The organism is Vibrio sp. Vb1018, assembly GCF_033338775.1.
GTDB classification, from domain to species: Bacteria; Pseudomonadota; Gammaproteobacteria; order Enterobacterales; family Vibrionaceae; genus Vibrio; species Vibrio alginolyticus.
Window position 1 is genome coordinate 115344 of record NZ_JAWOTI010000002.1, and the last position, 57671, is coordinate 173014.

The window sequence follows — 57671 nt, forward strand, 5'->3', positions numbered from 1 at the left end:
GCTGCCACATCGGTTGCAATCAAAGCACGCACCTTACCTTGTTTAAATTCATCCAAAGCTCTTTGGCGGGCGCCTTGTGATTTATCGCCGTTGATAGAAACCGCTTTGATGCCATCTAACTTGAGCTCTTTCGCTAACTCATCACTGCCTTGCTTCGTTTTTGTAAATACAAGCACTTGCTGCCAATTCCGCGAGCCAATTAAGTACGCTAGCAATTCACGTTTCCGTTTTTTATCCACTGGATAAACCATTTGTGCTACCGTTTCAGCAGTCGTATTTGCTGGTGAAACTTCGACTTCAACTGGCGATTCCATGAGTTTATGCGCAATAGTTTTGATTCGCTTCTCAAATGTCGCAGAGAACAATAGGATCTGTTTCTCAGCAGGCAAACGTCGGAAGATGCGCTGCAAGTCAGGCCAAAATCCCATATCTAACATACGGTCGGCTTCGTCTAACACGAGCATACCGGTTTTAGAGATGTTTACGTTACCATTAAACAGGTGATCCAAAAGGCGGCCTGGCGTGGCAATCAAAATATCAGCGCCCTCTTCTAACTTTCTCTTTTGTACGCCAATGCTTGTACCACCATAAACACACACGATGCGAAGTTCTGTTTCTGCCGAGTACTGATTCAAATTATCAAATACCTGCTGTGCAAGCTCGCGTGTTGGAACCAAAATCAATGCTTGAGGTGTGCCGTTAAGTTTCTTTTGCTGAACGGTTTGTATGATAGGTAAACCAAACGCAGCCGTTTTTCCCGTACCAGTTTGTGCAGCAGCAAGTAAGTTTTTTCCTGCAAGGACGTGTGGAATTGACTTTTCTTGCACTGGTGTTGGCGTCACGATATTTAGATTGCCTAGCGTCTCGATTAGCTTTTGTTCGATGCCTAAATCAGCAAAATTAACAGACATGTGTAACCTCATTATTTTTGGAGCGCAGAGTTTACCAGAGCCCCTAAAGCCATACTACTTTTCTATCTCATTGAGTTGAGTCGTTAAGCTGTTGCTGAAAATCATACGACTGGCGCAAAACATCTCGATAAAGTGACGAGAACTTCTCTTCTAATTCGGTGTAATCACTTTCAATCACTTTAAATGTTGTGGTTAAGTCTGCCATTCTAGGACTTCTTTGCGACATCCGATGTAGTGCAAATTCTATATTGTCTAGATCTTGATAGGATTGAAGCCATCGGCCATGCCACATTCTGCTGTGGAGCACCAAAAAACGTGGCGGCAAATGTTCATGAACCTCTCGGTTTACTCTCTCGTATGCCGTTTTTACAAAGTGTTCGAGAGACACGGAGTGAAAGTCGTTCCAGTGTTTTGCGAGGCAATGATCCCAAAACATATCTAAAGCGATAGGTGCAAAACGTCTCGCAACACCAGTGAAATGAGGCTTACATTCGTTGACGATTGGATGATGGTCAGTAATACGGTCAACAAATCTATGTAATCTGATGCCATTTGAGATATCGCGATCATACAGCTTGCTTGGATCTCCTTTTACGAAGTCTCCAAGCAAGTTTCCCAATAAATGGCTGTTACTGTGTTCTGCGATATGCAGGTGGGCTAGAAAGTTCATTCGACGCCAGTTTTGGCCTCTAGGGCTTGGTGTGACATGAACCTAGTATAACGTCAATTACGACGAGATGAGAGTGTTCCGCTATTCGGCTTCGTTGTCTGAGCCAACGTATTCCGACAAGATAATGCCAATTTCAAGCGCATCTAGCAGCTCTAGGCTCTCATCGTTTTGGTATTGGTCGCTCATTGTGACCTCCTTTATTTTAAGCTCTCTTGCTTTTACTTGCTGACGGCCTGGCTCTTGCCATATCCACATCAGCAACTCCTTTTTATAGTCTTTATATGACACATTCATGACAGCGAGAAGTAAAGATTTAAAAACCTATGAGCATAATCAAAAGTAAACGATTGCAATTAGGTTTCATATCCACTTAACACTTTAGAGAAATGACTCTTTTATCAACATTCATGTCAATTTAAAGATATAACATACTGTTATAGGCGTCCTTAGATCTCATTTCTTAAACTAAATTTAGTATTCGTTACATATTTTGCTGATTAACTTCGCATATTTTGTTTCGATATAGCAATAGATTTGGTCAATATCTTTTATCTCTAATGGAGCTTTAAATGAGAGAAGTTGAGTTTAGAACGATAGACAGGCTGTTTATCAAGATGTCTATCAACGACAAAATGTGGGTTATATTCCTACTATTTTTAGTAGCCCTCACTTCAGTGGCTGGAAGCCGCTACTTCAATGAAATACAACAATTTGAGCAGCAAGCCATCTCGGCGAGCGAAGCGAAGCTTTCTGGTATCGTTGATGCTCAATCAAACCGCGCTACAGAAATTGACGGCGTATCGAAATCGAACCGCGTAAGCGAGAGTTCTTTTGTCGATGGGTCTGTTACCGCTTATGCCAAGTTGCATTCTGGAGAAGTGATTAAGCTGACTCAAAATGTGTCCACACAATACGAATCGGTAAAATCATCAGCTCTATCGTCACTATTACTCAGCTTCTTATGGGTTATTCCTTTTGCCCTATTCTCTTACTGGGTGGCAACGTTTATCGGAGGAGCTCTGTGGGTTTTATATACAACAACCGAAAAAATTGGTGACGGTGACTTAACCTCTCGTCTTGGTTTTCACCCTGGTCGAGATGAATTCGGTACCATCGGCTGTGCGCTAGACAAGTCTATGGATACCTTAAGTGAACTGGTTAATAGTGTTAAAAATAATGCAACGATGTTGAGCGAGACATCTTCTGCATTCGAAAAAGATATGCAGTTGAGTGAAACCCAGATATCTCATCAATATCAAACGCTTGATTCAGTCGCGACGGCAATGGAAGAAATGACAGCCTCTGCAAAGGAGGTATCAAGTATTTCTCAACAAGCAACGACGCAGTCAGACCAAGATGCCCAGAAGATCGAACTAAGCAGAAGCCGTGTACAAAACGTGATTGGCGAGATAGAGACGTTATCTAGCTATATTGAACAAGCCTCTACGTCAGTAACCAATTTAAACGAGAATACGACGCAGATTAATGACGTGATCACAACGATTAACGCCATTTCAGAACAAACTAATCTGTTGGCGCTAAACGCAGCAATCGAAGCAGCCCGTGCTGGTGAACAAGGTCGTGGATTTGCAGTGGTTGCCGATGAAGTACGTACATTAGCAAGCAGAACTCAACAGGCAACAGTAGAGATCCAAGCCATGATTGAGAAGCTTCAAATTGAGAGCCAGAACATTGCTTCAATCACCAACCGAACCGTTCAGCAAGCTCAAACCAGCAGCCAGCTTATTGATGAAATCGGCCATGATGTTACCTCTATTGCCGAGTCAGCACGCTCATTAATGGACATGAGCATTCAGATTTCCACATCTGCTGAAGAACAAAGCGCAGTTGCTAACGATATTGCATCGGAACTTTCAGAAATTCGTAGTCAATCAAGCACAATCAGAGAAGTGGCGGAGCAATCTACCGCTGGCGTCGCTAATCTCACGCAGGCCTCCGTTTCTCTTGGTGAGATATTACAACGCTACCGCACCGCATAACGTTGTGGAACTTATGATCAACAAGGGCTCCTTAAGGAGCCCTTTTCTTTAAACCGTGTTCAACTATTACCTTCGATATTTTCTACGACATCCAAGTGGATATTTGAAGTGAATCTCAAGTTCTCGCTGTACCGGATGAAATAATGTTCTTAAACAAAGCGTTCCGCTATGCTTGATCTTGCCAATTCCAATTTGCTGCTGGAAAACAATATGAATAATTACAAAGACACAAAAGACATAGAGAACCTGAATTGCCCACTCTGCCAAGGAGATGAATATCTCATTTCATCGGATGGCGAGAAATTCACATGCGCTGCTTGCGGATTTCATACAAAAAACTTCTCATCTATCCAATGTCTACATCAAACGCCTTACCTACAGTCTAAACTTAAGCACATCCACAGCTTGAGTCCGGTTTGCCATTAGTAGGTCAAACAGAGCAGCCACACAGCAGCTCTTTTAATTCATCTAAATGATGAATGCGAATTACACGCTCGTCATCAACACGATTGATAGCTTCACCATTAAATAACTGTATCGTTTTGATACCGGCGTTTAGTCCCGCCTCAACTCCTTTAGGCGTGTCATCAATATAAAGACAGTCACTTGGTAAAAAGCCCATGCTCATAGCACTGTACATGATTAAATCGGGCTCAGGCTTCCAACTATTCGCATCGAATGCCGAGAACACTTTCCCTCGGAAAGCATCGAGTAAACCGGTTAACTCCAAAGCGTATTCAATTTTATCTTTAGGTCCATTAGACGCCACACAATATTCGATATTATGCGAATCCAAAAACTGAATTAATCGTTTTGCGCCATCCATCGGCTGTAAGTGACGCACAAAAAGAGACTGGACTTCTTCTCGGTATTGCGGCTCTAAAACATCAATTGGGACTTTGATATCTTTCAATTCTTTAGTATCTAAAAGGATGTCAGCGAGCTTTCCTCCTTTAAAGTGAGAAACGCACTCTTCCATCGTTAACTCAGCCCCATGCTGGTTAAATACATTGACGAGCGCTTGGCAACACAGTCTTTCGCTGTCGACCAACGTACCATCACAGTCAAATATCACGCACTTAATATTGGTAATTGCCATAGCCATCTCCAGACGTCTTAAAGGCTCAAGCCCAAGCTGATTTTAAGAATGTTTGGATTAATCTTATTTGAGTTTGGGATTGTTGAAACGACGAGCTTGGCATTTCATGGAAATAGAAGGGAGCAATTACAGTTTTTCTAAGCAAGATCACCCAACGTCATCTTGCTTTACTTTTTATGCACATTGATGTGTAAGTTAGTTTTCGATAACCACTGAGTCTAACAGTTTTTGCTCGGTGCTTAGTCTTTTAGCCAGATCAGCCACAAACGAGCTTTTGTATTTTGATTCAGAAACAGCAACATCAGAGATGAGTGTATTTCCTTCGAGATGGCTAACAATAGCAGCACCAATTGGGACTCCAGATTTAAAACCAACATATAATTCAAAATCTGGCGTGAGGATAATCTGTGTCAGATATTCAATGATCATATCTTTATCATACTGCTGTTCCCAGCGCTGAGATTGCAAGATAGAGAACATAATGGTCAGTCGATGAAAATCGACCAGAAAAATATCGTCGGGGTTAAATTCAGAGTCACTTTCCAGTAGTGTGTCTTTGTCGACTACTTGATACGTTGCTTTTTCTAGCGTTTTGAAATAGACATCGCGCCCTTTCAAACTCTCTGGTGTCGGAAATTCAACTTCGACCAGATCATACAGCCATGTATTTTTACGCTCGATACTGGCTAACTGTTGTTCATTCATCTTGATACCTTCGTTTAGAGCAGTACATTAGCATGAAGCCCGCAACAAACCTAGCGCACATAGACCTTTCCGTGGCTAAATTTTGTTTTAGGTGCAAACCTCTGATAGATTTCATCAATATCTTTCCTAGTTAAGGACAAAAATAATGAAAAAGATGCTGTTAAGTGCATTGCTTGCTACTACTCTAGTTGGTTGTTCAGATAACGATGTTGCTGACGTGGGGCTCGGTTGGTTTACTTTGAAAGACATCAAAGTCGGTGAGTTGAAAGACGAGGTGGTAACAGGTGTCACATGTCACATCGCCTCTATCGAAGCGGATTTCAGCTTAGCAGATCCAAGTGATAGCTCAATATCATGTCGTCAGACTGGCGAAATCACACCGGAAATGATTGCAAAAATAGATAAGAGTAAGTCCGGTGAAATTGTATTTAAGAAGTCAAAAAGCATTTTCTTCAAAACAATGAAGGTTCGCCGTATTTATGATGCCGATAACCAAACCTTACTCTACTTGTCTTATACAACAAAAGAGACCGATGGTAGTTTTAAGCATAGCCTTTCGACAGTCCCACTTTGGGGTACCAAGGCTTACGTTGAGCCAACTGAAGTGAAAAAGTAACGCGGGTAAATTTAGTTAGCGCGGAGCAGGCTCTTTCCGGGCGCTGCTGAGCAACAAGTTTAAAAAACAACCCATTGCAATACGACAAGCCTCATAAATTGCAGCTGCTTTGGTTGCTATTTACTCAGCTCGCTGATTTTTTCAGCGAGCAGACTTCTTTGTAATAAATCGCCACGATTTTCATTTTTTTGTGATACAATCCCGCCTCTTTTTTTTCTCACTCAAGAACAAGCATGAAGTTTCCTGGTCAGCGTAAATCTAAACACTACTTCCCAACTCACGCTCGAGATCCATTAGTAAACCAAATCCGACAGGCACCTAAGCTATATCGCCCAACTATTGTTGGTGTCGGTCAAACCATTGTAGATATCGAAGCACGTGTAGATGACGCGTTTTTAGAGAAATACAACCTGAGTAAAGGACATTCGCTCGTTCTTGAAGAAAGCAAAGCAGATGCACTTTACGAAGAACTGGTTGAGCAAGGCCTGATCACACACCAATACCCAGGTGACACGATTGGCAATACTCTTCACAACTACTCAGTTTTAGCCGATAGCAAATCCGTTTTGCTCGGTGTGATGTCTAAGAACATTCAAGTCGGTTCTTTTGCTTATCGCTACCTTTGCCGTACGTCTTCACGCATGAACCTTAACCATTTACAAACGGTAGATGGCCCTATTGGTCGCTGCTACACCCTAATTTCTCAAGACGGTGAGCGTACATTTGCTATCAACGAAGGTCATATGAATCAACTACTTCCGGAAAGCATTCCTGAAGAGATCTTTGAGAAAGCATCAGCCCTGGTTGTTTCTTCTTACCTAATGCGTGGTAAAGAAGAAGATCCAATGCCTAAAGCGGTACAAAGAGCGATCGACTTTGCTAAGAAGCACGATGTCCCTGTTGTACTTACGTTAGGGACAAAGTACGTTATCGAAGGTAACGCACAGTGGTGGCAAGAATACATTCGCGAAAACATTTCTGTTGTCGCTATGAATGAAGAAGAAGGTGCGGCGCTAACAGGTGAAACAGAGCCGCTAGCAGCTGCTGATAAAGCACTTGAGTGGGTTGATCTCGTACTTTGTACAGCAGGACCAAATGGTCTGTACATGGCTGGTTACACCGACGAGAAAGTAAAACGAGAAACCACACACGACATCCTTGAAAGCTCCCTCGAAGCCTTTAACCAGTACGAGTTTAGTCGTGCGATGCGTAAAGAAGACTGTCAAAACCCAATGAAGGTCTACTCTCACATCGGCCCTTACCTTGGTGGACCACTAGAGATTAAGAACACTAACGGTGCAGGTGATGCAGCCCTTTCAGCCTTACTGCATGACATGGCAGCAAACTCTTTCCACCAAAAAGAAGTGCCTAACTCAGAAAAGCACGAAGTACGATGCTTAACCTACTCCTCGCTTTCTCAGATCTGTAAATACGCAAACCGAGTAAGCTATGAAGTGTTGACGCAGCACTCTCCTCGCCTATCGCAAGCGCTTCCTGAACGAGAAGATAGCTTAGAAGAGACTTATTGGGATCGTTAAAACGACAGCTTTAAAGCTAAAAATATATCAAGGTCACCATTTGGTGGCCTTTTTGTTTTTGTCTAGCACTGTAACGAGTAGATTTTGTTAGTATGTCGCACAATACGAAGCAGTAAACTCTTTACAAGCCTAACCGAAACAGTACCATCACCAAGCAGACCTTTGCCTCACAATAATACTCGTTATAACTCAGGTAGTTTTTCAACGCTACCTGAGTACCACTTTGGGGATTCTCCATGCAGTCAGATATCGAAATTTGCCGAAACACACCACTTTCTTCTATTGATGTTATCGCGGAAAAAGTAGGACTATCACCCGAAGAGTATGACACTCACGGGAAGCACAAAGCCAAAGTCCACCCAAAATGTTTGGAACGACTCAAAGCAAATGATGACGGTAAACTTGTACTCGTCACTGCGATCACGCCGACTCCTCTTGGCGAAGGAAAAACCGTTACGACGATAGGCCTGGCGCAAGGTTTAGCAAAGCTTAATCAATCTGTTATTGCATGTATAAGGCAACCTTCGATGGGACCCGTCTTCGGTATTAAAGGTGGCGCAGCGGGCGGCGGTTATTCTCAAGTAGCTCCAATGGAAGAGTTAAACTTACACCTTACTGGTGACATTCACGCAGTGACAGCGGCGCACAACCTTGCTTCAGCCGCTCTTGACGCTCGCTTGTTCCATGAGCAACGCGAGGGTTATGATGCCTTTGAATCACGCACCGGGTTAAGAGCACTTAAAATCGACACGGCAAGTATTACTTGGAAACGAGTGATGGACCATAATGATCGTGCACTACGTAAAGTCAAAATTGGCCTCAATGATGCAGGAAAAACCATCAATGGTTTCGAGCGTGACGAAGGGTTCGATATTTCAGCTGCTTCCGAGTTAATGGCTATCATTGCACTAGCCAAAGATTTAAAAGATTTACGTCAACGTATCGGGAAAATTGTCGTAGCGTACGATTTGAACGGAACCCCCGTCACTACGGAAGATCTACAAGTTGCAGGAGCAATGGCAGTAACACTAAAAGAGGCGATTGCACCAACACTGATGCAAACTCTAGAAGGTGTTCCTACGTTGATCCATGCAGGTCCATTTGCAAACATCGCCCATGGAAATTCATCCATTATCGCGGACGATATTGCGCTAAAACTGTCAGGTTACACGGTAACTGAAGCCGGTTTTGGTTCGGATATGGGATTTGAGAAAGCGTGTAACATTAAAGCTGCTGCCGCCAACAAAGCCCCGGACTGTGTAGTGATCGTAGCAACATTACGCGGCCTCAAAGCGAATTCCGGACACTACGATTTACGGCCAGGTATGGCTATTCCAGATTCCATTTTTAATCCGGACCAAGCAGCATTGGAGGCTGGGTTTGAAAATTTAAAATGGCACATAAATAACGTTCATAAATACGGTTTACCTGCTGTCGTTGCCATTAACCAGTTTCCACAAGATTGTGTGAAAGAGCTTAAAGCTCTTGAAGAGCTGATTCACCAATTTAATCCCGAAGTTAAAGTAGCCATCAGCACCGCTTTTTCGCAAGGCGGACAAGGCGCAACGGAACTAGCTCAACATGTTATTGATGCGTGTACCACGCCTGTAGAGTTTTGTCCGTTATACAACAAAGAGCAATCATTACTCGAAAAGCTCATGGCAGTATGTGAAGCGGGCTATGGAGCAACCAATATAGAAATGACTCCTATCGCGACTGAACAGCTCAAACATTTTGAGCAATTAGGCTTTAACAACTTAGCGGTTTGCATCGCGAAGACACCACTATCTATAACCACGGACTCCGCAGTCAAAGGCGCACCAACTGGTTTTACCGTCCCAATCCGCGAGCTGCGCTTGTGTGCGGGCGCAGGATTCATTTATGCATTATCTGGAACCGTGATGACGATGCCAGGCTTACCTGATAAACCCGCATTTATGAACTTAGATCTTGATGATGGAGGAAATATCGTCGGTCTCTCTTAGTGCAGTGATAACGTATCGCTATCAGTGAAGTGAGCATATTCATTGAGTGAGTGGTCTACTTACCTATCCACTCACTCTCAACAACTGTGAAAAGAGTTGTCTCAGGCCTTCTACTCTTGAATCGTTGATACAAAGCTCTCCTGCCTTACATCAACACGCCTGTTTTAGACCTTTAGAGTTAAGACGCTAACCCTAAGCCTTGTTTAGCCATAGTTATTAAGCTAGAAAACCCTATTTATCTTCTTGTTTTGTAGCCACTTTACATTGTAAATCCATACTTGTTGACCTCTCCTTTCTACAATTTTGCGCCAATTTGATGCACGGGCTATTTAGCGCTTCACTAATATGGTGCAGTTGTCTTACAGTGAAATTTTAACCTCCTTGATTTTTAAGGAGATATTCTATGGCTCGATTCTTGTAGTAGACTTTTCACTAATAAGCACATTAGCACATGCTTTTCAAAACCTCTGCGTTGCATACCACCTCCTTCAGGTTAGCACCGTTTTGATGCATGTCAGAAAAGGGAAAGGGAATACTATGGAAGACGCACTCGCCGTAATTTTAGCAGGAGGGATGGGGTCTAGACTCAGCCCACTCACCGATGACAGAACCAAGCCAGCCGTACCTTTTGGCGGAAAATATAGAATTATAGATTTCACACTAACCAATTGTTTACATTCGGGTTTACGCAAGATCCTTGTTTTAACCCAATATAAATCTCATTCACTTCAAAAACACTTACGAGACGGCTGGTCGATATTCAATCCAGAGCTAGGCGAGTACATTACTGCTGTTCCACCACAAATGCGCAAAGGTGGTGCATGGTATGAAGGAACCGCCGATGCGATTTATCACAACATGTGGTTGCTATCGCGAAATGATGCAAAGTATGTGGTTGTGTTATCCGGCGATCATATCTATCGAATGGACTACGCCGCAATGCTTGAAGAGCATAAAGAGAAAGGTGCTAAGCTCACCGTTGCCTGTATGGATGTTCCCGTAGAGGATGCTTCAGCATTCGGTGTAATGGGCACCACAGAAAACGGGCTCGTTACTTCGTTTATAGAGAAACCTGAAACCCCACCTACTCTTCCTGGAAGCGCGACCAGAAGCCTTGTTTCTATGGGAATATATATCTTTGATATGGATGTTTTGAAAGAAGCGCTTGAAGAAGACTCAAAACTCGATTCATCAAGCCATGACTTCGGAAAAGACATCATACCTAAGCTAATTGATACCGAATCCGTTTACGCTTATCAATTCTGTGGCAGTAAAGGGCGCGTCGATAAAGATTGCTATTGGCGCGACGTGGGTACCATTGATTCCTTCTATGAAGCGAATATGGATCTACTAGAACCTGTGCCGCCAATGAACCTTTATCAGTCTAATTGGGCGATTCGTACTTACGAGCCGCAGTTTCCACCAGCTCGTACTGTATCGTCGGCCACGGGTAATGAAGGCATTTTTATTAACTCCATCATTGCTACCGGTGTCATCAATTCCGGAGGCTCGGTACAGCACTCCATTATTTCCTCTAATGTACGCATTCAAGATAGTGCAACGGTAGTCGATTCCATCATTTTTGATGACGTAGAAGTCGGTGAAGGAAGTCAGTTGGTCAACTGCATAGTTGATAAACATGTTCGTATTCCGCCACATACTCAAATTGGCATCAACAAACTTGAAGATGCGAAGCGATTTAAAATCTCAGACAAAGGTATTGTCGTCATACCTGAAAGTTACCAATTCGATTAAACGACAAACTATCACAACAAAAAAGCGCACGATAATCATCGTGCGCTTTTGTTTAAGTGCCTGTAAACATTAGGCTATAACAAATAATCCATAATAATTAGATGTTACATACCGTTGACCAGCTACCATCTGTACCCGGTTCAGCCGCTGTCCACCAGTTCGCTTGGTAAACCACACCGTTGTGGATGATCTTATCACCTTGGTTAGCGTGGCTTGGATTACCTGCCCAATCCGTTTGTGGCAGAGCTGGGTATGTCACTAAACCTGTCGTATCACACGTACCTGGTTCAGTGGTACCACCACCCGTGCCCGCATTTAGGTCACCAATTGGTAGATCTGGCTGTTCAAACTTAAACGCAAACTCTTTACCACCAGAAATCACTGAGTAGTTAGCCGGACCAGAGATTGGTAGATAGTAAACCATATCAAGCTCGTAAGTGCCGCCCGCTGGCAAGTCTTTCCATGCTGGTAGAGAGAACGACACACGGTGCATTACGCCATCTAAGCCACCAATGTTGTTTGCTCGAGTATGTCCAGAAGCAATCACTTTCAAACCACCACCTGATTGGTCTTTCGCATTGTCCGGCGCAGATACTGGGATATCGAATTGGAATTCAGTACCGCCAGGGATCGCTTGACCAGTGTTGTTCGTAAACGTGATTTTCGGGTTAATTGGGTAGTTTTGGTCGCCAACTTTGAAGCCGCCAACACTAACAGTAATGTCTACTGCTTCAGTTGGTGTTGGACCAGTCGCTACTTTGTTACCGTAAGGCGTCGCAGACTTAAACTTGTCGTAGATAGCTTTGGTCATAGTGTTACCCATGTGGTATTCACCATTACCCGCCGCACAAGCTTGTTCAGTTGCATCTACTGCCGTACGATTACCATTTGCATCCAGTACGTAACAGTTGTAGTCACCGGCTAGTTCCCAGAACATGATACCGCCGATCTCTTTATCGATAACGTAATCGGCTTTCACCTCGATAGAAGCTTTATCTTCCGTAGATAGGAATACGCTCTTCTCTGCGTTCCACAACCAAGGTGCCACAGCAACGCTATCGTAATGACGGGTATAAGTACCAACAAACTTATCTGAAGGATCGTTGACAGGGTCGAGACCGTAAGCAGCTGCGTAAGAGCCCCAAATACCGTTTTCTAGGTTCTTAGCATGCCACATTGGGTTAGAACCAGCGCCCATTTCGTTTCCTTTAGGGTCGGTATCATGCCACATGTTGTCGATACCAATAGCACCGTGACCACAGTTGTTCTTCTCACCTTCACCTGTGCCCGGTTGGCACTCTGCTTGGTTTGGTAGTGCCGCTCGGCCCCAAAGGCCATTTTCGCCACCAGTAACACCTTGCCAACCACGGGTGTAGTAAGGAACACCAATGTTGATACGACCTGCTGGCATAGAACCACGGAAGTAATGGTAAGCCCAGTCTGTGTTCAAGTAACCGATACCACCGTATGCAGCAGTGCCGTATACGTTCCACTGCGCTAGCTCCGAGTCTTTACCTGTATCGAATAAAGCCGCGTTGTGACCAACGTGATCATTCCAAGCCCCATGCAAGTCGTAAGACATGATGTTTACGTAGTCTAGGTACTTAGTTACATCGAAGGTTTCCATCCCACGTAGCAAGTAACCTGAAGATGGTGCTGCGATAGTCAGCATATAATGAATACCATCTTGCGCGGATGCCGCATCAAGTTTCTCACGCAATACTTTCATCAGCTCTTGGTAAGACGCCCATAAATACTGACGACGTGGTTCCATGAAGTCTTTGTCGTAAGGGTTACCAGCACCAGCCATTGACGTCGGGTATTCATAGTCAATATCCAGGCCATCGAACTTGTACTGACGCATCATTTCAACGGCTGAAGTTGCGAACTTCTCAATACCAGCATGATTAATAGAACCGTCCGCATTCGTCGTCATGGTGTAGAAGCCACCATCAGCTACACGATCGCCGTTCGTATCGAAGTGACCGCCCGTTTCAGCCCAACCACCAATCGAGATTAGCGTTTTAACATCATGTTTTTGCTTGTAAGTTGCTAGTGCACCAAAATGACCTTTAAAACCAAGAGCAGGATCTACCTCAACGCCTGGCCAAGTTTTACCTGTAGCAGGGTTGTTAGGATCATTTACGTCGCCAACGTTTACTTTGCCGTCAGAACCAATGCTCACAAAAGCGTAGTTAATGTGAGTAAGTTGTTCCCAAGGAATGTCTTTAACAAGGTAAGTCGATTGTGGGTCGTCACCTGATCGCCAACTGGTGAAGTAGCCGATTACACGACGTGGGTGATCAGCCCCCATTTTCTCACGGCCCTCTTCGTCATAAATAGAACAGTAAGGAACATCTACACCCGTTGTTTGATAAAGACCATCAGGACGACAATTAGATGTCACTGCGCCGCCGTTTACCGTTAACGTCGCAAGTGCAGAATCTGCTCTTGCTCCAGCATCATCGGTAGCTCTCGCATATACACTTAATGAGCCAGCTTGTGAAGGGGTTACATCCAGCGTGTATGGCGCTGCTGTAGCAGTGCCAGCAAGTACACCTGCAACATAAAAATCAACTTTAGCAACGGTACCATCCGCATCCGTAGCATTTGCAGTCAGTGTTACGGAACCACCCAGGTCAATAGAGGTCGCAGAAAGCACGACATCCACTGTCGGCGCTTCGTTACCAGGTTGCGCTGATGCCACAGTTAACGTCACAACACTTGCCGTACTAACGGCACCTGCATCGTCATAGGCCTTGGTAGAGAACTCGTGCTGTCCTTCAGTTGCTGTCCACGATGCAGCATACGGCGCAGACGTTGCCTGACCAACTAATATACCATCAACAAAGAACTCTACTTTGCTAACAGTCCCATCAGTATCTGCCGCATCTGCAGCTAGGTTAACAACATCACCCGCAGTCACAGAAGCCGACGCAGAAGGCGATGTCAGAGTAACCGTCGGGACTTCATTCTGAGGTGGATCAACCGGTCCAGCGCCATCACAAGCGCCAAGTGTTTCCCACTCGCCCCACTCACCAGATTGCGCTGGATTGTTGTTTTGCGTCCAGTAACGCGCTTTATAAGCATTACCTTCATGCTGAACTTGGTCGCCACCGTTATAAACTTTTGATGATTGCCAAGTTTCTAGAGGGGCACAGTCAACTGCTGCGTAGCTATTGAAGGCCATAAGACAAGAAGCGGTGAGTGTGCTTAGTGTGAACACGTTTTTCACTGCGTTGCCGTTTTTAAGGTGCATAATCGCTCTTCCTTAAGTTATTGTTAAAACAATACTAAATGCGCTAAACGAAGCGCATCTATACTTTTATTTCGACGTAAAATAACTTAAGTACAAGTTGGTGATTTCACACTATCTATTTACGAGTTTTCCACACCGCCTCGCAACAATCCACTAAATGATTGCAACAACGTACCTATTATTTGGCACCAGTAACTAATTTTATAACTCAAATAAATATGTCACTCGCAAATTAATAAAAAAGGTAAAAAAAGTCGCCATTTTGAAATAAAGATCACTAAGCCTTTGTTGACCTTGGCGTTTCATTAAAATGCCGCTTGTACTCGCGACTAAACTGTGATGGGCTCGTGTACCCGACCATTCTCGCTGCATCATTAACACGTCGCCCCTCTAACTGGATCAATTCGCGCGCTTTGTTAAGTCGAACTTTCTTAATATATTGCAGCGGAGATTCAAGCGTGACATTGCGAAATGCTTGATGGAAAGCAGACACACTCATGTTGGCTTCTTCAGCCAATGCTTGTACGTTCAACTGTTCATGATACGCTTGATGTACACGATTTAGTGCTTTAGCGACCCTCGCGTAAGAACCTTCTTGATGTGCTAGGTCAAATAAAACATACCCCTCTTTGCTCACCAAAGTACGATACACAATTTCCTCAAGAAGCAGCTCGCCAAGCATGATGACATCAAGCTCGTTACACATTGCTTTCATTAACCGCTTGCACGCATCCAACATACCTTCATTCATACGTACCGACTTAAGGCCGCAACGGGTTGCATCCAGACACTTATTACTGAATTTCTCAGCCTCTAATTTTTTAACGAGTTTATGAAGAAGCGTTGGCGAAATATCTATCGAAATGCCAAGTAAAGGCTCATTGTTTGTCGCAAACGCTTCGCACTCTAGTGGCATGGGAACCCCGACAACAAGGTAATCTTCGGGCCCATATTGCACTGGTGTATCACCAATATGAATGTTCTTATGCCCTTGACCCAATACGATGATGCCGGACTGATAGACAAACGGCTGGCGATGATTCCCTTTGCTACTGCGATAAAACCATACGCCATCTATCGCTGTTTTCTTCATACCTTCTAGGTCATGCAGCCCCTGCTTTTCAACATATTGCTGCATGATATCTGCGAGAGTGTGCATTAGAGCGCTCCATCAATGACCAACGAGTTTGGTCTTTATTATCGTTTCGAGCACTATACTTCCTCTCGACATTAACTTTCTAGCTCAAGAGCATTAATTTTGTAGAAATAGGCAAATTATTTGCAGAAATCGACCTGTTAACGATCGTTAATCAGGACTAATATGCATGTATTCAATCTCCTTCACTGGAAGCAAGAGGGCTAATAATGAACTTTTCTTATGTAAACCCAACCAAGATTTTCTTTGGTCAAAAACAAATCGCTGCAATCAAAGAAGCTATCCCATCCGACCAAAAAGTTTTAGTGGTATACGGTGGTGGCTCCATCAAAAAAAATGGCGTGTACGACCAAGTAGCAGAAGCTCTTGAGGCACATGAATGGCTAGAGTTTTCAGGTGTTGAACCAAACCCAACCAAAGAAACACTCGATAAAGCAGTCGCAATGGTAAAAGAGCATGGCGTTGACTTTATTTTAGCGGTAGGTGGTGGTTCAGTCATCGATGGCTCCAAATACGTAGCAGCGGCATCAAAGTATGATGGTGATGGTTGGGATATCATGATTGGTAAGCACCAAGTCACTGAAGCGACGCCTCTAGCTGCAATTTTGACATTGCCAGCAACAGGCTCAGAGTCAAACATGGGCGCAGTTATCACTAAAAAAGAAACTCAAGACAAACTTCCGTTCATGTCTCCAGCAGTGCAGCCAAAATTTGCCGTGTTAGACCCAGATGTAATGAAAACACTGCCAGAACGCCAGCTTATCAACGGCATTGTTGACGCATGGGTGCACGTATGTGAGCAATACTTGACGCTTCCTACCGGTGCAATGGTTCAAGATGGTTACGCAGAAACACTGCTGAAAACTTTAAAAACACTCGGAGAACAGTTTGCGGAACGAGACGACGATATGTGGCGCGCAAACTTAATGTGGTCTGCTAACCAAGCATTGAATGGGTTAATTGGTAGTGGCGTTCCACAAGACTGGGCGACACATATGATCGGCCATGAATTAACGGCTCTATGGGGCGTTGATCATGCGCGTTCTCTTGCAATTGTCCAACCGTCGTTACTTCGTAACCAAATGCAGTTTAAGCGCCCTAAGTTAGAACAAATGGGTCGCAACGTATTTGGTCTTGAAGCAGGTGAGGATTTAGCAGAGCGCACAATCGAATCTATCGAAGCGTTTTATCATCAACTTGATGTCGCAACTAAGCTCGAAAACTATGGTGAGAGCCGTGAACAAGCTATCGATGCCATCATTGATCAACTAAACAAACACGGCATGACTGTTTTAGGTGAAAACCAGGCGATCACACTTGAACGTAGCCGAGAAATCTTAGAGTTAGCTGTCTCATAACTGCAACAATTCTTCACTGCCCTTCCTAGGGTTTAACGGTATTGTGACTTAACAGTCACAATACCGTTTTTTTATGCTATTTTGTAAGCCACATCACGTTCAAAACGAGGAGGCTTCTAAAAACAACGATTCCCTCCAGACAAAAAATCGGCCGTGTTGGTTAGTAAAGAGACAACTGTCCAGCTTTACACAAATAAAAATAATTGAGATCAAAGAACGAGTTAACTCGTTAATTAAGTTTTGATTTGTTGTAGTGATGTACTACATAATTTTGTCTGTTCGAGAAAACACTTTATGTGGCTAGTTGTTGTCGTATTAGCATTCATACATATCATCAGTATCCGTAAAGGCTCTAAATGGCTCTTTTACGTTTCTAAACCATTACCAGTGCTCTGTATGCTTGGTATTTTAATTCAGTCCCCGGCTTACCCAATGCCATATGCGCATTGGATTTTGATTGGCTTATCGCTCTCGTTGCTTGGTGACGTGTTATTAATGCTCCCTAGAGACAAGTTCATTACAGGATTAGTGCTCTTTTGCTCTGCCCATCTCTCCTATAGTTATGGTTTTGCCATCATGTCAGCGTGGCATTTTACACCTTGGCTCCCAATTGCCTTGTTCGGACTCGGTATATGCGTCTACTGGTTGTTCCGACCGGATCTCGGTAAAGAAAAACGGCCAGTTGCTAGTTATATATTGGTACTGATGACTATGTGCTGGGCTTCGATCGAGTATTATTTGAGTGGGAAAACACAATCCTCCTCTTTTGCAGTGCTCGGAAGCTTTATCTTTATTATCTCTGGCATCGTATTGGCTTTCGAACGCTTTGGAGGACGGTCAATATTTTCACGACAAGTTGTCATGGTGACCTACTATTCTGCACAGACACTAATGGTTATGTCTGTTGTTGCGATTGTTGTTCGTTATCCGTATCTCGTTGAACTGAGTTAGTCATACTCTAGACTGCACCAACATTAAAGAAACATGGATGTATCTTGTAATCGATCTGAATAGAGTCTTAAAATCATCGCCTAAACATTAGCTTATTCTTAATGAAATTATGCGCACAACTTGCTATTGTAAAAGGATATTTTTCCGTTATAGCGTGCCCCTTTGAAAGAGAATACTCCCGTCGTTGAGTTTAGCGACGTAAACAAGTGGTATGGCGATTACCACGCTCTAAAAGATATCAACTTCTCCGTGCATTCTGGCGAGATCGTCGTGGTGTGTGGCCCTTCTGGTTCAGGAAAGTCAACGCTCATTCGTTGCATCAACCATCTTGAATCGATTCAAGAAGGCCAACTTCATGTGTTCGACCAGCCTTCTCATGCAAAATCCCTTAAGCCCGGCAAAATCGGCATGGTGTTCCAGCACTTCCACCTTTTTCCTCATTTAACTGTACTGGAAAACCTTACCTTAGCGCCGATTCGCACACTCAAATTGTCAAAACAAGAAGCTGAAAAACGCGCACGGCATTACCTCAAGCGCGTCAATATTGAAGAACAAGCGAGTAAGTATCCTATCCAGCTTTCTGGCGGTCAGCAGCAACGCGTCGCGATTGCCCGCTCCTTGTGTATGGAACCGGATTTACTCCTGTTTGACGAGCCAACTTCGGCGCTTGATCCGGAAATGATCAACGAAGTGTTGGATGTCATGGTTGAGCTGGCTCAAAGCGGAATGACGATGATTTGCGTCACGCATGAAATGGGATTTGCCAAAAAAGTAGCGAACCGCGTGGTATTTATGGATGAAGGCCAAATCGTGGAAATGAACTCTCCAGTCGCCTTATTTGAGACACCACAGCATCCACGAACCCAAGCATTTTTGAACCAAATTTTAAGTTACTGATGATAGTTCGCGTAATCAAACCAGTCCTTCAAGCTTTACTGCAAATGACGCTCCTCTTCATCGCGATTGTGTGGGTGTTGGACTCTGGTGCCGACGCTATGGGCTATCAATGGCAATGGGAGCGCGTACCTGATTACATCGCTTTTTATGAAGATGGCGAATGGTGGCCGGCAGAACTTATTGATGGGCTATTGGTCACGCTTAACATCTCGGCTATTAGTCTATTTTTTACCTTAGTATTAGGGTTGGTTACCGCGTTACTAAGGCTTAGCGATTCGAAAGTCGGCAATGTTATTGGTACCACTTATGTCGAAGTAATACGTAACACGCCGTTGTTGGTGCAAATCTATTTACTCTACTTCGTGTTTGGCCCCGTGATTGGTTTAGACCGATTCAGTACCGCCGTTTTGGCATTATCCCTTTTCCAAGGTGCCTACACCGCGGAAATATTCCGTGCAGGTTTAAACAGTATTCCTAAAGGGCAATTCGAAGCAGCACAAACTCTCGGACTATCACCGTTTTACACCTACAAAGACGTAATTTTTCCTCAGGTTTTACAGCGCACATTAACGCCATTAACCAATGAAGTGGTTTCTTTGATCAAAAACTCTTCCATTGTAAGCGTGATGGCGATTTTTGATCTAACAACACAGGCACGCAACATCGTCTCAGAGACGGCGATGCCGTTTGAAATTTGGTTTACCGTGGCAGCAATTTATCTTGCTCTCACTCTGTCACTTTCTGGCTTGTCTGCATGGCTAGAACACAAACTCGGAGCCAGTTGGCGCAAATTATAAGGAGATAACATGAAGTTATTCAAAGCGACCATTACTGCATTATTAGGGCTAGCCATCGCTATGCCTACTCTCGCGAAAGAAGGTGTTGCCACACCCAATGTAGATCAAATCAAAGAACGAGGCACTTTGCGCGTTGGTATGTCAACATTTGTACCTTGGGCAATGCGTAACAAGCAAGGTGAGTTAATCGGTTTTGAAATCGATGTTGCCAAACGCTTAGCACAAGATTCAGGTTTGAAAGTGGAATTCGTACCGACTGCATGGGATGGCATTATTCCCGCATTACTGGCGAAAAAGTTCGACGTGATCATTGGTGGCATGTCTGTTACGCCTGAACGCTCCAAAAGCGTCTTGTTTACTGAGCCCTACTCGCACTCAGGCGTTCAAGTAGCAGCAAACAAAAAACTCGCCTCTGGTTTTAGCGAATTTTCGGATTTTGATTCACGACGCGTAAAAATTGCGGCTCGTCGCGGCGCATTCACCGTTCAAGTAGCCAGAGAAACCTTCCCGAAAGCGAAGATCCTGCAATTCGATGACGACGCACAAGCGTTCCAAGAGGTGCTGAATGGTAACGCCCACGCGGTCATTGCTTCTAGCCCAAAACCAGAACATGAGACAGTGAAACACAGCGACAAACTATTCCTTCCATTCTCTGAGCGACTATCACAAGGTAACGAAGCCTTTGCAGTTCGTTTGGGGGAAGAAGATAAAAAGGCCTTTTTCAATAAATGGATTGAAGCAAGAACCCAAGATGGATGGTTAAAACAACGTTATGAATACTGGTTCTCGACATTAGATTGGCAAGATCAAGTCGCGCAAGGCCAGTAATCTTAATGGCTCGTGGACGCCGCGAGCCTATACTCTCCAATCATTCATTTTACTTTTCCATAACTTATCGGAGTCAAATTTTTGGGCGAACACACTACCACTCGCACAGCACCCGCGAAATCCAGCACAGGCTACCTTTTACCGCAATTAAACACACTAGACTGGGTACTACTTGTTATGTGCGGTATCGGTGGTGTTTGGCTGTACCATCGGTCCGCTGTTGGTGTGCATTATTTGTGGCAGTGGAAAGAGGCGCTTGAATTACTTTTCACGCCTAGAGCAGATGGTAGTTTGCCCTACTTCTTCCAAGGTTTGATTTCGACGTTAAGGCTCAGTGTTTGGGGCATAAGCTTCGCATTAGTGTTTGGCACTTTGTTAGGCTTAGGACGCTTCTCTCGTTCCGTTTGGTTGCGCACACCTGCCAATGCGTTTATCCAGTTAGTGAGAAACATCCCTCCGTTGGTGTTTGTTTTTATTTTCTACTTTTTCATTTCTAACCAATTGATCCCGTTGCTCGGTTTGGAAGATCTTCTACGAAACTACAACGGCGAACCAAATGCGCTACAGCGCTTTCTGTTTGGGCCTTCTAACCTTTGGGAAAACCTTGCCTCTGGCGTGTTATGCGTCGGCTTACTCTCTTCTGCCTACATTGCAGAAGTTGTGCGCGGTGGTTTACAAAGTATCGACCAAGGTCAGTGGGAAGCGGCTGACTCATTGGGCTTGTCTCGATGGGTGAAATACCGATTTGTTATCGCGCCACAGGTGCTTAAATCAATAACACCTGCACTTGCCGGTCAAACCATCTCTTTGGTGAAAGACACCTCTATTGTTTCACTGATTTCGATACAAGAAATGACGTTTGTTGGGACAGAGATGGCAAATTCATCAGGGTATATATTTGAAATTTGGTTGATTGTCGGCCTTGCTTACTTCTTAATTTGTTTTGGTCTGTCACTTATTTTTCGCCATATTGAAGCAAAATCGGAAGCCATTTCAAATTAACTCAACCGCATATGTAATTAGGCACATTTGATTCTTCAAATCAGAATTGCACCCTGTTACATTGGCAAGATGCTAAATTTTCGGCGTTTTTCATGGAGTTAAAGAATCAATCCGACTACGAGCGATACATAAAACAAGATAATCTTGGTGAATATTACGTAGTTCTCAATCAATTCACTTTTCACAGTGTTTATCAGCCAATTTTTGATAGACGCCAACGTATTATTGGTATGGAAGCCTTACTGCGTATTCGTGGCATTGATGGTTCCCTAATTCGTCCTGACGTGTTTCTGGCCAATAATGGTCTTGATCCCTACTTTCGCTTATGTGTAGAGTTTTTATCCAGAGCAATGCACATTCGAAATTTTGCACGCTATTTCGCGGGGACGCCGATCAAACTGTTTCTTAACGTCATGCCTCAAACGCTACTCACACTAACCAAAGACATGGGCTTTAAAGATAACGGCCTGCTTTACAAACGCCTTTCCGAACTTGGTATGAGCCCATCAGACGTCGTTTTTGAAGTAGTCGAAGAGTCATGCGGAAATACGGATTTATTAATCAAAGCCGTACAGTTAATGAAAGCAAATGGTTTTATCTTTGCTATCGATGATTTTGGCGCCCAACATTCTGATATCGCACGTGTTCAGCAGCTCTGCCCTGACATCATCAAAATCGATCGTTCCTATTTGCTAGACTACTGCGCCGGAGAAACCTTTTCCATACATAGCGCCGTTGATCTAGCGGATCATATGGGAGCAAAAGTCATTATAGAAGGGGTTGAAGAAGACGTGCAGCTACAAGCTATGTATCAACTTAATTTGGATTATTACCAAGGCTTTTACTTAGGAAAGCCTTGCGCCATTCATCACTGGACAGATAGCCTAAACATCGAGACGACTGTGCATTAACACTGCCCACTTACAGCACAGTGAAACCAAAAAAGCGCCGATATAATATGCTCGGCGCTTTTTAGTTTTACTCAGATGTCACTTATTTAGTTAAGCGTTCATTTCCCTAGAAAAAATCAATAGAATTACGACCGCTCTTCGGATCACGAGTGGCTTGCGGTTTGTCTTCTTTTTTGCCTTTCTTAGCAGACTGAGACAACGCTTCTTTCTGCGCTTTACGTTCTTTATGCGCTGCTTTTCGGCCTGTTGACTTAGGTCCAGAGCCTTTAGCTGGCTTGCTTTGGCGAGATTTCTCTTTACGTGCAGATTGCGCTTCTTTCTTCGCTTTCTTTTCTGCTTTTTGCTCTGCCGTTTCAGGTTCGGTTACTGGCGCATCGCAAACCACAACATAATATTCCTGGTTAAACTCAAAAAAGTCACCATCATACATCTTGCGGCGCTTACGTGTTTCTAGTTCACCATTCACCGCGACGTAGCCTTCCTCGATGATATGTTTTGCTTCGCCGCCACCGCTGACCAAGTTTGCGATTTTAAAAAGCTTGTACAGTTCGATTGGATGCGCATCAACATCGATGCCAATCGCTTCGATCTCAATCTCTTCGCCTTCTAAATACTCTTCGTGGTCGTAATCTTGGGTCATGTTACTTACTCTTACTATTTGATGCCCTGAAGTTTAAACGCAATGCTTAAAAATAGAAACCTCTGGCGATGTTCAATCACCGATTCACCTTGGCATTTGAGCACCTCTTAACCCATTTAGCTTGTCGCTCGTTAGCTTGTATCTCGATGCGTAGCTCAAACGAAGCTGCAATTACGCAACCTGAAGGTATATACTCTCTAAGTTATTGTTGAAAAGAGCGAATACTTTGTCTCAACCAAGTAGAATTACCTTTGTCACTGCGAACTTGTTTAATTTTGTCGCACCGCCTAACGCTTACTATGATTTCGAGAACATATACTCGTTAGAGCAATGGCGAGACAAACTTTCGTGGACGCAACGTCAAGTTGAAAAACTGGAAGGCGACGTGATTGGCTTACAAGAAGTATTCAGTATCGAGAAGACCCAGGCATTCTTTTCAACCATCGGCTACCCCTACTTTGCGACCGTTGACACCCCACATGTTGAGGATGAGTACATTTACTCAAGCCCTGTTGTGGCAATCGCATCTCGGTTTCCAATAGAAAAAGTACAAGCGGTAGAGTTTGACTTAGCAACGCTTGAGCCTTTTGGAGTAAGTGTTGTTCCAGAGTTCAGTCGCAAACCTATCTATGCCCAAGTAATACATCCTGTACTTGGTCATATCGCCGTTTACGTAACGCACCTGAAATCTCAACGCCCAGCCGACTCAGAACAACCAGAAACGTCTAGCACGATTATTGGGCGCTGGTTATCCACCCAGCAAAGAGGCTGGGAAGCAGCGATGTTAAGAGACGCGATGCAAAAGAGGTATCGAAAAGAACCAATGCCGACAGTGTTAATGGGCGATATGAATCAACCTATCACTCCTATCAGCGTTAACAGCTCATTAGTATCCAATACTAGTGACAGCGTCACTGAATTACAACTCAAAGATGGTTGGTTATTGCAAAGTGACCCCCTGAAGGATGAACGCCCAGCCACGCACTATCATTTTTCCACTGGGAATGTACTCGACTATATCTTGCTCTCACAAGAGTTTGACACCTTATCAGATATATCGGTTGCCGAGGTTGTTGACTATCAGGTGTCTAACCAACATCTGATCAACCCGATTTATGACAGAGATAAAAACGCCAGCGACCACGCATTTGTGGCGCTGACGGCTGAAGTAAAGCTTTGAGCAACCTATTTAGTGACTTAGTGACGTCTCACAATTTTACGCGGGATAAGTTCTACGCCAGGCTTGTAACGCTTAGCGGAAGCGTTGAGTGCTAACTCCATTGCGCTGTCCGCGATCAACTCAAACTGTTGAGGCAAAGAGTTGATTTTCACAGGCAAGAAGTCCAGCAGTCGATTATCACCAAATGTCGCTAAACGCACCTTTCCCATCAGTTCTGGTTTTTCTAGCATTACATCCAACACACCTTCTAACAGTGTGTATGACGTTGTAACAATGGCATCTGGCAATGCGTTCTCTGTTAACCATCTCTCTAAGACTTTCTTGCCTTCTTCCCGGGAGAAGTGTTGTCCATAACCCACTGTTGCCGTTTTACCACCTTGTTGAGAAGCAGATAGAAAACCGAGCTCACGCTCTTTTGAGACTTGAAGATCTTGCAATGCACCGATTAAGCCAATGGACTTAATATCCTCTGACAGTACTGACTGAGTGAGTTCAAGTGCGGCATCAAAATCTTCGCTGATGACACAACAAAAGTGCTCATCATCCATTGGACGGTCTAGCGCGATAACTGGCGTACCAGAATTTTGCAACTTAAGATAATACTCGTTTGCAGTGGGCATACCACTTGCCACAAACAACGCATCAATACGACGACTGACTAATGCTTCCGCCACCTTTTGCTCTGTCTCAGGATCATCATCAGAGCAGCCAATCAAAATTTGGTACCCCGCTTTCCGAGAGTTCTGCTCTATCAACTTTGCAAGACGCGCATAACTGGTGTTCTCTAAGTCTGGGATGATAAGCCCAAATGAGCGTGAATTACCTGCCCGCAAGGAAGACGCCGCATGATCTGGCTTATAATTGTACTCATCTACAACGGCCATCACCTTTTTCTGAGTCTTCTCGCTGATGCGGTATTTCTGCGCTTTTCCGTTAATCACATAGCTTGCAGTTGTCTTAGAAACACCCGCTAATTTGGCTATTTCATCCAGTGTCATATTCTAAACCTTATTCTGTGCGCGCGATCATATTAATACATCAACGATCTTTCGATAAGTTGAATTATAAGCTGAACCGATTCAGTATAAAAGCTGAAAGGATTCAGCAAAACTTAAAAATTGACGTAAATCACCTGAATACACAACAAACCAATTTGTGAGCTAGGCTATAGGACAGCGGCAAAGGCTCGTTTGTTAACGTCAGTTTTTAAAACAGTTTTTCTGAGTCTTTTAAAAAATTTACCAACAAGCTGAATCGATTTAGCTTGAAATATAAAAGGTTTGAGGAGTGATAAGCGCTCAGAAGAAGCGGCGTTCAACTTCTCACACAGAATACATTTTTAAATTGATACCTTAAGGCTGGAGAAGCACCATGCTTAAGCTAAATAAGAACGACATTACCCTCTCGCAATCAGCGACAGATAAGTTTGAAGCAATAAAGAGTATTGCTCATAGCCTGACTGATAAAGGCCTAGTTGAGCAAGGTTACGTTGAAGGCATGCTAAACCGTGAAAACCAAAACTCTACGTTTTTGGGGAACGGTATTGCAATACCGCACGGTACAACCGACACTCGTGCAATGGTGAAAACAACGGGTGTTGCTGTGCACCACTTCCCACAAGGTGTCGACTGGGGTGATGGCAATACTGTGTTCGTCGCTATCGGTATCGCAGCTAAATCTGATGAGCACCTTGGCATTCTTAAACAGCTCACCAAAGTGCTAGGCGCAGATGGCGTAGAAGAACGTCTGCGTAATGCAAAAAATGAAGACGAAATCATCGCCCTACTGCACGGTGATGTTCAGCTTGAAGCAGACTTTGACGCTTCTTTAATTCAACTGATGTTCCCTGCGAGCGACATGCTACAGATGAGTGCTGTTGCTGGTGGTCTGTTGAAAAATACGGGATGTGCTGATAACGAATTCGTTGCAGATCTCGTTACCAAACAACCAACTCACTTAGGTAATGGCCTGTGGTTAATTGGCAGTGACAAACATGTCACTCGCACAGGTGTGTCATTTGTCTCGACGGCAAACGACTGCGAATATGAAGGTCAAAAAGTGCGTGCACTTGTCGCGTTCGCGGCATGTAACAATGCTCACCAACCTATCCTAAAAACGCTTTCTAATATTGTGTTTAACAATGAACACGGCAAGCTTTTAGATGCATCAGTAGAACAGATTCTTGCTTTGTTCAAAGGTGAAGAAGTCACAGCTGCATCTTCAGAAGAAGGCAATACCGCTGTATTTAAAATCAAAAACTCTCACGGCCTACATGCTCGTCCGGGGGCAATGTTAGTCGCAGAAGCGAAAAAGTTTGAATCCACTATACGTGTTTCCAACCTAGACGGAGATGGAAAAGCAGTAAACGCGAAGAGCCTAATGAAAGTCATCGCGCTGGGCGTTAAGCACGGTCACCAACTTCAATTTACAGCAGAAGGCCCTGATGCGCCGCAAGCCTTGGAGTCTATCGGAAATGCAATCGCTTCTGGCCTTGGTGAAGGTTAAGGATCCGATATGACAAACAAAACAAATAAGGTTGTCACTATTACGCTCAACCCGGCATTGGATTTAACAGGTTCAGTAAATGAACTAAACGTTGGTTCCGTGAGCTTAGTACAGCAAAGCAATCTCCACGCTGCAGGTAAAGGTGTCAACGTAGCAAAAGTGTTGAGCGATTTAGGCGCAGACGTCACGGTTACCGGCTTTCTTGGTAAAGATAACCCTGAGCTATTCCATCAGCTTTTCAATGACATCGGCGTTAAGAATGAGTTTGTAGAAGTACAAGGTGCAACTCGTATCAACGTCAAGCTCGTTGAGGCTAATGGAAACGTTAGTGACATTAACTTCCCTGGTGTTCAAGTTACGGCAGAAGAAATCGCGCGCTTTGAAGAAACCCTATTCCGCCTTGCTGAAACACACGATTACTTTGTATTGGCAGGCAGCCTACCGGGCGGTGTTACTGCAGAGCAATGCGCTGCATGGATAGAAGCACTGCATCAACAAGGCAAAAAGGTGTTGTTCGACAGTAGCAAAGCCGCATTGAAGTCAGGTATTGATGCTCACCCATGGTTAATTAAACCTAACGATGAAGAACTTGGTGATTTTGTTGGCGAACATCTAGCAACACCTGAACAGTGCCAAGCTGCAGCGCAAACACTGAGCGACAAAGGCATAGAAAACATCGTGGTTTCTATGGGACCTGACGGTGTTATGTGGCTCAACCAAGGCGAATGGCTTAGTGCAAAACCGCCTCGAATGCATGTCGTGAGCACCGTTGGCGCAGGCGATACGCTGGTCGCTGGCTTGTGTTGGGGCCACATGCAACTGATGCCTAAAAACGATTTATTGCGCTTCGCTACGGCACTTTCTGCTTTGGCAGTTAGTCAAGTTGGCGTAGGGCTAACCAGTCAGGAAGAACTGGAAAATATCAAGCGACAAACTGAAGTTAGCGCGCTTTACCCTATTACAAACTTAGAACAAAACTAAGGAACAGAAGGTTATCGTATGAATATTGCCATTATTACTGCCTGTCCGAGCGGTGTAGCAAATAGCATCCTTGCGGCAGGATTACTAGAACAAGCCGCCGCAAAATTAAACTGGAATGCCAAAATAGAATGTCAATCAAGTGTGGTTGAACCAACACTATTGACGGAAGCTGACGTTGAACAAGCAGAAGTCATTGTCATTGCGGCAAATACTAGCGTCGACACTTCTCGTTTTGTAGGAAAAAAGGTTTACCAAGCGGAAATTAGCGAAGTAGCAAAAGACGCAACTGCGTTTCTCCAGCAAGCGGTTGAAAACGCCACTTTACTTGAAAAAGCAACCACACTTGCAGCCCCTATCACTACAGATACAACATCAGCATCAAAGAAGATTGTTGCAATCACGGCATGCCCTACTGGCGTTGCGCATACCTTTATGGCGGCAGAAGCTTTAGAAGAAGAAGGCAAGCGTCGTGGCCATCAAATCAAGGTGGAAACTCGTGGTTCAGTTGGCGCTAAAAACCAACTGACTGAGCAAGAAATTGCAGATGCCGATCTGGTGATCATTGCTGCGGATATTGAAGTGCCACTTGATCGCTTTAACGGAAAAAAGATGTACCGCACGAAAACAGGCCCAGCTCTGAAAAAAACAGCCGAAGAGATGGACAAAGCATTCGAGCAAGCCACGATTTACCAACATTCAGGTTCTGCAAATTCTGCTTCGGCAGCAGACGAGAAGAAAGGCGCTTACAAACACTTGATGACAGGGGTATCGCACATGCTGCCTGTGGTTGTCGCTGGTGGTTTGATCATCGCCCTATCGTTCGTGTTTGGTATTGAAGCATTTAAAGAAGAAGGCACACTAGCAGCAGCCTTGATGAACATTGGTGGTGGCTCTGCATTCGCATTGATGATTCCTGTACTTGCTGGCTATATTGCGTTTTCAATCGCTGACCGTCCTGGTCTGGCTCCTGGTCTTGTTGGTGGTATGCTAGCAAGTTCAACGGGTGCTGGTTTCCTAGGTGGTATCGCAGCTGGCTTCATTGCCGGTTACGCAGCGAAACTCCTCGCAGATAAGGTGAAACTGCCACAATCGATGGAGGCGCTTAAACCGATTCTGATCATTCCATTTGTAGCAACATTGTTCACTGGCCTTGTGATGATCTACATCGTAGGCGGCCCAGTTTCAGGCATCATGAACGGCCTGACTGACTTCCTAAACAACATGGGATCTGACAGTGCAGTACTACTGGGTATTATCCTTGGCGCAATGATGTGTTTCGACCTAGGAGGCCCTGTCAACAAAGCCGCTTACGCATTTGGTGTTGGCCTTTTGGCTTCACAAACTTACGCGCCAATGGCGGCAATCATGGCCGCAGGTATGGTTCCTGCGCTAGGTATGGGTTTAGCGACCTTCATTGCGAAGAACAAATTTGAACAAAATGAACGTGAGGCAGGTAAAGCATCATTTGTCTTGGGCCTTTGTTTCATCTCTGAAGGCGCAATTCCATTTGCTGCGAAAGATCCAATGCGCGTGATTCCATCTTGTATGGCAGGTGGCGCACTTACTGGTGCCCTATCGATGCTATTCGGTGCGAAATTAATGGCACCACACGGCGGTCTATTCGTGCTGCTAATTCCTAACGCAATTTCACCAGTATTAATGTATTTAGTGGCTATTGCAGCAGGTACAGCGGTAACTGGCTTTACTTACGCATTCTTAAAAAGCAAAGCAGAAGCGAAACAAGAAGTCGCAGCTTAATTAGAGCGACTCCGGTTAACAATGCCACCCTCGAATTTGGCATTTAGCACCTCCCTTTAATTCCGGTTAAGGGAGGTGTTTTTTATTCCGCAGCCGGAACGGCTACAATGTCTACTTCCCCACTGCTCATATCCACCGTTGCTTGATAAGCGCTATGCGGGTCACCGTAGTGCTTGAAGGTAAAGTGGTAAACGTTAGCTGGCGTCCACAAGGTTTTTGACTCTGCGGGCAGAATGTCATAGCCGTCTTGCTGATAAAGCTCTGTCGCCATTACATTTGCGATTGCCGCCTGCTGGTTAGCGTCTCGATCCACCTTTTGCTCTAGTGACGGGTTACTTGGATAAGACTCACCGTTGTACCTCATGAGTCGATATGAGCCATTACTCCAAACGATAAAGTCCTGCCAACCATTACTGTAACTGTCGGCTAGTACAATAGGCGTGCGAGTTACCGACATTCGATTAATAACGTTTCCCTCATTATCAAACATATATGCAGAGCAGCCACCACTACCACAGAAATAGCGATCTTGAAGCAACACTATGTGTTCTGCCTTGCCGTCGCTGTTTAGGTCGGCGCTACCCGATAGATAACGTAGATTGTCTTGCTCGAGCGACAGCCCTTCAGGGGCTAAAACCTTACTATCAATCCAACTGGAAATGACTTCAGCACTAACACTGTTGACTTTAGGGGCAGGTTGTTTGGTTTCTGTCGGCATGCTATCCGTCGCGGTGCAGCCAACCAAGGTGAAAGAACCAACGAAGAAGAGTCCGTTTAATATACGCTTATTCATGTAATCTCAATCTTTGATGTGTCGTTACATCAGTATACGCATGATTTGCATTGTAATCGTAAGAAAATCATTAAAATCAAGCAAATGAATGGTTTGGTATATATTAGTAAGATCAAAAAAGCCCCGAAGAAAACCTTCAGGGCTAGGCAGGAAGCTGGCAAATAGCCAGGAGTCCCTATGCAGTGGTCGGTTTTACCCTAAACAGAATTGCAAACATCACTGGCACCACTATCAGTGTCAGTACAGTAGCAAAACCAAGACCTGCCATAATCGTTATTGCCATCGAACCAAAAAAGGCGTCGAAGACCAATGGAATCATCCCCAAGATAGTTGTTAGTGCCGCCATACTTACCGGACGAACGCGGCTTATCGCACTATCAACAATCGCGAGGTAAGGATCTTTACCAGACTCCAACTCAAGGTTAATTTGGTCAAGCAACACAATACCGTTTTTCAAAATCATGCCACTTAGGCTTAACAAACCAAGGAATGCTGTAAAACTGAACGGCATGTTCGTGGTAAGCAAACCAAAAGCAACGCCAATGATCGCTAACGGAACGGTGAACCAAATGACCAACGGTTTTTTGATTGAGTTAAACAGTAAAATAGTAATGATGAACATCAACAAGTAACCCATCGGCAATGAACCGAATAGGCCTTCTTGTGCATCTTTGGATGATTCGTACTCACCACCCCATGTGATTTCGTATCCTTCTGGAACATGCAATGCCATCACTTTAGGCTGTACACGAGCAAATAAGCTTGCTGCCGTGTCGTCACTCAACACATCATGGTCCGCGAGAACGGTTAACGTACGCTTACGGTCACGACGCTGAATTAGCGGCTCACTCCAATCCAGTTGAACGCCATCAATCACTTGATCAACCGGAATGTACGTTTGCAACGAAGGACTCCAAATGGTCACGTTTTGTAGTGATTCAAAATCTACGCGTTCTTCTTCAGGAAGGCGTGTCATAATTGGCAACGTATGTGTACCATCACGCAAGTAACCTAAGGTGCTACCACCAAACGCCATTTGCAGTGTGCTTGAAAGATCTTCTTTCGAAATACCTAAGCGACGAGCTTTAGACTCATTGAAAACGGGTACAAGTTCCTTGGTGCGCTCTCGCCAATCGTGACGAATGTTTCGGGCACCAGGGTCGGTATGAAGGATGTCTTCGACTTGCACCGCCAAGTCACGTAAAACTTGTGGATCAGGGCCAGTAATACGCGCTTCGATCTTAGACGCTGGTGATGGACCAAATTCCATCAATTTAAACTGGAACGTAGGCGCATCAAATGTTTTCGCCAGATTCGCATCTAACTTATGCAGTAAACCAAACATTTTCTCACGATCAGTCGCGCGAACTTGGAACTGCGCGTACGCTTCGTAACTTTTTTCTGGTTGATAGGTTAAAGCAAAACGCTGTAGGCCCTGCCCAATCGAAGCAGAAACAAAGTCAATATCATCTTGCTGACGAATGTAGCTTTCGATCTCTTCAGCTTTTTTGATCGTTTCACGGATGTCAGTACCCTCTGGCATCCACATATCCACGTAGAACATCGGCGTATTCGATGGTGGGAAGAACTGCTGTTTTACATTACCAAATGCCACGACAGCACCCACTAATAGCGCCACCATGCCAGCAACGGTAAGCCAGCGGAATCGCAATGCAAATTTCAGTGATGCCCCAAATACGACAAACAACCAGCCTTTATAAGGATCATCTTCGCTAGTACCCTGCTCTTTGTTTTCCTCTTTCAACAAAAGATCGGCAAGGAAAGGCGTCAGTGTAATAGCGGTAATCCAGCTTAAAAATAGTGAGAAACACAGCACCCAGAATAGAGAGCCCATGAACTCACCTGTCGCATCTTGCGACAAGCCGATAGGTGCAAAAGCCGTAATTGCAATAACAGTTGCGCCCAGCAAAGGCCATTGTGTTTGCTTTACAATATCGACAGCCGCTTGAACTTTGGTACGCCCTTTCTTTAGGCCAACCAATATGCCTTCCACGACAACAATCGCGTTATCAACCAGCATACCCAAGGCAATAATTAACGCGCCAAGAGAAATACGATGCAGTTCGATGTTGTTGTAATTCATCAAAATGAAGGTACCAAATACCGTCAATAACAACACAACTCCAATGATGACACCACTGCGTAAACCCATAGTAAACAGCAACACAATGATTACGATCGCCACTGCCTCCGCTAGACTAATTACAAACGCTTTAACAGATTCATCCACCTCATTGGCTTGGTTGTAAAAGTAGTTCATATCGATGCCAGCAGGCTTGATAGACTCTAGGCTCGCGAGCTCCGCATCCAAACGTTCACCAACCTCAACCACGTTCACACCCGACGCAAACGAGATACCGATATTAATCGCTTTTTGACCGTTAAAGAGTACGACGTTGCCTGGCTTCTCTTGAATACCGCGAGAAATCGTTGCTACGTCTTTTAGACGAATTAGATTTCCTGTGTCACGGCCATGAATGATCAGATTTTCTAGTGCTTCTACAGTGTTTAAGGTGCCGCTTGGGCGAATAACAAGGCTTTCGCCATTGACCATCACTTCACCTGCTGAAACCACATTGTTTTGCTGGTTCAACAAGCTCGAAACCACATTCATGTCTAAGTTCAGTGCAGCAAGGCGATCAAGTGAGATCTCAACGAATAGCATTTCTTGCTGATCGCCCGTAATGTCTACCTTACCAACACCATCAACAAGCTCGATTTCACGGGTCAGGTAATCCGCATAACGTTTCAGCTCTACATAGTCGTAATCGTCACCAGTGAGCATTAACATCACGCCATAAACGTCACCGAAATCATCAATGATCTGTAAAGACTGAACACCTTGAGGCAATGATGGTCGTAAATCATTAATTTTACGGCGCATTTCATCCCAAATTTGCGGCAGTTCATCAGGACCATAGTCCATTTCCATGCTCACCGTTATTTGAGACATACCATTAGAAGACGTAGAGGTAATTTTGTCGATATAAGGGAGTTTTCGAATCTCTTTTTCTAGAGGATACGTCAGTTCTTCTTCAACTTCTTTTGACGTCGCGCCAGGGTATGTTGAGATAATCATGGCATCTTTGATCGTAAATGCCGGGTCTTCTAATCGTCCAAGCTCCAAAAATGACGTTAAACCACCAACAGCAAGGATAATAATGAACAACCAGCTGATGACTTTGTTTTTTATTGAATACTCAGCAATGTTCATTATTGGTTATTCTCCACAACATCCACATGTTTACCTTCGCGTAATTTACGCAGATTTGAATTAATCAGAATATCGCCCTGGCTAACACCTGACGACACAATGGCTCCATTGCCATTCACTTGAGAAATCATGACAGGCACCCGTGTGACAATGTCACCTTCTTTTTTCCACACAAAGAACTCATTCCCTTCACTGCCTGCTTGAAGCGCCGTGACAGGAACACTGTAACCATCAATAGAGGTAATGCCCGCCTTCACCATATCGACCAAAACGCTTACGCTGGTTCCCGGCAATATCTCTGTTTTTGGCTGTGGCATCGTCAAGTACATTTCGTAGGTTTGAGTTTCAGCGTTGGGTTCACTTGTGTGCTCTAAATAGTCCAAAGCAAATCTGCCATCGATGCCGGAGAAGGTTGCTCTAGGCTTGTAGCTCATGCTGTCTGAGTTTGGGTCTACCATCGCTAAAACATTGTCGGAAAACTCAATGCGCACGTAAACCAAATCGTTTTGGTATAGGTTTAACACGGGTTCACCAATTGCCACACGCTCAAAACGTTCTTTGAAAACATCAGATACTTTACCGGCGAACGGGGCGAATAAACGGGTGTAATTCAATTGATTGGTCGCGTTATAGAAAGTAGCCTCAGCTAGCTCTTTATTGGCGGTTAGCTCATCAAGTTCCGCTTTTGAAATCATTTGACGTGCATGCAAGTCTTCACCGCGTTTAAGCTGACGAATTGCAAGTGTGTATTGTGCTTCTGCGTCATTCACGGCTTGCTTCTCTTTGCTATCATCTAGCTTTGCGATCATTTGCCCCTGCTTCACAACGTCACCCGCTTTAACCAATACGTGCTGAACTTCCCCAGCGCGGCGAAATGCCATTGGCGTTTGCTCTGCAGGCACTACTATGCCTTTGAACGCGCGATGTTGACTTTGTACTGGTGCATCCACCGAGATAGTCGACACAAAAAGTGGCTGCTCGACGATAGCTTGGTTTTCATTTTTGCACCCTGTTAAAACTGCAAGTGCAATCGCAGAGATCGTAAGTAGAGAACGTTTCATTAAATGCCTCCCTCACGAACCCAAGCTTTCACCACTTGTCCTTCAACCAGTCTCTCAACACCAGCAATAACAACGTAATCATTGTTATCAAGCCCGGCTTTCACACCACCTGCTGCGTCAAGTGACACAGTGACTTTATTGACCTGCTGCGTGCTTCTGTCCATTACCCAAACTTCACCTTGCGTCCCATTTTTGTTGACCCAAGCAGACTGAGGTAACGTCATCGCGTCCGATACATGTTGTTTAGCAATGTGTACCTGCCCAGTCATACCTGTCAGCAAATTGCGATCTTCTGGTCGAGTGATGGTCACGATCGCCTCATAACTATTGATATCGATGTTTGGCTGCGTCGAAATTTCTTTAAATTGCCCAGGGATACGTTTTCCTGGCTCGCTATCCATCGTCACCCACATATCGGAGTTTTGCAGTGACTCGAGTGATACAGATTCCGCATAACTTACTGGCAAGGTGAAAGATACATCCAACGCCGTGTTATCAATGAGATTCAAGATCTCCTGCTTCTCTGCGACTACTTGAAACGGGTTGACATAGGTATATGACACAATGCCATCAAACGGTGCGTGAATTTTGGTATAGCTCAAATCGGTTTTAGCTTGTTCGTAGTTCGCCAATGCCGCTTTATATTGAGTTTCTTTCTGATCGTACTCATCAGTACTAATGAGTTTTTTTCCGTAAAGGTTTTTCGCGCGGTCCCATTGTGTTTTCGCTAACGCGTACTGCGCTTGAGCGGCATCTAACGCAAGCTGAAGATCTTTAGGGTCTAACGTTGCGAGCACTTCACCTTTTTGGACTTTTTGACCCATGCGTACACGTAATTCATCAACCTCTCCACCAACCTGAAAAGAAAGCTGCGCGCGATATGTTGCATCAATACGCGCTAAAAAGGCGTGCGAGTCTTCAAGTTCTAGGTCTTTGACCGCCAGTAATTTTACAGGTTTGATTAAAGGTTCAGACGGCTCAGAAATGGCTTTATTACACCCAGTTAGCATCCCAGAAAGACTTAATGTCACCACTGCGCCAACTAAAGTGCGCTTTAAATATTGTTTTCGCACCCGCTTTCTCCGTAGGTTTTATATATTACACAGCCGTGCAGTATAAGCAGAATTTGAAATTGATCAACATATTTTCCAGGTGGATAGCAAATTAATTAGTCAAAGCGTTCGGTTTCTGGTAAAAGTAAGCGCGTGATTAATATTCGGGAAAATTCGAACTATGAATGAAAGAAAGCAGGGGCGTAGAAGTGCTGAAGCAGCAGAACAAACTAAGTGTCTGATCCTTAAAGTGGCAGCAGATATGTTTTGTGAACTTGGTTACGAGCGTGTCTCGCTGCGCAATATCAGTGAAAAGGCTGGTGTTTCACATAGTTTGATCCGTCACCACTTCGGCAGCAAAGAGAAAATCTGGCAAGCGGTTAGCGATGCAATGGACGAGTTCATGCAGTGCTATATGGCTGAACTCATCAATGAAATGCCGGAGAACACACCTTCGAATAGAAAAATTTATCTGTTTATGGTTCGCATGCTAGCATTTGCTCTCGTCAATCCTCACCCAGTACAGATGATCGCCGATGCCATTCGACAAGGCGATGATGGTGCTCTGCTGCAGTATTTCTTAAAGTCAAAAGATGAGTTCGCTGCGATATTTACCGGAATTTTCGAGCAGTACAACAGCGAAAACCCTAATGCACAATTTGATCAGTGGGAATCAAAGTGGCAAATGTTGATCTTCGCACATGGTGCTGTCAGTCTCGCGCCAATGATGCAAGAAACATGGCCGGATATTGCAGATAATCGCGAAAAACTGCTGATCAAGCATTGGGAATTGTTTAATACCATTATGGCCTCTCAATTTGGGATCCCAAAAGAAGAGATGATTCATCCGGAAAAGCTTGAAGATATCGTTATTGATATGTGCTGTACTATTGATGAAGCAGTAAACTAAAAGTAAACAAGCGAAAAGAAGACATAAAAAATGCCGAGCTACAAAGCTCGGCATTTTTGTTTCAATTCGTTTTAACCACGGTAGTAACGTTGTGGTACGAACGGCATTTTTTCAACTGTCATTGGTAGCATTTTACCACGCACTTCAGCGAACACTTCAGTACCAATCGCCGCCAAATCCGCACGAACATAACCCATTGAGACTGGCTTACCTGCATTCGGACCCGCCGTACCGCTGGTTACAACGCCAATTTTAACGCCGTCAGCATCAAACAGTTCAACACCTTCACGCACTGGCGCTTTGGTTTGACCTACTAGACCCACACGCTTACGCGCCACATCTTTAGTCTCAATCTGCTTAAGAATAATGTCTGCGCCAGGGAAACCACCTTCACGTTCACCACCAATACGACGAACTTTTTGGATACCCCATAGCAAGCTCGCTTCAACAGGTGTTGTTGCTGTGTCTAGGTCATGACCGTATAGACAAAGGCCACACTCAAGACGAAGTGAATCACGAGCACCAAGGCCAATCCATTCAACTTCATCTTCCGCAGTCAGTTTACGTGCTAGCTCTTCCGCTTTGTCAGCAGGAACCGAGATTTCGTAACCGTCTTCGCCTGTATAACCACTACGAGAAACAATGCACTCGGCGCCTAAAACATCGACTTTACAAATATCCATGAACAGCATTTCAGAAACTTCTGGTGCAAAACGCGCCAATACAGCCGCCGCTTTAGGGCCTTGGATTGCAAGTAGAGCTCGGTCTTCGATAATTTCTAGCTCAACACCAGATGGTAAATGCGCTTGTAGGTGTGCGATATCTTGTGCTTTACATGCTGCGTTCACAACCACAAACAGATGATCGCCTAGGTTAGCCACCATCAAGTCGTCCATGATGCCGCCCTCTTCATTAGTGAAAAAAGCGTAACGCTGTTTACCAGACTCAAGATCCACAATATCCACTGGGACTAATGTTTCTAGGAACGCAGCTGCACCGTCACCAATTAGGCGAAGCTGTCCCATGTGAGAAACATCAAACAGACCTGCCGCATCACGAGTATGTAAGTGTTCCTTCTTTACGCCTAGAGGATACTGAACAGGCATATCGTAACCCGCGAACGGGACCATTTTGGCACCAACTTCAACGTGAAGTGCGTGTAGTGGTGTTTTCAGTAGTTCTTGAGTCATTTTCGTCTCCATTTAGATAGACCCGAGAATGCTATCGGCATTCGATGTGTTTCCAATAATAAACATGGCTCATTCTATTTTGCACGAACAAGACGTAGATCGACTTGCAAAAGTGTGACTCTTAACATTTTAATCACAACAAATCGTACAAAAAAAGCGCTTTAATGAGCAAGTTCTCATCAAAAAAGCGCTTTTTCATCATAACGACCACCAACAGCAATCGTTTGCTTTCACTATAGGAAATTTACAAGTATTTATCACTATTTGGCTGTCACCCACAAAATGAGCGCATCTTCCTCGCTAACACTGGTCAACATATGTCCCATATTTGCATCGTAATAAACGCTGTCTCCCTCGCTTAAAACAACAGGTTCGTAAAACTCAGAATAGAACATGACCTCACCAGATAAGATAAGTAAAAATTCTTCGCCGTCATGACGAACCCAGTCTTTATATTCATCAAAACTACGAGCTCGAATTTGGCTCTTAAACGGCATCATTTTCTTATTGGAAAGTTGAGTAGCGAGCAGTTCATGTTCATAAGTTTGTGTTGGGTGTGGTTTACCTTCATTCTTCTTGGTAACATCCCTGCGCCCTGTCGCTACCTTTTTTCTAGGTGGTTCAAAGAGTTGTGGCATGTCAATTTGTAAGCCTAGTGCCAATTTTTGCATCGCTTGAAACGTCGGGGAGATCTGCTCATTTTCTATTTTGCTCAGTGTAGATCGAGCAAGCCCGGTTCGCTGACTCGCTTCTTCTAATGTGATACCAAGTTTCGAGCGGATATCCTTAATACGCTGGCCCAGTTTTAACGGCTCGATATTTTGGTCATGTTGCTCTTTTGCCAACGTCATCGATGGGTATTCATCGTAAATACTTTCTGCCATAAATCCCTCTATAGATATCCATATTTTTTGTCTTACTCGCATTGTGCATGAAGCACATAGTGGATAGAAGTCCACCAAGTGAATTAAAGCGTGCTCTTGTTAACAAATTTTGAAATCTTGTTTCCTATAGGAAATTTTCGGTTGATTGTTCCCGCCACAGGCGCTATGTTACCAACTTGTTAGATGTAGAGATGCATATTTCCGTAAGAGATTGGTAAAGGAAACACGCAATCCAACGGAGTTTTTTGCCCAAATTTAGGGCCGGATGTTCACTCTGTTCTGCTACGCAGTTCAGCTGTTTTTGAGGACAAATGAACCACAACCGCAAATCATAACTCATCTATTGCGGGTTCATTTTCAGATTTGGAAGGTCAACTACCATGAATAAGAGTTACCCTAACCACAGCTTGGAAAACTTTTTCTCTACCAACCTCTCTGCGACAGATGATGCTGTCTTTGCTGGAATTCAAGCGGAATCCGCTCGCCAAAACGAACAAATCGAACTTATCGCTTCTGAAAACATTGTTTCTAAAGCGGTAATGCAAGCTCAAGGCACATGCCTAACAAACAAATACGCTGAAGGTTACCCAGGTCGCCGTTACTATGGTGGTTGTGAGCACGTAGATACAGTGGAAGCCATTGCTATCGAACGCGCAAAAAAACTTTTCAATTGTGAATACGCAAACGTTCAACCACACTCAGGCGCACAAGCAAACGGCGCAGTAAAGCTGGCACTGCTTCAACCTGGTGACACCATTCTTGGTATGTCTTTAGACGCAGGTGGTCACCTGACGCACGGCGCACGCCCTGCACTTTCTGGTAAATGGTTTAATGCAGTTCAATACGGTGTTGATCGCGAAACACTAGAAATTAACTACGAAGATGTTCGTGAGCTTGCACTTGAGCACCAACCTAAAATGATCATCGCAGGTGGTAGCGCTATTCCACGTACTATCGACTTTGCAAAATTCCGTGAAATCGCAGACGAAGTAAATGCAATTCTTATGGTCGACATGGCGCACATCGCTGGTCTTATCGCAACAGGCGCACACCCTAGCCCACTGCCACACGCACACGTTGTTACGACTACAACACACAAAACATTGCGTGGCCCTCGCGGCGGTATGATTCTTACTAACCACGAAGACATCATTAAGAAAATCAACTCAGCCGTATTCCCTGGCCTACAAGGTGGCCCACTGATGCACGTTATCGCAGCCAAAGCGGTCGCATTTGGTGAAGCGCTTGGCCCTGAATTTAAAACTTATATTGATTCGGTGATCAATAACGCAAAAGTCCTAGCGGAAGTATTGCAAACTCGCGGTTGCGACATCGTAACTGGTGGCACAGACACGCACCTAATGCTGGTTGACCTTCGTCCGAAAGGGTTGAAAGGCAATAAAGCAGAAGAAGCTCTAGAGCGTGCTGGGATCACATGTAACAAAAATGGCATCCCATTCGATACGGAGAAGCCTATGATTACATCGGGCATCCGTTTAGGAACGCCTGCGGGTACAAGCCGCGGCTTTGGCGCTGAAGAATTCAAACTCATCGGTAATTGGATTGGTGACGTACTGGACGGTTTAGTGAACAACCCTGAAGGTGACGCAGAAGTTGAAAAACGCGTTCGCAAAGAAGTAAAAGAACTTTGCAGTCGCTTTCCTCTATACCAGTAAACGATTTTTTTGAAATCATAATAATTCCTGACAAGTTATTCGGAGATTAAGCAATGGACAAAACACTGAAGTTTGCAGATAGCCACGAGTGGGTACGTGACAACGGTGACGGCACAGTAACAATTGGTATTTCTGAGCATGCACAAGAAATGCTAGGTGACGTGGTATTCGTTGACCTACCAGACGTAGAAGACGAAGTTGAAGCAGGTGAAAGCTTCTCTCTCGTTGAATCTGTAAAAGCAGCGTCAGACATCTACGCACCAATCACTGGTGAAATCGTAGAAATCAATGAAGAACTAGAAGACAGCCCAGAGCTAATTAACGAAGAGCCGTACGAAGGTGGCTGGATCGTAAAAGTGAAGATGTCTGATGTATCTGAACTAGATAACCTGAAAGACGCAGACGAATACCTAAACTCTATCGAAGAAGAGTAATTAGGATGTGACGAAAGCTGTTCCCTAGCCTGTTTAGAGAACAGCTTTTTTTCTAGGTTCGGACGTATAATTTAATTTATCAGTAACGCAAATCCGTTACCCGAACCAAGGAGTAGGTAAAGGACAATGACTGAATTACTTCAAAGCCTCAGCACACAAAACGAGTTCGTTGCTCGCCACAATGGACCAAACAAATCTGACCAACAGAAAATGTTGGAAGCGATCAACGCAGTTAGCCTAGATTCGCTTATCGACGAAACCGTACCAGCACAAATTCGCCTAGAGCAACCAATGAGCTTGGCAGAAGCGAAAAGCGAAGCAGACATGCTGGCAGCAATGCGTAAGTTCGCCGATCGGAACCAAGTTAAACGTACATTCATTGGTCAGGGTTACTACAACACCTTCACGCCGAACGTGATTCTACGCAACGTGATGGAAAACCCGGGCTGGTACACCGCTTACACCCCTTACCAACCAGAGATCTCACAAGGTCGTTTAGAAGCACTTCTAAACTACCAACAAATGGTGATGGATCTTACTGGTATGGAAATCGCGAACGCGTCATTGCTCGATGAAGCAACGGCAGCAGCAGAAGCGATGACACTTTGTAAGCGTGCGGGTAAAAGCAAGAGCAACGTATTCTTCGTTGCTGACGACGTTCACCCACAAACCATCGAAGTGGTAAAAACTCGTGCGAAATTCATCGGCTTTGAAGTCTTGGTTGGTTCTTTAGAATCACTACCAGAGCAAGACGTGTTCGGCGCACTAGTTCAATACCCAAGTACAACAGGTGAAGTTCGTGACCTAACGGACATCATCGCTAAAGCGCAAGCAAACAAAACACTAGTGACTGTAGCAACGGACCTTCTTGCTTCTACCCTACTTAAACCTGCAGGTGAAATGGGCGCAGACGTAGCAATCGGTTCAGCACAACGTTTTGGCGTGCCGATGGGTTACGGCGGTCCACACGCTGCTTTCATGGCAACGCGTGATAAGCACAAGCGTACAATGCCTGGTCGTGTTATCGGTGTTTCTATCGATACCAATGGTAACCAAGCACTGCGTATGGCAATGCAAACGCGTGAACAGCACATCCGTCGTGAAAAAGCGACATCAAACATCTGTACTGCTCAAGCACTGCTAGCGAACATGGCGTCTTTCTACGCGGTTTACCACGGCGCAGAAGGTCTACGCACGATTGCTCGTCGTACGCACCACATGACAGCCATCCTAGCCGCTGGCCTAACTAAAGGCGGCTTCGAGCTTGCTCACAACAGCTTCTTCGACACCATCACTATCAACACAGGCGCACAAACTGAAGACCTATACGCGAAAGCACTAACCGCAGACATCAACCTACGTAAGTTGGATACTCAGCTAGGTGTGAGCTTCGACGAAACCACAACCGTGGCAGATGTAGAAGCCCTATTCGCAGTATTCGGTGTGAAAGAAGAAGTCGCAGCACTATCAACTGAAATCGCAGGCAACGAGTTTGCAGCCATTCCAGAAGCATTGCGCCGCACAACAGAATATCTAACACACCCTGTGTTTAACACGCACCACAGCGAAACACAGATGATGCGTTACCTAAAACAGCTAGAGAACAAAGACTTCTCACTCACGCACGGCATGATCCCACTGGGCAGCTGTACGATGAAGCTGAACGCAGCAGCAGAGATGATTCCAGTAACTTGGCCTGAGTTTGGTTCGATCCACCCGTTCGCACCAGCAGAACAAGCAGCTGGTTACGCTGCACTCGCAAAAGACCTTAAAGAAAAGCTATGTGAAATCACTGGCTATGACGCATTCTCACTACAACCAAACTCTGGTGCATCGGGTGAGTACGCAGGTCTTATCGCGATTCAACGCTACCACGAAAGCCGTGGCGAAGGTCACCGCAACGTATGTTTGATCCCAAGCTCTGCGCACGGTACTAACCCTGCGACAGCATCTATGGTGTCAATGAAAGTGGTTGTGGTTAAGTGTGATGAAGAAGGCAACATCGACATCGACGACCTAGCAGCGAAAATCGAGAAACACAAAGACAACCTATCAAGCATTATGATCACTTACCCTTCTACGCACGGCGTTTACGAAGAGAAAGTGAAAGAAGTGTGTGAAATGGTTCATGCCGCTGGTGGTCAGGTTTACCTAGACGGCGCTAACATGAACGCGCAGGTTGGTCTAACATCACCAGGCTTCATCGGTTCAGACGTTTCTCACCTAAACCTACACAAAACCTTCTGCATCCCGCACGGTGGTGGCGGTCCGGGTATGGGTCCTATCGGTGTGAAATCTCACCTAGCTCCTTTCTTACCAGGGCATATTGAAGACGGTGTAGAAGGCGCAGATTTCGCAGTATCAGCAGCAGATATGGGTAGCGCTTCTATCCTGCCTATCTCTTGGGCTTACATCGCAATGATGGGCGAAGCTGGCCTAACAGATGCTACAAAAGTAGCAATTCTGAACGCAAACTACGTGATGGAAACACTTCGCCAACACTACCCTGTTCTTTACCGTGGCAAAAATGGCCGCGTAGCGCACGAATGTATTATCGACATTCGTCCGCTGAAAGAAGAAACAGGTATCAGCGAAGAAGACATCGCGAAGCGTCTAATGGACTACGGTTTCCACGCACCAACTATGTCGTTCCCTGTAGCGGGCACGCTAATGGTTGAGCCAACGGAATCGGAAGATCTAGAAGAGCTGGACCGCTTCTGTGATGCGATGATCGCTATCCGCGAAGAAATGGAGAAAGTGAAAAACGGTGAATGGCCACTGGATAACAACCCACTTGTTAACGCGCCACACACACAAGTTGATCTTTCAGCTGAAGATTGGGACCGCCCTTACTCTCGCGAGATTGGCTGCTTCCCGTCTAAAGCGACCAAATCTTGGAAGTACTGGCCAACGGTAAACCGCGTAGATAACGTATACGGCGACCGTAACCTAATCTGTTCATGCCCAAGCATCGATAACTACGAAGATTAATTTTTGTAGTCTCTAAATCGACAAAGGCGAACCGTTTGGTTCGCCTTTTTGTTTTTGGTGTGCCGCCCTAACACTTGTTGATACATCGAGAAGGAATGATGGCTAGTTATTGTTTGCACAAAAGTGATTTAGAAATACAGTAACTTCTGAGAACCTTTGAATTAGCACTAATATCTCAGAGCCTTAAAGGCTTGTTGGAAACTCCTCATGAACACTATGCTATGCAGGTGCTATGTAGTTTCTAGTTCAGTTGCAGTAAGTCCCATTTATTACCATAGAGATCTTGGAACACCACCACTGTCCCGTATTCTTCCACACGAGGCTCTTCATTAAATACAACACCATTTTTCTTCATCAACTCGTAGTCACGCCAAAAATCATTAGTTTGCAGAAACAGGAAAACACGACCACCTGTTTGATTTCCTACTGCATGCGTTTGCTCCGGTGTACTCGCTTGAGCTAAAAGTAGGTTTGTACCATTGGAGTTTGGAGGAGAAACTTGAACCCAGCGTTTACCACCACCTAGGTTGGTATCTTCAACCAGAGTGAATTGAAGTTTTTGAGTATAGAATTCGATAGCATCGTCGTAATTTTCAACGACTAGAGCAATGTTTCCGATTTGCTGCTGAACAGTTTTGGCCATGATGATTTCCGCTGTGTCAAAACGCTAATTGTACTCTATTTTGAGACTTTTCTAGAAAGCACATAACGCCTTGCAAATGTGTAAGGCACACAATACGAATGCTTACGCACGGCGCCTTTGTCACTAGAACCGACAAACAATATAGCTGCCACCAGTGTCGAATCTTGATTGAGCAACTTATTAAAGCCTTAGCTATAACTCAAGAGCAAATCTCTAACCTAATAAAGAAGGCTGCTCGTATACCACGGTATTATAGTTCTTCTAGTTTTCCCTTAGCTAAATCTTCTTGTTGCTTAAGGAACATGAAGAAGTTTGCCTCACTGATAAACGGGTTACCGCTTGTGCCGAGCTTCTTCCTATTTTCAAAAAGGAAATTTTTATGTGGATGGTTCGAAAGGTTAACGTTCACAATAGGTGCCTGTAGTGAAATTTTTCTAATTTTCTCCATGCTAGTCAGGAACTGGCCAATAACTTCTGGATCATTGCTACTTACGCTATGCCCACCAACGATAAAAGCACGATATTGTTCGCCATTATCTTCAACAGTGAAGTCTAAGGAATAATCACCTTCCGTGTGGCCAGGTGTGAGATAGAACTTAAACTCATGTCCACCAATAGCCATAGAGCTATCGCTTTTTATCTCTATGTCTAAATTTGGAGGAAGGAACTTGTTCTCACCTTCGCTTTTGTTTGATTGCTGTATAGATAGTTCATGAGCGCTTTTGGTCATCACGACTTTGGAACCATACTTCTCTTGAAGTAACTGGGCGCCTCCAACGTGGTCAGAATGCCCATGAGTTACCAATATGTGCGTTATTGGCTTATCTTTTAGCCCTAGCTTCTCTAGGTTGATAGGTATCCACTCAGAGTAAGGGAAGTCAAGCGTATCAATGATAACGAGTCCGTCGTCTGTAGCAATGGCATATGATGAGACCCACTTGTCTCCTACATAATAGACATTATCAAACATTTGAAATGGTTCTACATAACCGTTCTTATCATTCATTGCTGGAACATATTGACTTAAGGAAGCAAAAGACGAAGCACTGAAAAGTAAACCTACAATAATTTTTTTCACGAAATCACACACAAATATATCCTTAATAATTTCTTATAGAACCTCGCGGATGAGAAAGCTCTAAACGATTTTCAGAGGCAAATACAACTGCAAATACTTTCTACTTAGCTTGAGTTTTAGCTGACCGAATCACTTGTAAACTCGAATCCCATTAACTGCCTATGTATTCATGATTCTTTTAGAGGTTAAATAAATGAACTCAATTGAAGCAGAGTCATGAAGCTTTACTTGAGGTTACCGGCACAGCACAATGTGATAAACCTCTTTCAAGCAAACATTTGAATGCGATTTTTCCAATTTAAGACATGTTCAATAAATGCATCAACTCTTGCAGGCCTTTTATCGCGGTCTCGATACATAATGAATACTTCTTTACCCGAGCATTGCCATTCTGGCAACAAAGGCAGCAGGTTATGTTGATCATGATTTAGCTCATGAAAGTAATAGGTTGGAATCCACGCAATTCCTAAACCATGGATGACGGCGTCTCTAACTAGCAGTACATCATTTGAAGTGAATTGAAACTTTAGCGGATGATCAAATGTTTCATTGGTGATTTGATTAACTAATTTCCATTGGCTGTCGTTGTTTACCGTAATTAGGCGATGATGAACAAGTTGTTCTGGATGGGTAATCGGTTGGTGTTGTTCTAAATAGCTTCGTGATGCACAAAGCGCAAATGGAATCGACCATAATTTCTGAGCAATCCAGTCTTGTTCAATAAGATCACCAAGACGAAAACTAACATCGACACGGTTAGATACAAGATTGATTTTTTCATTCTGTACATCTAAATCGATACATACCTTCGGATGTTGCTCTGCAAATTCATAAACGCACCGCTTTAACCACATCTGTGTCATGTTAATTGGCGCTGATATTTTGATCGTTCCGCTTAAAGACTGACGCTCAGTCGCAATTCTCGATGTCACATTATTTAAGCTAAGAAGTAGCGGCTCACAGAGTTGATAATATTTTTCGCCATCAGTTGTTAACGCAAAGTGGTGTGCACTGCGGTTAAATAGTCTGCAATTTAAGTTTGTTTCCAGCCTTTTTAACTTCCGGCTTAGCGTGGCTAACGGGACATTAAGACGCTCAGATGCTTGTGTTAGGCTTTGATAGCGAGCAACAGAAACGAATAACAAAAGATCATCCAAAGAGTGACGTTCCATATTTGGGATTAACCCTCTTAAATTTGGCGATTAAAAATCAAATATGAAATATATAGCATTATCGCGTCAAGTTAATTTTTATCAGGAAGATCTATGTCTAAACATTTATCAATTTGGTGCGGTGTTGTTGTCGCTATCTTTTTTTGGTCTAGTAACTTTAACGTAATAAAGGCTATTAATAGCGATGTCTCTCCTTTGGATTCAGCGACGTTACGATTTTCCGTTGCAGCTTTAATACTCTTACTGATAAGAGGTACTAAACGCTCTCCATATGGAGCCAAACTCACACGAAAAAGTATGTTGTCGTTGTTTGTTATAGCAACCGTGGGTGTAACTATCCAAAACTTCTCTATTTTCTCTGCAATGAGATTTACTACCCCAGTTAACGCAGCGGTTGTTCAGGCAAACCTACCACTTGTCACTATCTTGTTGTCGGGCTTTATTCTCAAAACTTCCATTTCGGTTAAAACTCTTTTAGATGCACTAATCAGTTTTTGTGGAGTGGTAATCGTCATTACAGGGGGAAATATTCATTCTATTAGCAGCAATAGTAATATTGGTGATCTATACATGTTATTTGCTTTAATTAGTGGGTGTTTATACACAATTCTAGCGAAGCGTTTAACATCTCATATCCCAGTAACTCAGCAGTTACGTTGGGTGTTAAGTATTGGTGCCATTCAAATGGTCGCTATAGCGATGTACCACGGCGACTTTAGCCGTAGCTTAAATGCCATAACATTTAAAGACCTAGCATTAATAGCTTACATGAGCCTGTTTGGAACTTTGATTGCTTATTACTTTTGGATGAAAGGCGCTATCGTTCTTGGTCCAGATAAGATGTCTCCATTATTTAATATTATGCCGGTATTCACTCTACTGATTTCGTTCATTTCTGGTGAGCAGGCTCAATGGGAAAATGTTTTAGGCGTCTTTATCGTTGCGGCTGGTGTGTATATAGGTAACTCAGCACCTTTTGCTCGTTTACGGAAGGTGGTGGAGTAAAAATAGACGCCAACCTTAAGTCCATTATTTAGAGCAATACTTTGTTAATTGGCATAAGTTTTCTTGGTTTCCAATAGGTACACTTTTCGCTTTCGTCGTTCACTCTTTTATCTAACTTTATTGAGTGCATGTCGAAAATCTTCAATCTTTTGCTAAGAGCGTTTTTTACTATGTAAAAAACAGAGGAGAATGACCATGAAAAAACGACTCAACTATATTGAAGTAGCGCCAAAAGCAATAGAAATCCTATACGCTCAGGAAGCTTACTTCCATGAACAATTTAGCCAATCAGAAACTATGAACATGATCATATGGGAACTGGTTAAGTTACGCATATCGCAAATCAATCAATGTGCATTTTGTATCGACATGCATAGTAAAGATGCGCTTCAGTTAGGTGAAAAGCCGGAACGCATATGGGGGCTTAGTGCATGGAAAGATATGCCATTCTACAGCGATGCAGAACACGTTGCACTAGGCTGGGCTGAACTACTAACTGCTGGCCTACCAGTAGATGATGATACCTATCAGCTGACCTTGAATACCTTTGGAGAAGAAGCTATGGTCAACCTAACAATTGCGATCAACGCGATCAATAGTTGGAACCGAATAGTTAAGGCATTTAAGCCAAAGGTTGGAGTCTATAAACCTCGATAATTCTATTTGACGGTTCTTACTTGTAAGCCACTGCTTATACCTCAACTTAATAGGATGAAAAGTACATGTGTATCACTTTCTCATTTAAGTTGAGGTTAAATAGGATGATTCATTTGAACTTAGAATTTGATATTTTAAAACCTCAAAAGGCTTTAGCTGGCTATGTTCAAGCCATTTGGTCAGCATCCGTCAAACCTGATACGACGCAAACCGTACGTAAACAATTACTCAGTGATGCTGGTACAGGTGTGGTATTCATTTTACAGAATGAAGTACAAATGGATGGTGAGTGGCAGACGCCGGGGGTTGTCCTACTGCCTATAAGCATTCTGGCACATCAGGTCTGCCTACCGCCAGGCGCGGTGATGACTGGCGTACGCTTTCATCCTGCTGTTGGTTATCAACTATTTGGTAAACGTCTAGAACAGCTATTGCGGATTCAAGACGACCACCCTTTGGCTTCTTCTGCACTAGCAACATTTGAGTCTCTGCAAACAGCGCGTTCGCCATATGCAAGGATTTCTACGTTATATCGCTGGGTTCAAACACTGATTGAGGAATATGAACCGCAGTATGTCGGCCACATTATTGAACAACCTACAGGGACCATCAGTCAGCGCCAGAGAGAGCGCAATTTTCAGAAATGGTTGGGGATTACTCCTAAACATTACCAACGCATTAAACGAGTGAAGCACACTTTAGAGCAACTCCGAGCGCAACCCGATCTTACTTTATCGGAATTGGCGCTGGAGCAAGGCTTTTCCGATCAAGCACACATGACTAGAGAGTGTAAGCAGATTGCGCGCATGACACCGAAGCAGTATGTCCGAAAGAGAAACCTCTAAGCCTTATTAGCTTTCTACATCAAACCCAATTGATTCAGAATCGACGATATACTTGCTACAATGTTCGATCATATATCACCTACTTTTTAGAACGCTCATTCCAGCTTGATGTGAGTTGGTTAGCTCGCTTTTGATGCTGCGTGCTGCTCTACCATAAACGCGATCACTTCTTCGTTTAAGCAAGATTTGCTGATGTATTGGCGTTGTTTACCAAGGTGAAGGATAAAGCCCAAATCAGTTTGTTCGAGTTGGTCGATATCATTCCAAGCGAGGCTGCGGTCAACTTTACCGCTTTTGTAGCGTACGCCATCTGCATTCACTTCAAACACCACTTTACTGCCGCGGCTTGAGCTGATGGTTTGACGCCACAGCCACCAAGTTCTTTTGAAGTAAACGCTGCACGCTTCAATCACACTCAATACGATAAAGAACCAACCGACGTAACCGTTAGGTAGCAGTTCAAACTCCAATAAAACCACACCAAAAATTAGAAAGAGGATCCCTTTCAAATACGCTTGCGGCAACTTAACTGGCTGGCTAGTTTGATCATAACACTCAGCAAAAAATGGCTTGTCGAGTGTGTATTCTGTAGTGAATTCGAAATCTTTAGACATGTATGGTTACTTCAAGGCTTCTGTAAATGAGTATTCTTGGTTGCACTCTTGCAACGCGAGCATTGTAGCGCTTCTCTGGCTTTATCTTTAGCCCTTTTGATGCTGTTTTGTAAATCAATGATAACGAAACATTAGAAGGCCTCGGTGCACTTGCCAAGATCAGACAAGGCAAACCACCTGGCTCGCCTTGTGAATTAATGACCTATGTAACTTCTTGAGGTTTTTACTTTAGAGGATCGTTGTCTGGCAACGCACTGTGTATCCATACTGCCAGTCGGTGTTTGATGCTTGCGCCGTCTAGCTTGCTTTCCGGCAATGGCGTGATCTGTTTTGCATCGACCAAGAATAGGTAAATCGCTTTTACTCTTAGAGGTTGTGGTGACTGAGGAAGGTCAAAACCTTGTAGCTTCGCCATCTTCCCACCAATCTCTAGTGCCTTCTTAACCAGTTTGTCTTCATTGTGAAGCTTGGAGCTTTTTGACATTGATAAATCCTCTTCTTCGCTTCAATTAAGAATACATGAAGTGTCACGTATGGCGTGTTAGTAAGCTCGCATATTGAGAAGTTTATGCCTTCTTACCGAGTAACTGATTGAAAAACGACCTTAATTCGTCATCACCAAGATTGAGCAGGTAGTCACCAATATACCATTCAACAATGGATTGATTTGGATGTGCCGTGACTTGCGGGTTACCAAACCAAATGCCCTTTTCCGTGGCAAACGTGTGTTGGAGTTCTTTCAACTTTTCACAGCTGAAAGGTAGGATCAGGTACAACATGTTTGCTCGAGGTGCTGCCGAACGGCATTGCCGCAGACACTACATAAGGTGTTCTATTAATGATTTATTTAGAACAGAGATCATGCTCACCGTAAACGAGCCACTTTGGCAAATATGCGGTTTCTGGAATTGTCCAGCCATACTTATCGTATGCCAATGCAGCAAGACCAGTCAGTTTCAGAGAAACATTTCCTTTTGGCGAATAGCGAACATCTTCATTCATGTAGAACTGGTAATGCGCCTCTAACGCATCCCTCAGTGCTTCTTGATAATGTGCCTCATCGCCATCGATAATGGCAACAAACACATTCACAAATGGAATAAACAAAGAGTGTACATATGGCACTCTGGTTGATTCTAAGTATTGCGGGGAGGATTTCTCCATCACAGTTTGCAATAACTCTGGTAACGCTGATGAATTGCTAAATACACCGTTAACGAACTCGACTAGCGCAACATCGAATGGATCTTTTAAACGCACTAACGACTCATCCATGATGGTCATCAGCTCTACGCAGCGCCAATCTCTCGCGGCCATCGCTAAACAGATTTCATCCAACCAAGCATCCATCGTTCCCCCTGCAATAGAACGGTTACCTACTTCCGAAAAATGTCGGTGCCCAACGGAGAATTCAACCACTTTGTCTGAATGATTGGCCAGCAAGTACACGTTATTCAGTAACTCAAGCGCTCTTTTTATATAAGCTGGCGAGGCCTGATGTTGTCCGTATTTTGAAGCAGTGAAGAATGAATCAAGCGAATACCAAGCGTCGCCTTTCATTCTTTTGAGAGGTTGCTGATAAAAAGATTGTTTTTCATCAAGCATTTCTTCCCAAAAGTTGTAAAAATCTTCATCTTCCTCACGAAAAATACGCAATTTTCTTTCTTCAGGTATCTCTAAATAATGATTCTTCATTGCTTCCATCGTTCCCTAGCCTCGCATTATAAGTTGTTCTAATTTTTTGCCGTGATGATATTCATACTCAAAATCAAGCCGTGAATGATGCCGAAGTTAATTTATAAAATCAATTTATAATCAGTATGTTGTATCGAAAGTTAATGCTTAACTGAAATGAATCGAAAAGCCGAAAAACATTTGAAATATAAGGCTACCGCACAAGCCGCGATGGGTAAGCCAGAACGTACCTGTCCATAAACAGTGGACGACGAACACTGACTTTGTGGAGTAAAGATAGACAGATATTCACCATTGTGTTCGCCTTTCTTTTTCTGTCGCTTTCGATAATACTCTTGCGCAATATTACTCAGCTGGAAAATTTTATGCCTCAAGCAAACTCTGTGGTCGTACTCGACTTTGAAACCACAGGTCTCTCTCCTACTTTAGGTGATCGCGCAATAGAAATTGGTGCAGTAAAGTTAGTCAATGGCGAGGTTGTCGATAGTTTTCAGCAACTCATGAACCCCGGTTTCAGAGTGAGTTCTTTCATTGAGAACTACACCGGCATTACCAACAATATGTTGCGATCGGCACCAAGCTGCGAAGAGGTAATGGCGTCATTTAGTGAGTTCATTGCTGGCGAGAACCTTATCGCTCACAACGCGTCCTTCGATAAACGATTTTTAGATGCAGAGCTTGAACGAATCAACTGTGGTTATTCGGGTGAGTTTGCTTGCTCCTTACTGGTAGCAAGACGGCTCATTCAAGAAGCCCCATCACATAAGCTAGGTGAACTTGTTCGCTATAAAAATATCGACAACGACGGTGTTTTCCACCGTGCACTAGCCGATGCGCAAATGACAGCCAAGCTTTGGCTCTTAATGGTCGAAGGGATAGAAAACTCAGGCATCGAAAAACCAAGTTTTAAGTTGATGCAAACGGTCAGTAAAACAGCCAAAGGAAAAGTCGACCTGCTACTCGCCAAAAGCCGTGCGTAACACCCTCCGAACTAAAAGCTGATTCTAGTCTCTTCGACGTTTAAGTGATTTTCGATATACATGCGATATTGGTTATCCCAGTTAATTTCCTGATCCGAAAGCGGTAGTTCGCTGGTCTCACCAACCAAACTGGCTTACTATGCCAGGTACCTAAAACGCTTTGTGAGTCACTCATGAGCAGAAAAAATAACAAAAATCTCAGCATTCTTCTTAAACTCAGCACCTTTATTGCACCTTATAAATGGCGGGTTGCGGCAGCCTTGGTTGCCCTTGTCGCGACAGCAAGTTTGACGTTATCCGTTGGCTATGGAGTGCGCATACTTATCGACCAAGGCTTTGCTCAGCAATCATTGCAAGAGCTTACCAATGCGATTCAGTTTATTGTCGGTGTCACATTGTGTATTGCCATTGGGACTTTCTTTCGCTTTTACCTTGTCTCTTCCGTAGGTGAGCGCGTTAGTGCGGATATTCGCCTTGCGGTGTTTAACCATGTGATTACGCTGCATCCGAGCTATTTTGAGACCAACAGTAGTGGCGATATTATGTCACGCCTGACTACCGATACCACATTGCTGCAAAGCATTATTGGTTCATCGTTCTCGATGGCGATGCGTAGCGCTTTGATGTGTTTTGGTGCCATCATTATGTTATTCGCTACCAACGTTAAGCTCACGCTGATTGTGCTTGCTTCTGTGCCTTTGGTTCTGGTTCCGATTTTGTTTTATGGACGACGCGTGCGTGCTCTCTCTCGCCAAAGTCAGGACTCAATGGCCGATGTTGGCAGCTACGCTGGAGAAGCGATAGAACATATTAAAACCGTGCAAAGTTTTAGCTCAGAGTCGCATGAACGAGCGGCTTTCGCTGTCGAGGTGGAAAAAGCTTATGAAGTAGGTAGACAGAGAGTAAAACAGCGCGCGATCCTGATATCAGGCGTTATTGTGATTGTGTTCAGCGCGATTGCAGGCATGCTTTGGGTAGGCGGCAGCGATGTGATTCAGGGAAAAATGTCTGCGGGTGACCTAGCCGCATTTGTGTTTTATGCCATTATGGTTGCCTCATCGACTGCAACCATTTCCGAAGTCATGGGTGAATTGCAAAGAGCCGCAGGTGCTACCGAACGGCTGATTGAGATCCTTCAAGTAGACAGTGATATTAAAGCGCCAAGCAACCATTTGCCTGTCCGTGCCGACATGCCTGCTGAGGTTAACTTTAATTCGGTGAGTTTCAACTACCCTTCTCGCCCAAATCAACCAGCAATCAAAGAATTAAATCTAACCGCTGAACAAGGAAAAGTACTGGCGTTGGTCGGCCCTTCTGGTGCAGGTAAAACAACACTATTCGAACTGCTGCAACGATTTTATGACCCACAGCAAGGGCAAGTGTTGTTTGGTGGTGAAGATATTCGACAGTTCGACCCAAACGAGCTTCGACGTCAAATGGCGCTCGTACCACAACAACCAGCGCTGTTTAGCCATGATGTTTTTCATAATATTCGCTACGGTAATCCTGAAGCGACGGATGTACAAGTTATCGAAGCCGCGAAAAAAGCCCATGCCCATGAGTTTATTGAGAAGCTTCCCGAAGGCTATCACAGCTTTTTAGGGGAGCGCGGCGTTAGGCTATCAGGCGGACAAAAGCAGCGCATTGCGATTGCTCGCGCGATTCTAAAAGATCCAAAAATCTTACTGCTAGACGAAGCTACCAGCGCCCTTGATAGTGAAAGTGAACATCACGTTCAGCAAGCACTTGAAGCTCTAATGAAAGGACGCACAACGCTGATCATTGCTCATCGTCTTTCGACTATCCAACATGCGGATAAAATTGCGGTGCTCGACAATGGCGAATTAGTCGATGTTGGTAACCACCAATCATTAATGCAAAGCTGTGAGTTGTATCAGCGACTTGTGGCATTGCAATTTAAGCACTTGGAGTAACGCCTAGTTAAGCGCTCAAAAATAAGCAAAGGCGGACCAAATAATTTAATAACAGGAGTTTAACGATGTTTTTGTGTCAGTCCAGCGAGCCCTTGCGAGACTAGGAATCTAATAGCAGCGCTCTGAGTGGTTAATGAGATAATTTAGACCATGAAAAGCTAGGATAGAAGATCCCACATCATATCCCATCGTCGCTGTACAAGGTGACGAAATACAAAAGATGCCACTCGCAGTTAAACGAGCGGCATTAAACCAAGCAGCTCGCCTTTTAACAAAGGAATTCCAGTAAGAATCCAGTAACCAGCGTATTCTTCCTTCAACTAGAAACACCGTTCACAACCACCATATAAAAACCATTCAACTTCATTTGTAACAATCTAGGTTTCAAAAATAGGAAATCATTGCTGAAAAAGTTTACCGCGTTTTGTGTTGCTATCTATGGTTACAATGTTTGAGACATCAATGCCTTTAAACCAAGCAACACAAAAGCGGCACCGATATGAACAGCGAAGCGAAACAACTATTTTCTTATCTATGTCAGCGATACGATGCGCTTTCTCAAGAGCTTGAGTCTCGCCCTTTTCCTGAATTTTCTGAGACTATTACTCATCCTCTTGGGCACTGTTTAGTCCGTTGCCCAGCAGGTAGCCAACGCTTTTCTATTGTAGCAGTCAACTTTGCACCCTCCGTTCGCGGGCAAGGCGTGCTTACTGCATTTATCGACTACATCAAAAGCAATCCTTACCACTACCAAGGTGTTGAGGTTGCAATCATTGAAAACAAGAACTTAGCTAAACGGCTTTTGTCTCTTGGCTGGAAGTACAAGTCCCTGTTTGGCAAGATTTTCTTCGCTAGCAAGCCGACCCTAGTAAAGGACTTTCAGTCTGCGTAATAGTTATTACGAAACCGCATCGACATCCAAAGTAAAACCATCACTCAAAATCCGTAAGCATGTTGAAAAAAACTTGGCGATCTTCTGCAGTACTTCCTCGATGAGCAGTGTATTCAACGTGCGCGTCTGCGCTGGCTTTTGGGGATAGATTGATGCCCCATAACGCATTAATTTGGTTTGGTACGATGGAATAACGCATATCAACAATTCGCATTTCATTATTCGGATCCGTCGCCACAAAACCGTTTGAAAACCAACGGAAACGTTCGATGTCTCTTGCTTGTTGCGATTGCGGGTTTAGCCACGGAAATTGCTCTTTTATATTTAACTTTGGAGTTGATTCGCCAGGGTAAATTTTTATTGAACGCCCCACCCTTACGGCATCTACATAGTAGCTCTCTTCCGTTTCATAAATTAGTTTCCAAACCAAAAGATTGCTAAAGCTTGGTTTGGCTTTTAACTGTATAGCGTTGTGTTGTCGCTCTTTGACGATTTCCCAACCAGCTGCTTCTGCTCTATCTCGTTGGATCATTCCAAGGCTTAAGTAAGCCAGACACCATAAAAATGCAATGCGGGCATAGTTTGGGCTTCGCTTCAGTGCAGCAAACAAAAGCAATATTAAAATAGGGAGTGTGAACGCGGGGTCGATTACCGAAATAGTGTTCCAAGCATAACGCGTGTTGCTTATCGGCCATAGAAGCTGTGTTCCATAACTGGTGCATGCGTCTAATAACGCATGGGTACTATAACCAAGCGCGCAGTAAAACCAACTCTGCCGGAAGCTTAGTCCTCGCTTTTTTGCGAACAATGGATACAACACCAAAGCACAAATGAAACTACCAAACGGGATAAACAAGAGCGAGTGAGTAAATTGGCGATGGTATTCCAAATACAGCAAAGGATCAGTTGAAGAACGGATGAGCACATCTAAATCCGGAGCCATCCCAGAGACCACGCCCAACACGCCAACAACTGCAAGGTTTCGCTTGTTGCTCACGGCCAGTGGCAAAGCTGCACCCAATAAACCTTGCGTTAACGGATCCATCGTTCACTTCCTTTAGATAGATGAAGCTCAGCTGGAAAGCGTACACGCTCAATAGTCGGTTCCAATTTAAAAACCAGAAGGTTCTTCGACATAAATTATCCGCATTTAAGTGGAAAACAATACACGACTTAGTCATGCATTTGCTTGTTTAGCAACAAACACCTTGATTTAGTGTAAGAAGGAATCACGCCGTTCGCTAGTGAACGAACAAATCTGAGTCTAGGCTTGTTTGGTATTTCAAACCCGAAGGTTTATCTGACGCGAAAAAACAAGGCGAACCAAATGGCTCGCCTTGTTTCTAATTTACTGAACGATAAACGACAGGTGTTTAGTCTTGAGGATTCTCTTTCGCGTTGATTTCAGCGTAAGTGTGTAGCAGCTCCGTCAATGTTTTTACCCACGCAAAAACATCCGAAGGTGCATTTTCGATTAGTTTTTCCACTAGAGCACAGTGTGTTTCTAGCGTGATGGCCTCTTCCAAACGGAATGAGATCGCGTAGAAATGCCAAAGCACCAATCTCGTCATTCGCTCGCTATTTTGCTTTGCGTTGTCTGAGTCATCAAACGCTTGTTGAATTTCACTCAGTGCGATTGCTGTCATGCGTAGCATTGCATCAAGACGTGCAGACAACATGCGGTCTTCACTATCCACTTCTTCTTGATCAAAAGTGAACAGCTCATTCATCACGTCTTCTGGCACCATTTTACTGATCATACGAGCACTAAACTCTTCCAGCTCATGGCGAGGCATAGTTACAAGACAATCGAAGGTGTAATCACGAAGCATAAAATCACTCTAGGTTAGAAATCAATTTCAGCCTCGCATTCTAAATATTGAAATTTCAATTGCCAGTGTTAATTTCTATCCATCTACGAAAAACTACAAAACACCGTTGATTGCAATACCAACACCAATCCGCTGCTGATTATGATCATAGTCGATCAAGCTCTTACCATAACCAGCTGAGTATTGTGCGTACCCCTGAACTTTGCCCCAAATCGGAAATGACACACCCAGTTCTGCAAAACCCTTATGTGTTTGAAAGTTCTGGCGACCTAAAAAGGTAAACTCGTAACCATTCCACTTGTAAGCACTCGATAGCTCAAAGTGTCCCATATAGTCCTCGATATCCGGGTTATCATCACCTTTGGGATCATTAGGCGATGTCTTTTCATCTTCAGGTATACGCCACCAAGGCTGGATAGAAACCGCAAAATTGTCTTTTGCAAAGGTTAAGTTGGCATAGACACGGTTCCAACTGCGCGATAGCTCCTGTCTCTGACCGTTAGACTCATGTTCAATACCAAAGCCTAACCAAGTCGAACCATCAAGTGGTTTCCAGTCTGTTGGGGTGTAGTAAAAAAGCTCTGGACGATAATTGG

At 44.2% G+C, this 57671-nt stretch carries 50 protein-coding genes and 1 pseudogene (2 of these 51 cut by a window edge); 26 read left to right on the top strand and 25 right to left on the bottom strand.

The features are described 5' to 3' along the window. The 3 genes from R7Z10_RS02935 to R7Z10_RS02945 form a co-directional block, all read right to left on the bottom strand. Positions 1–911: the 5' portion of a DEAD/DEAH box helicase gene (locus R7Z10_RS02935; protein ID WP_025767791.1), read on the bottom strand. It extends 349 nt beyond the left edge of the window; 911 of the gene's 1260 nt are visible here — the first part of the coding sequence; the start codon lies at positions 909–911; its stop codon lies off the left edge, out of view. A gap of 67 nt (positions 912–978) precedes the next feature. Continuing rightward, on the bottom strand, positions 979–1581 hold the full coding sequence (locus R7Z10_RS02940) for an ACP phosphodiesterase (protein ID WP_053303599.1): 603 nt from the start codon (positions 1579–1581) through the stop codon (positions 979–981). An 81-nt stretch (positions 1582–1662) separates the two neighbouring features. Next, positions 1663–1836, bottom strand: coding sequence for a hypothetical protein (locus R7Z10_RS02945; protein ID WP_017820948.1), 174 nt, complete (start codon positions 1834–1836; stop codon positions 1663–1665). A 314-nt stretch (positions 1837–2150) separates the two neighbouring features. Here R7Z10_RS02945 and R7Z10_RS02950 point away from each other — a divergent pair, with 314 nt between their 5' ends. Further along, the gene (locus R7Z10_RS02950; RefSeq protein ID WP_025767793.1) at positions 2151–3581 is read left to right on the top strand and encodes a methyl-accepting chemotaxis protein; all 1431 of its coding nucleotides are present in this window, start codon (positions 2151–2153) and stop codon (positions 3579–3581) included. 430 nt (positions 3582–4011) lie between these two features. Here R7Z10_RS02950 and R7Z10_RS02955 read toward each other — a convergent pair whose 3' ends face one another. Beyond that, complete coding sequence (locus R7Z10_RS02955; RefSeq protein WP_318103884.1) at positions 4012–4680, bottom strand: HAD-IA family hydrolase; 669 nt, start codon at positions 4678–4680, stop codon at positions 4012–4014. 195 nt (positions 4681–4875) lie between these two features. Continuing rightward, the gene (locus R7Z10_RS02960) at positions 4876–5385 is read right to left on the bottom strand and encodes a hypothetical protein (RefSeq protein ID WP_005376378.1); all 510 of its coding nucleotides are present in this window, start codon (positions 5383–5385) and stop codon (positions 4876–4878) included. A gap of 145 nt (positions 5386–5530) precedes the next feature. Between R7Z10_RS02960 and R7Z10_RS02965 the strand changes: the two genes are divergently transcribed. The 4 genes from R7Z10_RS02965 (at position 5531) to glgC (ending at position 11279) form a co-directional block, all read left to right on the top strand. Continuing rightward, positions 5531–6001 (top strand): CreA family protein, encoded by a 471-nt coding sequence (locus R7Z10_RS02965; RefSeq protein WP_005397614.1) that lies wholly within the window; start codon positions 5531–5533, stop codon positions 5999–6001. 233 nt (positions 6002–6234) lie between these two features. Then, positions 6235–7539, top strand: coding sequence for an inosine/guanosine kinase (locus R7Z10_RS02970; protein WP_206957507.1), 1305 nt, complete (start codon positions 6235–6237; stop codon positions 7537–7539). A 236-nt stretch (positions 7540–7775) separates the two neighbouring features. Next, positions 7776–9524, top strand: a complete 1749-nt coding sequence (locus R7Z10_RS02975) for a formate--tetrahydrofolate ligase (RefSeq protein WP_318103885.1) — start codon at positions 7776–7778, stop codon at positions 9522–9524. Positions 9525–10061: 537 nt separating this feature from the next. Beyond that, on the top strand, positions 10062–11279 hold the full coding sequence (gene glgC, locus R7Z10_RS02980) for a glucose-1-phosphate adenylyltransferase (RefSeq protein WP_025767797.1): 1218 nt from the start codon (positions 10062–10064) through the stop codon (positions 11277–11279). A gap of 97 nt (positions 11280–11376) precedes the next feature. Here the strand turns inward: glgC and R7Z10_RS02985 are convergent, their stop codons facing one another. Both R7Z10_RS02985 and R7Z10_RS02990 read right to left on the bottom strand, forming a co-directional pair. Then, positions 11377–14538 carry a glycosyl hydrolase family 18 protein gene (locus tag R7Z10_RS02985; protein ID WP_213916895.1) on the bottom strand — a complete coding sequence of 1054 codons (3162 nt, stop codon included), beginning with the start codon at positions 14536–14538 and terminating at the stop codon, positions 11377–11379. 277 nt (positions 14539–14815) lie between these two features. Continuing rightward, the gene (locus R7Z10_RS02990) at positions 14816–15697 is read right to left on the bottom strand and encodes an AraC family transcriptional regulator (protein WP_005386077.1); all 882 of its coding nucleotides are present in this window, start codon (positions 15695–15697) and stop codon (positions 14816–14818) included. A 206-nt stretch (positions 15698–15903) separates the two neighbouring features. On the opposite strand from R7Z10_RS02990, the gene R7Z10_RS02995 reads away from it, so the two are divergent. The 7 genes from R7Z10_RS02995 to R7Z10_RS03025 all read left to right on the top strand — a co-directional run bounded on the left by R7Z10_RS02995 (position 15904) and on the right by R7Z10_RS03025 (position 22438). Next, on the top strand, positions 15904–17052 hold the full coding sequence (locus R7Z10_RS02995; RefSeq protein ID WP_047103556.1) for an iron-containing alcohol dehydrogenase: 1149 nt from the start codon (positions 15904–15906) through the stop codon (positions 17050–17052). A 294-nt stretch (positions 17053–17346) separates the two neighbouring features. Next, on the top strand, positions 17347–18003 hold the full coding sequence (locus R7Z10_RS03000) for a lysoplasmalogenase (protein WP_005376394.1): 657 nt from the start codon (positions 17347–17349) through the stop codon (positions 18001–18003). A 162-nt stretch (positions 18004–18165) separates the two neighbouring features. After that, positions 18166–18900: an amino acid ABC transporter ATP-binding protein gene (locus tag R7Z10_RS03005; protein WP_203345420.1), complete on the top strand. Its 735-nt coding sequence runs from the start codon at positions 18166–18168 to the stop codon at positions 18898–18900. Then, the gene (locus R7Z10_RS03010) at positions 18900–19697 is read left to right on the top strand and encodes an amino acid ABC transporter permease (protein ID WP_054865350.1); all 798 of its coding nucleotides are present in this window, start codon (positions 18900–18902) and stop codon (positions 19695–19697) included. The genes R7Z10_RS03005 and R7Z10_RS03010 overlap by 1 nt, the downstream gene beginning before the upstream one ends. A 9-nt stretch (positions 19698–19706) precedes the next feature. After that, on the top strand, positions 19707–20525 hold the full coding sequence (locus tag R7Z10_RS03015; RefSeq protein ID WP_085569052.1) for a transporter substrate-binding domain-containing protein: 819 nt from the start codon (positions 19707–19709) through the stop codon (positions 20523–20525). Between the two features lie 81 nt (positions 20526–20606). Next, positions 20607–21527, top strand: a complete 921-nt coding sequence (locus R7Z10_RS03020) for an amino acid ABC transporter permease (protein ID WP_171342925.1) — start codon at positions 20607–20609, stop codon at positions 21525–21527. 92 nt (positions 21528–21619) lie between these two features. After that, positions 21620–22438, top strand: a complete 819-nt coding sequence (locus tag R7Z10_RS03025; protein WP_005386068.1) for an EAL domain-containing protein — start codon at positions 21620–21622, stop codon at positions 22436–22438. A gap of 106 nt (positions 22439–22544) precedes the next feature. Here the strand turns inward: R7Z10_RS03025 and R7Z10_RS03030 are convergent, their stop codons facing one another. After that, on the bottom strand, positions 22545–23078 hold the full coding sequence (locus R7Z10_RS03030) for an RNA-binding S4 domain-containing protein (protein WP_053303581.1): 534 nt from the start codon (positions 23076–23078) through the stop codon (positions 22545–22547). 226 nt (positions 23079–23304) lie between these two features. On the opposite strand from R7Z10_RS03030, the gene R7Z10_RS03035 reads away from it, so the two are divergent. Further along, a complete protein-coding gene (locus tag R7Z10_RS03035) occupies positions 23305–24258 on the top strand; it encodes an endonuclease/exonuclease/phosphatase family protein (RefSeq protein ID WP_053303578.1) in 954 nt (317 codons plus the stop codon). Positions 24259–24275: 17 nt separating this feature from the next. Here the strand turns inward: R7Z10_RS03035 and cra are convergent, their stop codons facing one another. Next, positions 24276–25256 carry a catabolite repressor/activator gene (gene cra / locus R7Z10_RS03040; RefSeq protein ID WP_318103887.1) on the bottom strand — a complete coding sequence of 327 codons (981 nt, stop codon included), beginning with the start codon at positions 25254–25256 and terminating at the stop codon, positions 24276–24278. 373 nt (positions 25257–25629) lie between these two features. Here cra and fruB point away from each other — a divergent pair, with 373 nt between their 5' ends. Genes fruB through fruA form a run of 3 tightly spaced genes read left to right on the top strand, consistent with a single transcriptional unit; the run spans position 25630 to position 29502 of the window. Beyond that, a complete protein-coding gene (gene fruB, locus R7Z10_RS03045; protein WP_005386065.1) occupies positions 25630–26763 on the top strand; it encodes a fused PTS fructose transporter subunit IIA/HPr protein in 1134 nt (377 codons plus the stop codon). Positions 26764–26772: 9 nt separating this feature from the next. After that, positions 26773–27744, top strand: coding sequence for a 1-phosphofructokinase (gene pfkB / locus R7Z10_RS03050; protein ID WP_042520798.1), 972 nt, complete (start codon positions 26773–26775; stop codon positions 27742–27744). Positions 27745–27762: 18 nt separating this feature from the next. Continuing rightward, positions 27763–29502 carry a PTS fructose transporter subunit IIBC gene (gene fruA / locus R7Z10_RS03055; RefSeq protein WP_033906530.1) on the top strand — a complete coding sequence of 580 codons (1740 nt, stop codon included), beginning with the start codon at positions 27763–27765 and terminating at the stop codon, positions 29500–29502. 82 nt (positions 29503–29584) lie between these two features. Here the strand turns inward: fruA and R7Z10_RS03060 are convergent, their stop codons facing one another. From R7Z10_RS03060 to R7Z10_RS03075, 4 genes are all read right to left on the bottom strand, one after another. Continuing rightward, a complete protein-coding gene (locus R7Z10_RS03060) occupies positions 29585–30295 on the bottom strand; it encodes a hypothetical protein (RefSeq protein ID WP_318103888.1) in 711 nt (236 codons plus the stop codon). A 175-nt stretch (positions 30296–30470) separates the two neighbouring features. Next, positions 30471–33530: an efflux RND transporter permease subunit gene (locus R7Z10_RS03065; protein WP_318103889.1), complete on the bottom strand. Its 3060-nt coding sequence runs from the start codon at positions 33528–33530 to the stop codon at positions 30471–30473. Beyond that, entirely contained in the window at positions 33530–34591 is a 1062-nt protein-coding gene (locus R7Z10_RS03070) for an efflux RND transporter periplasmic adaptor subunit (RefSeq protein ID WP_318103890.1), read from the bottom strand. The genes R7Z10_RS03065 and R7Z10_RS03070 overlap by 1 nt, the downstream gene beginning before the upstream one ends. Continuing rightward, on the bottom strand, positions 34591–35664 hold the full coding sequence (locus tag R7Z10_RS03075; RefSeq protein ID WP_318103891.1) for an efflux RND transporter periplasmic adaptor subunit: 1074 nt from the start codon (positions 35662–35664) through the stop codon (positions 34591–34593). The genes R7Z10_RS03070 and R7Z10_RS03075 overlap by 1 nt, the downstream gene beginning before the upstream one ends. A gap of 160 nt (positions 35665–35824) precedes the next feature. Here R7Z10_RS03075 and vdeR point away from each other — a divergent pair, with 160 nt between their 5' ends. Further along, positions 35825–36553, top strand: a complete 729-nt coding sequence (gene vdeR, locus R7Z10_RS03080) for an efflux transporter transcriptional repressor VdeR (RefSeq protein WP_005376423.1) — start codon at positions 35825–35827, stop codon at positions 36551–36553. 71 nt (positions 36554–36624) lie between these two features. Here the strand turns inward: vdeR and gcvT are convergent, their stop codons facing one another. Both gcvT and R7Z10_RS03090 read right to left on the bottom strand, forming a co-directional pair. After that, entirely contained in the window at positions 36625–37743 is a 1119-nt protein-coding gene (gcvT, locus tag R7Z10_RS03085; RefSeq protein WP_005376426.1) for a glycine cleavage system aminomethyltransferase GcvT, read from the bottom strand. Positions 37744–38003: 260 nt separating this feature from the next. Then, entirely contained in the window at positions 38004–38627 is a 624-nt protein-coding gene (locus R7Z10_RS03090) for a helix-turn-helix domain-containing protein (protein WP_005376429.1), read from the bottom strand. Positions 38628–39007: 380 nt separating this feature from the next. Between R7Z10_RS03090 and R7Z10_RS03095 the strand changes: the two genes are divergently transcribed. The 3 genes from R7Z10_RS03095 to gcvP all read left to right on the top strand — a co-directional run bounded on the left by R7Z10_RS03095 (position 39008) and on the right by gcvP (position 43728). Next, positions 39008–40303, top strand: a complete 1296-nt coding sequence (locus tag R7Z10_RS03095) for a serine hydroxymethyltransferase (RefSeq protein ID WP_005376430.1) — start codon at positions 39008–39010, stop codon at positions 40301–40303. A 53-nt stretch (positions 40304–40356) separates the two neighbouring features. Further along, entirely contained in the window at positions 40357–40737 is a 381-nt protein-coding gene (gene gcvH, locus R7Z10_RS03100) for a glycine cleavage system protein GcvH (RefSeq protein WP_005376432.1), read from the top strand. Between the two features lie 126 nt (positions 40738–40863). Then, a complete protein-coding gene (gcvP, locus tag R7Z10_RS03105; protein WP_318103893.1) occupies positions 40864–43728 on the top strand; it encodes an aminomethyl-transferring glycine dehydrogenase in 2865 nt (954 codons plus the stop codon). A 241-nt stretch (positions 43729–43969) separates the two neighbouring features. On the opposite strand, the gene R7Z10_RS03110 is transcribed toward gcvP, so the two are convergent. The 3 genes from R7Z10_RS03110 to R7Z10_RS03120 form a co-directional block, all read right to left on the bottom strand. After that, positions 43970–44371 carry a VOC family protein gene (locus tag R7Z10_RS03110; protein ID WP_005388788.1) on the bottom strand — a complete coding sequence of 134 codons (402 nt, stop codon included), beginning with the start codon at positions 44369–44371 and terminating at the stop codon, positions 43970–43972. 250 nt (positions 44372–44621) lie between these two features. Further along, positions 44622–45449 carry an MBL fold metallo-hydrolase gene (locus R7Z10_RS03115; RefSeq protein ID WP_225452537.1) on the bottom strand — a complete coding sequence of 276 codons (828 nt, stop codon included), beginning with the start codon at positions 45447–45449 and terminating at the stop codon, positions 44622–44624. 266 nt (positions 45450–45715) lie between these two features. After that, entirely contained in the window at positions 45716–46606 is an 891-nt protein-coding gene (locus R7Z10_RS03120) for a LysR family transcriptional regulator (RefSeq protein ID WP_250154718.1), read from the bottom strand. Positions 46607–46714: 108 nt separating this feature from the next. Here R7Z10_RS03120 and R7Z10_RS03125 point away from each other — a divergent pair, with 108 nt between their 5' ends. The 3 genes from R7Z10_RS03125 to R7Z10_RS03135 all read left to right on the top strand — a co-directional run bounded on the left by R7Z10_RS03125 (position 46715) and on the right by R7Z10_RS03135 (position 49128). Further along, positions 46715–47626 (top strand): EamA family transporter, encoded by a 912-nt coding sequence (locus R7Z10_RS03125; RefSeq protein ID WP_318103896.1) that lies wholly within the window; start codon positions 46715–46717, stop codon positions 47624–47626. A gap of 195 nt (positions 47627–47821) precedes the next feature. Next, positions 47822–48283 (top strand): carboxymuconolactone decarboxylase family protein, encoded by a 462-nt coding sequence (locus R7Z10_RS03130; RefSeq protein ID WP_042520770.1) that lies wholly within the window; start codon positions 47822–47824, stop codon positions 48281–48283. A gap of 104 nt (positions 48284–48387) precedes the next feature. Continuing rightward, positions 48388–49128, top strand: a complete 741-nt coding sequence (locus tag R7Z10_RS03135) for a helix-turn-helix domain-containing protein (RefSeq protein ID WP_005376444.1) — start codon at positions 48388–48390, stop codon at positions 49126–49128. Positions 49129–49247: 119 nt separating this feature from the next. Here R7Z10_RS03135 and R7Z10_RS03140 read toward each other — a convergent pair whose 3' ends face one another. From R7Z10_RS03140 to R7Z10_RS03155, 4 genes and pseudogenes are all read right to left on the bottom strand, one after another. Further along, positions 49248–49742 carry a YcxB family protein gene (locus tag R7Z10_RS03140; protein WP_318103899.1) on the bottom strand — a complete coding sequence of 165 codons (495 nt, stop codon included), beginning with the start codon at positions 49740–49742 and terminating at the stop codon, positions 49248–49250. Between the two features lie 223 nt (positions 49743–49965). Continuing rightward, entirely contained in the window at positions 49966–50226 is a 261-nt protein-coding gene (locus R7Z10_RS03145; protein ID WP_005376453.1) for a DUF5062 family protein, read from the bottom strand. Positions 50227–50308: 82 nt separating this feature from the next. Then, a pseudogene (locus R7Z10_RS03150) lies at positions 50309–50533 on the bottom strand (Low-specificity L-threonine aldolase); the annotation flags it as partial. Between the two features lie 52 nt (positions 50534–50585). Next, positions 50586–51446 (bottom strand): immunity 49 family protein, encoded by an 861-nt coding sequence (locus tag R7Z10_RS03155; protein ID WP_253657633.1) that lies wholly within the window; start codon positions 51444–51446, stop codon positions 50586–50588. A gap of 356 nt (positions 51447–51802) precedes the next feature. Here R7Z10_RS03155 and R7Z10_RS03160 point away from each other — a divergent pair, with 356 nt between their 5' ends. The 3 genes from R7Z10_RS03160 to R7Z10_RS03170 all read left to right on the top strand — a co-directional run bounded on the left by R7Z10_RS03160 (position 51803) and on the right by R7Z10_RS03170 (position 55243). Continuing rightward, complete coding sequence (locus R7Z10_RS03160) at positions 51803–52417, top strand: PolC-type DNA polymerase III (protein ID WP_165401653.1); 615 nt, start codon at positions 51803–51805, stop codon at positions 52415–52417. Positions 52418–52590: 173 nt separating this feature from the next. Beyond that, positions 52591–54351: an ABC transporter ATP-binding protein/permease gene (locus tag R7Z10_RS03165; RefSeq protein ID WP_318103901.1), complete on the top strand. Its 1761-nt coding sequence runs from the start codon at positions 52591–52593 to the stop codon at positions 54349–54351. Between the two features lie 499 nt (positions 54352–54850). Then, complete coding sequence (locus R7Z10_RS03170) at positions 54851–55243, top strand: hypothetical protein (protein ID WP_005376463.1); 393 nt, start codon at positions 54851–54853, stop codon at positions 55241–55243. Positions 55244–55283: 40 nt separating this feature from the next. On the opposite strand, the gene R7Z10_RS03175 is transcribed toward R7Z10_RS03170, so the two are convergent. From R7Z10_RS03175 to R7Z10_RS03185, 3 genes are all read right to left on the bottom strand, one after another. Next, positions 55284–56288, bottom strand: a complete 1005-nt coding sequence (locus tag R7Z10_RS03175) for a metal-dependent hydrolase (RefSeq protein ID WP_206969559.1) — start codon at positions 56286–56288, stop codon at positions 55284–55286. Between the two features lie 328 nt (positions 56289–56616). Beyond that, on the bottom strand, positions 56617–57075 hold the full coding sequence (locus R7Z10_RS03180; protein ID WP_005388759.1) for a hypothetical protein: 459 nt from the start codon (positions 57073–57075) through the stop codon (positions 56617–56619). A 93-nt stretch (positions 57076–57168) separates the two neighbouring features. Then, positions 57169–57671: the 3' end of a phospholipase A gene (locus R7Z10_RS03185; protein ID WP_213867688.1), read on the bottom strand. The gene runs 526 nt beyond the window's last position; 503 of the gene's 1029 nt are visible here — the last part of the coding sequence; its start codon lies beyond the right edge, outside the window — the gene reads right to left on this strand; its stop codon occupies positions 57169–57171.

Bases quoted from the DNA above. Each gene is read 5' to 3' on its own strand.
- R7Z10_RS02940 (WP_053303599.1), bottom strand. From the start codon at position 1,581: ATGAACTTTCTAGCCCACCTGCATATCGCAGAACACAGTAACAGCCAT.
- R7Z10_RS02945 (WP_017820948.1), bottom strand. From the start codon at position 1,836: ATGTGGATATGGCAAGAGCCAGGCCGTCAGCAAGTAAAAGCAAGAGAG.
- R7Z10_RS02950 (WP_025767793.1), top strand. From the start codon at position 2,151: ATGAGAGAAGTTGAGTTTAGAACGATAGACAGGCTGTTTATCAAGATG.
- R7Z10_RS02955 (WP_318103884.1), bottom strand. From the start codon at position 4,680: ATGGCAATTACCAATATTAAGTGCGTGATATTTGACTGTGATGGTACG.
- R7Z10_RS02960 (WP_005376378.1), bottom strand. From the start codon at position 5,385: ATGAATGAACAACAGTTAGCCAGTATCGAGCGTAAAAATACATGGCTG.
- R7Z10_RS02965 (WP_005397614.1), top strand. From the start codon at position 5,531: ATGAAAAAGATGCTGTTAAGTGCATTGCTTGCTACTACTCTAGTTGGT.
- R7Z10_RS02970 (WP_206957507.1), top strand. From the start codon at position 6,235: ATGAAGTTTCCTGGTCAGCGTAAATCTAAACACTACTTCCCAACTCAC.
- R7Z10_RS02975 (WP_318103885.1), top strand. From the start codon at position 7,776: ATGCAGTCAGATATCGAAATTTGCCGAAACACACCACTTTCTTCTATT.
- glgC (WP_025767797.1), top strand. From the start codon at position 10,062: ATGGAAGACGCACTCGCCGTAATTTTAGCAGGAGGGATGGGGTCTAGA.
- R7Z10_RS02985 (WP_213916895.1), bottom strand. From the start codon at position 14,538: ATGCACCTTAAAAACGGCAACGCAGTGAAAAACGTGTTCACACTAAGC.
- R7Z10_RS02990 (WP_005386077.1), bottom strand. From the start codon at position 15,697: ATGCACACTCTCGCAGATATCATGCAGCAATATGTTGAAAAGCAGGGG.
- R7Z10_RS02995 (WP_047103556.1), top strand. From the start codon at position 15,904: ATGAACTTTTCTTATGTAAACCCAACCAAGATTTTCTTTGGTCAAAAA.
- R7Z10_RS03000 (WP_005376394.1), top strand. From the start codon at position 17,347: ATGTGGCTAGTTGTTGTCGTATTAGCATTCATACATATCATCAGTATC.
- R7Z10_RS03010 (WP_054865350.1), top strand. From the start codon at position 18,900: ATGATAGTTCGCGTAATCAAACCAGTCCTTCAAGCTTTACTGCAAATG.
- R7Z10_RS03015 (WP_085569052.1), top strand. From the start codon at position 19,707: ATGAAGTTATTCAAAGCGACCATTACTGCATTATTAGGGCTAGCCATC.
- R7Z10_RS03025 (WP_005386068.1), top strand. From the start codon at position 21,620: ATGGAGTTAAAGAATCAATCCGACTACGAGCGATACATAAAACAAGAT.
- R7Z10_RS03030 (WP_053303581.1), bottom strand. From the start codon at position 23,078: ATGACCCAAGATTACGACCACGAAGAGTATTTAGAAGGCGAAGAGATT.
- cra (WP_318103887.1), bottom strand. From the start codon at position 25,256: ATGACACTGGATGAAATAGCCAAATTAGCGGGTGTTTCTAAGACAACT.
- fruB (WP_005386065.1), top strand. From the start codon at position 25,630: ATGCTTAAGCTAAATAAGAACGACATTACCCTCTCGCAATCAGCGACA.
- pfkB (WP_042520798.1), top strand. From the start codon at position 26,773: ATGACAAACAAAACAAATAAGGTTGTCACTATTACGCTCAACCCGGCA.
- fruA (WP_033906530.1), top strand. From the start codon at position 27,763: ATGAATATTGCCATTATTACTGCCTGTCCGAGCGGTGTAGCAAATAGC.
- R7Z10_RS03060 (WP_318103888.1), bottom strand. From the start codon at position 30,295: ATGAATAAGCGTATATTAAACGGACTCTTCTTCGTTGGTTCTTTCACC.
- R7Z10_RS03065 (WP_318103889.1), bottom strand. From the start codon at position 33,530: ATGAACATTGCTGAGTATTCAATAAAAAACAAAGTCATCAGCTGGTTG.
- R7Z10_RS03070 (WP_318103890.1), bottom strand. From the start codon at position 34,591: ATGAAACGTTCTCTACTTACGATCTCTGCGATTGCACTTGCAGTTTTA.
- vdeR (WP_005376423.1), top strand. From the start codon at position 35,825: ATGAATGAAAGAAAGCAGGGGCGTAGAAGTGCTGAAGCAGCAGAACAA.
- gcvT (WP_005376426.1), bottom strand. From the start codon at position 37,743: ATGACTCAAGAACTACTGAAAACACCACTACACGCACTTCACGTTGAA.
- R7Z10_RS03090 (WP_005376429.1), bottom strand. From the start codon at position 38,627: ATGGCAGAAAGTATTTACGATGAATACCCATCGATGACGTTGGCAAAA.
- R7Z10_RS03095 (WP_005376430.1), top strand. From the start codon at position 39,008: ATGAATAAGAGTTACCCTAACCACAGCTTGGAAAACTTTTTCTCTACC.
- gcvH (WP_005376432.1), top strand. From the start codon at position 40,357: ATGGACAAAACACTGAAGTTTGCAGATAGCCACGAGTGGGTACGTGAC.
- gcvP (WP_318103893.1), top strand. From the start codon at position 40,864: ATGACTGAATTACTTCAAAGCCTCAGCACACAAAACGAGTTCGTTGCT.
- R7Z10_RS03110 (WP_005388788.1), bottom strand. From the start codon at position 44,371: ATGGCCAAAACTGTTCAGCAGCAAATCGGAAACATTGCTCTAGTCGTT.
- R7Z10_RS03125 (WP_318103896.1), top strand. From the start codon at position 46,715: ATGTCTAAACATTTATCAATTTGGTGCGGTGTTGTTGTCGCTATCTTT.
- R7Z10_RS03130 (WP_042520770.1), top strand. From the start codon at position 47,822: ATGAAAAAACGACTCAACTATATTGAAGTAGCGCCAAAAGCAATAGAA.
- R7Z10_RS03135 (WP_005376444.1), top strand. From the start codon at position 48,388: ATGATTCATTTGAACTTAGAATTTGATATTTTAAAACCTCAAAAGGCT.
- R7Z10_RS03140 (WP_318103899.1), bottom strand. From the start codon at position 49,742: ATGTCTAAAGATTTCGAATTCACTACAGAATACACACTCGACAAGCCA.
- R7Z10_RS03145 (WP_005376453.1), bottom strand. From the start codon at position 50,226: ATGTCAAAAAGCTCCAAGCTTCACAATGAAGACAAACTGGTTAAGAAG.
- R7Z10_RS03155 (WP_253657633.1), bottom strand. From the start codon at position 51,446: ATGGAAGCAATGAAGAATCATTATTTAGAGATACCTGAAGAAAGAAAA.
- R7Z10_RS03160 (WP_165401653.1), top strand. From the start codon at position 51,803: ATGCCTCAAGCAAACTCTGTGGTCGTACTCGACTTTGAAACCACAGGT.
- R7Z10_RS03165 (WP_318103901.1), top strand. From the start codon at position 52,591: ATGAGCAGAAAAAATAACAAAAATCTCAGCATTCTTCTTAAACTCAGC.
- R7Z10_RS03170 (WP_005376463.1), top strand. From the start codon at position 54,851: ATGAACAGCGAAGCGAAACAACTATTTTCTTATCTATGTCAGCGATAC.
- R7Z10_RS03175 (WP_206969559.1), bottom strand. From the start codon at position 56,288: ATGGATCCGTTAACGCAAGGTTTATTGGGTGCAGCTTTGCCACTGGCC.
- R7Z10_RS03180 (WP_005388759.1), bottom strand. From the start codon at position 57,075: ATGCTTCGTGATTACACCTTCGATTGTCTTGTAACTATGCCTCGCCAT.